The 42,467-nt window shown below is 62.8% G+C and carries 28 protein-coding genes and 1 pseudogene; 19 read left to right on the top strand and 10 right to left on the bottom strand.

Annotated features, from left to right (window positions below):
* The first annotated feature begins 170 nt into the window (after positions 1 to 170).
* Positions 171 to 2,396 (top strand): bifunctional (p)ppGpp synthetase/guanosine-3',5'-bis(diphosphate) 3'-pyrophosphohydrolase, encoded by a 2,226-nt coding sequence (locus tag RUW20_RS11955; RefSeq protein WP_313952451.1) that lies wholly within the window; start codon positions 171 to 173, stop codon positions 2,394 to 2,396.
* A 117-nt stretch (positions 2,397 to 2,513) separates the two neighbouring features.
* On the opposite strand, the gene RUW20_RS11950 is transcribed toward RUW20_RS11955, so the two are convergent.
* The 3 genes from RUW20_RS11950 to ppk1 form a co-directional block, all read right to left on the bottom strand.
* Positions 2,514 to 3,392: a universal stress protein gene (locus tag RUW20_RS11950; RefSeq protein ID WP_313952450.1), complete on the bottom strand. Its 879-nt coding sequence runs from the start codon at positions 3,390 to 3,392 to the stop codon at positions 2,514 to 2,516.
* 66 nt (positions 3,393 to 3,458) lie between these two features.
* The gene (locus RUW20_RS11945; RefSeq protein ID WP_313952449.1) at positions 3,459 to 6,179 is read right to left on the bottom strand and encodes a cation-transporting P-type ATPase; all 2,721 of its coding nucleotides are present in this window, start codon (positions 6,177 to 6,179) and stop codon (positions 3,459 to 3,461) included.
* 231 nt (positions 6,180 to 6,410) lie between these two features.
* Positions 6,411 to 8,531 (bottom strand): polyphosphate kinase 1, encoded by a 2,121-nt coding sequence (gene ppk1 / locus RUW20_RS11940; protein ID WP_313952448.1) that lies wholly within the window; start codon positions 8,529 to 8,531, stop codon positions 6,411 to 6,413.
* 238 nt (positions 8,532 to 8,769) lie between these two features.
* Between ppk1 and RUW20_RS11935 the strand changes: the two genes are divergently transcribed.
* From RUW20_RS11935 to RUW20_RS11910, 6 genes are read left to right on the top strand one after another with little or no spacing between them, the layout of a single operon-like run.
* Complete coding sequence (locus tag RUW20_RS11935; RefSeq protein WP_313952447.1) at positions 8,770 to 10,281, top strand: Ppx/GppA phosphatase family protein; 1,512 nt, start codon at positions 8,770 to 8,772, stop codon at positions 10,279 to 10,281.
* A gap of 7 nt (positions 10,282 to 10,288) precedes the next feature.
* Positions 10,289 to 11,404: an ABC transporter permease gene (locus tag RUW20_RS11930; protein WP_313952446.1), complete on the top strand. Its 1,116-nt coding sequence runs from the start codon at positions 10,289 to 10,291 to the stop codon at positions 11,402 to 11,404.
* A complete protein-coding gene (locus tag RUW20_RS11925; protein WP_313952445.1) occupies positions 11,401 to 12,198 on the top strand; it encodes an ATP-binding cassette domain-containing protein in 798 nt (265 codons plus the stop codon). The genes RUW20_RS11930 and RUW20_RS11925 overlap by 4 nt, the downstream gene beginning before the upstream one ends.
* A 2-nt stretch (positions 12,199 to 12,200) precedes the next feature.
* Positions 12,201 to 13,139, top strand: coding sequence for an MlaD family protein (locus tag RUW20_RS11920; protein WP_313952444.1), 939 nt, complete (start codon positions 12,201 to 12,203; stop codon positions 13,137 to 13,139).
* Positions 13,136 to 13,756 (top strand): ABC-type transport auxiliary lipoprotein family protein, encoded by a 621-nt coding sequence (locus tag RUW20_RS11915; protein ID WP_313952443.1) that lies wholly within the window; start codon positions 13,136 to 13,138, stop codon positions 13,754 to 13,756. The genes RUW20_RS11920 and RUW20_RS11915 overlap by 4 nt, the downstream gene beginning before the upstream one ends.
* Before the next feature lie 48 nt (positions 13,757 to 13,804).
* The gene (locus RUW20_RS11910; protein WP_313952442.1) at positions 13,805 to 14,605 is read left to right on the top strand and encodes an enoyl-CoA hydratase; all 801 of its coding nucleotides are present in this window, start codon (positions 13,805 to 13,807) and stop codon (positions 14,603 to 14,605) included.
* 40 nt (positions 14,606 to 14,645) lie between these two features.
* Here RUW20_RS11910 and RUW20_RS11905 read toward each other — a convergent pair whose 3' ends face one another.
* The 3 genes from RUW20_RS11905 to RUW20_RS11895 form a co-directional block, all read right to left on the bottom strand.
* Positions 14,646 to 16,121, bottom strand: a complete 1,476-nt coding sequence (locus RUW20_RS11905; protein ID WP_313952441.1) for a diguanylate cyclase — start codon at positions 16,119 to 16,121, stop codon at positions 14,646 to 14,648.
* A 134-nt stretch (positions 16,122 to 16,255) separates the two neighbouring features.
* A complete protein-coding gene (locus RUW20_RS11900; protein WP_313952440.1) occupies positions 16,256 to 16,945 on the bottom strand; it encodes an EcsC family protein in 690 nt (229 codons plus the stop codon).
* A 66-nt stretch (positions 16,946 to 17,011) separates the two neighbouring features.
* Positions 17,012 to 17,644: a class I SAM-dependent methyltransferase gene (locus RUW20_RS11895; RefSeq protein WP_313952439.1), complete on the bottom strand. Its 633-nt coding sequence runs from the start codon at positions 17,642 to 17,644 to the stop codon at positions 17,012 to 17,014.
* A 390-nt stretch (positions 17,645 to 18,034) separates the two neighbouring features.
* On the opposite strand from RUW20_RS11895, the gene RUW20_RS11890 reads away from it, so the two are divergent.
* Together RUW20_RS11890 and RUW20_RS11885 are read left to right on the top strand one after the other, a co-directional pair.
* Positions 18,035 to 19,519: a CHAD domain-containing protein gene (locus RUW20_RS11890; RefSeq protein ID WP_313952437.1), complete on the top strand. Its 1,485-nt coding sequence runs from the start codon at positions 18,035 to 18,037 to the stop codon at positions 19,517 to 19,519.
* Positions 19,520 to 19,821: 302 nt separating this feature from the next.
* Positions 19,822 to 21,552 (top strand): sulfate permease, encoded by a 1,731-nt coding sequence (locus tag RUW20_RS11885; protein ID WP_313952436.1) that lies wholly within the window; start codon positions 19,822 to 19,824, stop codon positions 21,550 to 21,552.
* A gap of 19 nt (positions 21,553 to 21,571) precedes the next feature.
* Here the strand turns inward: RUW20_RS11885 and RUW20_RS11880 are convergent, their stop codons facing one another.
* The 3 genes from RUW20_RS11880 to RUW20_RS11870 all read right to left on the bottom strand — a co-directional run bounded on the left by RUW20_RS11880 (position 21,572) and on the right by RUW20_RS11870 (position 27,101).
* Complete coding sequence (locus tag RUW20_RS11880; protein ID WP_313952435.1) at positions 21,572 to 22,645, bottom strand: 3-deoxy-7-phosphoheptulonate synthase; 1,074 nt, start codon at positions 22,643 to 22,645, stop codon at positions 21,572 to 21,574.
* On the bottom strand, positions 22,642 to 26,079 hold the full coding sequence (gene mfd, locus RUW20_RS11875; RefSeq protein WP_313952434.1) for a transcription-repair coupling factor: 3,438 nt from the start codon (positions 26,077 to 26,079) through the stop codon (positions 22,642 to 22,644). The genes RUW20_RS11880 and mfd overlap by 4 nt, the downstream gene beginning before the upstream one ends.
* A 266-nt stretch (positions 26,080 to 26,345) precedes the next feature.
* The gene (locus tag RUW20_RS11870; protein WP_313952433.1) at positions 26,346 to 27,101 is read right to left on the bottom strand and encodes an NAD-dependent deacylase; all 756 of its coding nucleotides are present in this window, start codon (positions 27,099 to 27,101) and stop codon (positions 26,346 to 26,348) included.
* Positions 27,102 to 27,481: 380 nt separating this feature from the next.
* Here RUW20_RS11870 and RUW20_RS11865 point away from each other — a divergent pair, with 380 nt between their 5' ends.
* From RUW20_RS11865 to ltrA, 4 genes and pseudogenes are all read left to right on the top strand, one after another.
* Positions 27,482 to 28,141, top strand: coding sequence for an OmpA family protein (locus RUW20_RS11865; RefSeq protein WP_313952432.1), 660 nt, complete (start codon positions 27,482 to 27,484; stop codon positions 28,139 to 28,141).
* Between the two features lie 72 nt (positions 28,142 to 28,213).
* Complete coding sequence (locus tag RUW20_RS11860; protein ID WP_313952431.1) at positions 28,214 to 29,539, top strand: TRZ/ATZ family hydrolase; 1,326 nt, start codon at positions 28,214 to 28,216, stop codon at positions 29,537 to 29,539.
* Positions 29,540 to 29,616: 77 nt separating this feature from the next.
* A complete protein-coding gene (locus RUW20_RS11855; protein WP_313952430.1) occupies positions 29,617 to 30,291 on the top strand; it encodes an OmpA family protein in 675 nt (224 codons plus the stop codon).
* 482 nt (positions 30,292 to 30,773) lie between these two features.
* Positions 30,774 to 32,169 (top strand): annotated as a pseudogene (gene ltrA, locus RUW20_RS11850) (group II intron reverse transcriptase/maturase).
* A gap of 141 nt (positions 32,170 to 32,310) precedes the next feature.
* On the opposite strand, the gene RUW20_RS11845 reads toward ltrA, so the two are convergent.
* Positions 32,311 to 34,170: an ABC transporter ATP-binding protein/permease gene (locus tag RUW20_RS11845; RefSeq protein ID WP_313952429.1), complete on the bottom strand. Its 1,860-nt coding sequence runs from the start codon at positions 34,168 to 34,170 to the stop codon at positions 32,311 to 32,313.
* A 202-nt stretch (positions 34,171 to 34,372) separates the two neighbouring features.
* On the opposite strand from RUW20_RS11845, the gene RUW20_RS11840 reads away from it, so the two are divergent.
* The 6 genes from RUW20_RS11840 to RUW20_RS11815 form a co-directional block, all read left to right on the top strand.
* Entirely contained in the window at positions 34,373 to 35,128 is a 756-nt protein-coding gene (locus RUW20_RS11840; RefSeq protein WP_313952428.1) for a TetR/AcrR family transcriptional regulator, read from the top strand.
* Positions 35,129 to 35,151: 23 nt separating this feature from the next.
* On the top strand, positions 35,152 to 37,503 hold the full coding sequence (locus tag RUW20_RS11835) for an acyl-CoA dehydrogenase (protein ID WP_313952427.1): 2,352 nt from the start codon (positions 35,152 to 35,154) through the stop codon (positions 37,501 to 37,503).
* A gap of 91 nt (positions 37,504 to 37,594) precedes the next feature.
* Positions 37,595 to 38,884: an acetyl-CoA C-acetyltransferase gene (locus RUW20_RS11830; RefSeq protein ID WP_313952454.1), complete on the top strand. Its 1,290-nt coding sequence runs from the start codon at positions 37,595 to 37,597 to the stop codon at positions 38,882 to 38,884.
* Between the two features lie 28 nt (positions 38,885 to 38,912).
* On the top strand, positions 38,913 to 40,841 hold the full coding sequence (locus tag RUW20_RS11825; RefSeq protein ID WP_313952426.1) for a 3-hydroxyacyl-CoA dehydrogenase NAD-binding domain-containing protein: 1,929 nt from the start codon (positions 38,913 to 38,915) through the stop codon (positions 40,839 to 40,841).
* The gene (locus RUW20_RS11820) at positions 40,834 to 41,232 is read left to right on the top strand and encodes an acyl-CoA thioesterase (protein WP_313952425.1); all 399 of its coding nucleotides are present in this window, start codon (positions 40,834 to 40,836) and stop codon (positions 41,230 to 41,232) included. The genes RUW20_RS11825 and RUW20_RS11820 overlap by 8 nt, the downstream gene beginning before the upstream one ends.
* A gap of 101 nt (positions 41,233 to 41,333) precedes the next feature.
* Positions 41,334 to 42,467: outer membrane protein transport protein (locus RUW20_RS11815; protein ID WP_313952424.1), on the top strand; the 1,134-nt coding region annotated here is incomplete at its 3' end.

Below are 42,467 nucleotides of genomic sequence, written 5' to 3'. Positions count from 1 at the left end.
GTCGCGGATGGCGCGGCCGAGAACCATGTTGCCGGACCAGAACAGAACGGTCAGCACGAGCAGCAGATAGGGGTGTTGCAGGCGGGCGAGCATCGACGGCGGGCAGGCGGCAAAGGCACATTATGCATGATCCGGGAATGATCCTCAGCCGAGTCCCTTATAATAATCCGATGGTTTCAGTCACCCACTCGGTCGCCGCCCAAGGCGACTTTGAGCACTCGCTGCAGAGCCTTGGCGAAGCTTTGTCACCGGCTGATAGCGACCGCCTGCGACGGGCAGTGGATTTCACGCAATCCTTCTACGGCGATTGGCTGCTCGGCAGCGGCGAAGCAGTCTGGGGTCATGCGCTGGGGATGGCGCTGATCGTTGCCGGGCTAAAGCTTGACGCCGACTCCCGGCTGGCCGCTCTGCTCTTCGCCGTGCCGGCGCAGCAGGAACACGGCCTGGCGCTGATCGAGAAGGATTTCGGGCGCAGCGTGGCGCAGCTGGTCGACGGGATTTCGCGGCTGAACCGCGCGCGACCGATCACCCGCGGCTTTGTCGCCCATTCCGCCGAAAGCGACGAGCACAAGCCGCAGGAGATCAAGGCGCAGGTCGAGGTGCTGCGCAAGATGCTGCTGGCGATGGTCGAGGACATCCGTGTGGTGCTGCTGCGTCTTGCCTCACGCACGCAGACGCTGCGTTACTATGCGCGCGAACCGGACGAACTGCGCGTACCGGTGGCGCGCGAAACGCTGGAACTCTACTCGCCGCTGGCCAACCGGCTCGGTGTCTGGGAGCTGAAGTGGGAGCTGGAGGATCTTTCTTTCCGCTTCCTGCATCCGGCGATCTACAAGGATATCGCTCAGCATTTGGACGAGAAGCGAACCGAGCGCGAGCAGTTCATCGCCGATGCGATCGAGCGCCTGAAGCGCGAACTGGCGGCTGCCGGTGTGGGCGATGCCGAAATCGGCGGGCGACCAAAACACATCTACAGCATCTGGAACAAGATGCGGAAGAAGGACGTGGCATTCGCCGAGGTGTACGACGTGCGCGCGCTGCGCGTGATCGTCGCCGGCGTGCAGGACTGCTACACCGCGCTGGGTATCGTTCACCACATCTGGTCGCCGATCAGCAGCGAGTTCGATGACTACATCGCCCATCCAAAAGGCAATGACTACCGTTCGCTGCATACGGCGGTGCATTGCCCCGACGGACGCGCGCTCGAGGTGCAGATCCGTACCCGCGACATGCACCGTCACGCCGAATTGGGCGTTGCTGCGCACTGGCGCTACAAGGAAGGCAGCAAAGCTACGCCGGCAGACCGCTACGACGAGAAGATCGCCTGGCTGCGTCAGCTGCTGACCTGGCGGGACGAGGCGGTCGATTCCTCGGACTGGGTCAAACACTACAAGCAGGCGGCTTTCGACGAGACGATCTACATCCTGACGCCGCAGGGTCGGGTCGTCGACCTGCCACGCGGGGCGACACCGGTTGATTTTGCTTACCGGGTACACACCGACATCGGCCATCGTTGCCGCGGCGCCAAGGTGGACGGCGCCTTGGTGCCGCTGAATACGCAGCTGGCCACCGGGCAGCGTGTCGAGATCGTCCTGGCCAAGCACGGCGGCCCGTCACGCGACTGGCTGAACGCCTCGCTCGGCTATGTGTTCACCCACCGTTCGCGGGCCAAGGTCAGGCAGTGGTTTGCCAGCCTGGCGCTCGAGGACCTGCTGGCCGAGGGGCGCGCGGTGGTGAGCCGCGAGTTGCAGCGGATGGGGCAGGTGAGCATCAGTCTCGACGAGCTTTCCGACCGGCTGGGCTTTGCTCGCAGTGACGATCTGTTCATCGCCGTCGCACGGGCCAAACTGAGCCTGCGCCAGCTGCAGGTTGCGGTGCGCGGTGAGGAGCTGTCGGCAGCCGAGGAGGAGGTCACCGAGCTGTCGGTATCCAGGCAGCGGCCCAGCGACGAGGCCGAGAAGGGCATTTTGATCGTCGGTATGGATCGCTTGCTGACCCAGCTCGCAGGCTGCTGCAAGCCCGTTCCGCCCGACCCGATCGTCGGTTTTGTCACCCGCGGCAAGGGCGTCTCGGTGCACCGGGCGGACTGCAGCAATTTCGCCAACATGCGGGCGATGAATCCCGAGCGGGTGATCGAAACGACCTGGGGTGGGGCGACCGACGGCATCTTTGCTGTCGACATCGTGGTCGACGCTCACGACCGCCAGGGTCTGCTGCGCGATGTCTCTGATGTTCTGGCGCGGGAAAAGATCAACGTCATCGCCGTCAATACGCAGTCGAGGCAGGGTAACGCGAACATGCGCTTCACCGCCGAAGTGGCGAGCATTCCGCAGCTCAATCGTACCCTGTCCTTGCTGCATGAGGTCGAGGGCGTGGTTGGCGCGCGTCGCGCCTGAGCGCCGCCGCTGGCGCTGCCGCTAGTGTGAGCACGGCGCCGCCGCCGGCTTTGTCGAGAGCAGCCGGTGGGGACGATCATCGGCGGCGCCCCTGCACCCCCGCTTGAATCAGCACGGTCAGCGCGCAGCGACCAGCACGTCGCAGCGCGCCCGCGGGAGCACGCGCTTGGTGACGCTGCCGAGCAGCAGTTCCTCGGCCATGCCGACGCCGTGTTTGCCGAGGACGATCAGGTCGGCGCCCTGTTCTTCCTCCTGTTCCAGGATGCCGAGCGCGGCCTCGCCATGGGTCAACAACGGTTGCCACTGCGCGGCAGCGAGCCCGGCTTCGGCAGCAGTCTGTTTAAGGCGAAGCAGGGCGTACTGCTGGGCCTTGCTGCGGTAGCCCTGGATCAGGTCTTCGTTAACGCCGGCAATGCGCATCTTGTCTTCGAAACGTGCTTCGTAGGCGTGTAGGAGAATCAGCTCGGCCTGCGGCGCGACCGCCATCGCCAGACGGACGGCCCCCAGCGACCAAGGCGAGAAATCCATCGGTACGATGACTTTTCGGTAGGCTTCGCGGGGCGCCTGTTTGACCATCAGGATTGGCCGCAGGGTGACGCGCAGCAAGCGCTCGGCGGTCGCTCCAAGCAGCCAGTGGCGCATGAAGCCGGCACCGCGCGCGCCGACCACCAGCAGCGAGGCGTCGAGCAGATCCGCCTGCATGCTGATGCTCCCCATCACCTCGCCTTCAAGCAGATGCTGGCCGGCGCTGACGCCGAGCGGTTCACCGATCTCGGCAGCCAGCAGCGACAGCGCTTCTCGCGCCTGTGCTCGGATCTGGTCCTGCACGCCCTGACCGTCCTCGTCGAACAGGTGCAGCAGTTCGGCCAAGGCACGTTTCTCCAGCACGTGCGCGAGCACCAGCCGCGCCCCGGTCTGCCGGGCGAGCATTGCTGCGCGTTGGGCGGCATGGCGCGACGGCGCCGAAAGGTCGGTGGCGACAAGCAGACTGTTCATGAGGTGTCCTCCGGATGGTTGAATGCTTCGGTGATCATCTGTGCGGCAGGTTGGCGGCTGCCCAATTTACATGCTTCGCACCTGCAGGTGGCGCAGAACGGCTTTTTCCGCTTCGACAGCGAGGAACTTGCCCGCGCCAAGAGTGAGAATAACCAGCCACGAAACGGCATCGAGCGCCGCAGTGTGGAATACCTGCTGCAGCGGCGGCGCGTAGGTGAACAGTAGCTGGAAAACGATCAGGATGGCGCTTACCCACAGTGCCACCGGGTTGCCGGTGAGCACCTCGCGGTTAAATGCTGAAGCGGTGAAGTGACGCACGTTGAACAGGTACACCAGTTCGCCGATGACCAGCATGTTCACGGCTGCCGTGCGCGCCACTTCGATGCTGCTGCCGCGCGCCAGTTCCCATTCGAAGACGGTGAAGGTGACCGCAACCATCAGCACGCTGACGTAGGCGATGCGCGCCGCCAGCACACGGGTGATCAGCGGTTCCGTCGGTGGCCGCGGCGGTCGCTGCATGACGCCCGCCTCGGCAGGTTCGAAAGCCAGAGCCAGGGCCAGGGTTACCGCGGTGATCATGTTCACCCACAGAATCTGGCCTGCGGTGACCGGCATCGCCAGCCCGAGAAAGACCGCCAGCAGGATCACGCCCGCTTCACCGCCATTGGTCGGCAGGATGAACAGCAGCGACTTCTTGACGTTGTCGAAGACCACACGCCCCTCGCGCACCGCCTTGGCAATGGTCGCGAAATTGTCGTCGGTGAGCACCAGATCGGCCGCTTCCCGGGCGGCGTCGGTACCCTTGTAGCCCATCGCCACGCCGATGTCGGCGGCCTTCAGCGCTGGCGCATCGTTGACGCCGTCGCCGGTCATCGCCACCAGCTCGCCGCGGGCCTGCAGCGCGGCGACCAGGCGCAGTTTGTGTTCCGGGCTGGCGCGGGCGATGACGTCGGTTTCGAGGGCGCGGCGGCGGAGCTCGTCGTCGTTGAGCGCGCCGACCATCTCGCCGGTCAAGGCCCGATCCGCGTTCAGCCCCAGTTGTCGGCCGATGGCTGCGGCGGTGATCGCGTGGTCGCCGGTGATCATCTTCACCCGCAGCCCGGCGCGCTGGCATTCGGCGACGGCGGCAATCGCTTCATCCCGTGGTGGGTCGATCAGGCCGACCATGCCCAGCAAGGTGAAGCGCGGCGTGATGTCAGCCATCGCCAGTGCCGTCGTGCCGGCAGGCATTTCGCAGCGCGCCAGTGCGAGCACGCGCTGGCCGGCGCCGGCCGCGTCGTGCATACGTGCTTCCCAGGCGGCGCGGTCGAGCGGATGGCCATCGGAATCCTGCAGGCAGAGGTCGAGTACGCGCTCCGGCGCGCCTTTGAGCAGCACCATGGCGTGCCCCGCGTGGTCGTGATGCAGGGTGGCCATGAAGCGGTGTTCGGACTCGAACGGTATCTCGTCGACGCGCGGCTGTGCCGCGGCGGCCTGGGCGGGGTCCAGCCCGGCCTTGCGGGCGAGGGTCAGCAGCGCACCTTCGGTCGGATCGCCGACCAGTTGCCAGCCGCTCGCCGCATGCTGCTTGAGACGGGCGTCGTTGCACAGCAGAGCGCAGCGGGCGAGCCCCTGCAGTGCGTGGTCGCATGCGGCGTCGGCGGCAACGCCTTGGCGGTGAAAGCCGCCCTCCGGCGCATAACCGGCGCCGCTCACTTCCAGGGTGTGGGGAGGCAGCATGACCTGCACCGCGGTCATCTCGTTTCGGGTCAGCGTGCCGGTCTTGTCCGAGCAGATGATGGTGACCGAACCGAGGGTCTCGACCGCTGGCAGCCGCCGGACGATGGCGTTCTTGCCCGCCATGACGCGGGTGCCGATGGCCAGCACGATGGTGACGATGGCCGGTAGGCCTTCGGGGATCGCCGCCACAGCCAGGCCGACGACGGCGAGAAAAATCTCCAGCGTCGCCATCTGGTGCACGAAACGGCCGTACAGGAAAGTGATCAGCCCGAGCGCCAGGATGAACAGCGTGATCTGGCGGGCAAACTGATCGAGCCGGCGGGTGAGCGGTGTGGCGAGCGTCTGAACGCCGCCGACGAGCATCCCGATGCGTCCGATTTCGGTGCTCTGACCGGTGCCGACGACGACGCCCTGCGCCTGGCCGAAGCTGACCACCGTGCCGGAATAGGCCAGGCAGGAGCGATCGCCGATGGGCGCGGTGCTGGCCACCGCTTCGCTGCCCTTCTCCGACGGTACCGACTCGCCGGTGAGGGCCGCCTCGTTGATGCGCAGGTTCTTCACCCGAATCAGGCGCAGGTCGGCCGGCACGCGTGCGCCGGATTCCAGCAGCACGAGATCGCCAGGAACCAGCAGGGCGGCATCGATCTCGTGCCGCTCGCCCTCGCGCACGACCGTGGCGCGGCTGGCGAGCATCGCGCTCACCGCTTCCAGTGCTTTCTCCGCCTTGCCTTCCTGGATGAAACCAATGATTGCGTTGATCAGTACGACGCCGGCGATCACTCCGGCATCGATGAAGTCTTTCAGGGCGAAGGCGACGATGCCGGCCACCAGCAGGACGTAGATCAGGGGATTATGGAACTGCAGGGCAAAGCGCAGCCAGGGTCCACGCCGCTTCGGCGGCGGCAGGCTGTTGCGCCCGTATCGCTCCAGGCGCGCCGCGGCCTCTTGCTGGCTCAGCCCGACACCGGCCACAACAGACAGCGAATGCAGTGCCCTGGCTACCGGTAAAGCGTGCCAAAGGGGCGCAGGGGCCGGCGCGGAAGCGGCGGGGACAGCAGGGTCAGCCACCGATGCCCCCGACCTGCGCCGGACGACCGATCTCCATGGCCAGAAGCGAGTGCCATCCACTTCCCGTGGAGCGTTTGCTTCCCGTCCGCAGCTCACTGCCTGACACAACTCTCTCCCGCGATCAGTCCGGCTTCAAGCGTGGCTCACCGGCAAGCGAACCACGGCCCACCCTTTGCTGCTCCGGTACGGTGGCTTACCCGGCCGGCGCTTACGACTTGCGCGGCAGCTTTCTCAGTCCTTCAGCAGTTCGATCAGCTCGCCTTGCGACGAATGCGGGCTGGTCCGTGACCCGCGCCGCTGGTGGTAGTGGCCATCGGGCCCGAGTTCCCAGGACAGGGTATTGTCAGTGAGGTATATCTGCAGTCCTTCGGCGATTACCCGGCGCTTCAGCTTGCGGTCGAGGATCGGAAAAGCCAGCTCGATGCGGCGGAAGAAATTGCGGTCCATCCAGTCTGCGCTCGACAGGTAGACCTTCTCTTCACCGTCGGCAAAGAAATAGAACACCCGATGGTGCTCGAGTTGCCGACCGATGATCGACCAGACATTGATGTTTTCGGAAAGGTCCTTGACGCCGGCGCGCAAGCCGCAGACACCGCGGATGATCAGGTCGATCTTGACGCCGGCCTGCGAGGCTTCGTAGAGCGCGGCGATGGTTTCCGGTTCGAGCAGCGAGTTCATCTTGGCGATGATGCGAGATTTCTTGCCGGCGCGCGCCGCTTCGGCTTCCGCGCGAATCCCGGCAACGACATTCGGCTGCAGCGTGAAGGGTGCCTGCCAAAGGTGCTTGAGGGTCTGTGCGCGACCGAGGCCGGTCAGTTGCTTGAAGACCTCGTTGGTGTCGGCCCCGATATCTTCGTTGCAGGTGAGCAAGCCGAAATCGGAGTACAGGCGGGCAGTCTTGGGGTGATAGTTGCCGGTTCCCAGGTGAACATAGCGACGCAGGATGCTGCCGCCGGCCTTGCCTTCCTCGCGGCGGACGATCATCAGCATCTTGGCGTGCGTCTTGTAGCCGACGACGCCGTAGATGACGTGCGCGCCGACCTCTTCCAGCTTGGTTGCCCAGCCGATGTTCGCTTCTTCGTCAAAACGGGCCATCAGCTCGACGACGACCGTGACTTCCTTGCCGTTCTGCGCCGCGCGCAACAGCGATTCCATCAATACCGAGTCGGTGCCGGTACGGTAGACGGTCATCTTGATCGCCACTACCCTCGGGTCGGTTGCCGACTGTTCAAGCAACTCGATCACCGGGTTGAAGCTCTGGTAGGGATGGTGCAGGAGGACGTCGCCGCCGCGGATGGCCTCGAAAACGTTGCTGCTCTTCTGCAGTACTTTCGGTGTGCCGGGTTTGAAGGGCTGGAACTTGAGGTTGTCGCGCGTGACCCAGTCCGGTACCTGCATCAGGCGAACCAGGTTGACCGGGCCGGCGACGCGAAAGAGGTCGCACTCGTTGAGGTTGAACTGTCCGAGCAGAAATTCGGCCATCGCCTCCGAGCAGTTGTTGGCGACTTCGAGGCGGACGGCATCACCAAAATGTCGCTGTGGCAGCTCGCCCTGGATCTTCGCGCGCAGGTTCTTGACCGCTTCCTCGTCGACGAACAGGTTGCTGTTGCGCGTGACACGGAACTGGTAGCAGCCGAGCACCTTCATGCCAGCAAACAGCTCATGGACGAATTCATGCAGGATCGACGACAGGAAGACGAAGCTGTATTCGCTGTCGCACAGTTCGCGCGGCAGGCGGATGACCCGTGGCAGGACACGCGGTGCCTGCACGATCGCCGCATCCGAGCTGCGGCCGAAGGCGTCGCGGCCTTCGAGTTCGACGGCGAAGTTGAGGCTCTTGTTGAGCACGCGCGGGAAGGGGTGCGAGGGATCGAGGCCGATCGGGGTAAGCACCGGCATCACTTCGCGGAAAAAGAAAGCGCTGATCCATTCGCGCTGTGCGGCACTCCAGTCGCCGCGCTTGAGGAAGCGAATCCCTTCCTTGGCGAGCAGGGGCAGGATCTCGTCATTCAGTAGCGCGTACTGTTCCCTGACCAGAGCATGCGTTTCGTCGCAGACCAGGCGGTAGACTTCACGAGCGGTCTTGCCGTCGGTGGTGATCGCCACCGACCCGAGCTTGAGCTGTTCCTTGACGCCGGCAACGCGGATTTCGAAGAACTCGTCGAGGTTGCTGCTGACGATGCACAGAAAGCGCAAGCGCTCGAGCAGGGGTGCCTTGGGGTTTTTGGCCTGCCAGAGCACGCGCCGATTGAACGCCAGCAGACCCATCTCACGATTTTGAAAGTAGTCCGACGGGAAGCCGGCGGCAGCCTTGGGGGCAGGGGTCTCGGTGGTCGTGGCTGCTGTGTTCATGGGTTCCTTCCGTGAGATTTGAGGTGTCAGGCAAGCATGCAGGAGACGGCAAACATATTACAACCATCGGTCCGCCCTCGGTCGATTGGCGGGTCATTTTCTGAAGAAAGCGACCGTGATCGAACTGATCTGGCTAGGTAACCGGCATGTGTGACCGGCATGCCAGCAGTGCATGCCGGCGGTGGTAAGATGGTCATCCTGCCAATAACATTCGCCGGGCGGCCAGAAAAGAACGGGCATGAGTTACGAACTGATAGCCGGTGTCGACCTGGGTTCCCACAGCTTTCGCCTGCAGATCGGGCGGATCGTCGGTGACCAGATCCATCCGCTCGATACGCTGAAAGAGCCGGTCCGGCTGGGTTCGGGCCTGACCCGGGAGAAGATGCTGGATGCTGCCTCGCAGCAACGTGCGATCGAGGCCCTGCAGCGTCTTGGCCAACGGCTGCGCGGTTTCGAACCGGAAACGGTGCGGGCGGTGACCACCGACGCGATGCGGGTGGCGAGGAACGCAGATGTCGTTTTGCCGCAGGCCGAGGCTGCGCTGGGCTTTCCGATCGAGATCATTGGTGGTCGCGAGGAGGCCCGCCTGATCTTCATCGGCGCGGCGAACGCTCTGCCCGTCGCCGATCATCGGCGCCTGGTGGTGGATGTCGGCGGTGGTTCGACGGAGCTGATCGTCGGCGACGGCACCGAACCGCTGCTCATGGAGTCGCTGTTCATGGGTGGAATCAGCTATCGGCAGCGTTTCTTCCCGGAGGGCCGGGTGGATGAGGAGTGTTTCCATGCAGCCGAGGTGTCGGCGGCTCGAGAGATCGAGGGGCTTGTCGCGGAGTATCAGCGCTGCGGCTGGCAAGAGGCGGTCGGTTCTTCCGGGTCGGCGCAGGAAATCGCCGGCTTGCTCGAAATGAACCACCTTAATCCCGACCGGCGTAGCGGTATCAGTCGCGCTGGGCTGGCCAGGTTGCGCCAGATGTTGATCGGCGCCGGATCGGCGGAAGCGCTCAAGTTAAAGGGCGTGAACAGCGAGCGCTTGCCGATCCTTCCCGGTGCCATCGCGATCATGTCGGCGGTCTTCTCGGAACTCCACCTCCAGCACATGACTTACTCTGACGGTGCCTTGCCGCTCGGTGTCCTCCACGATCTGCTCGGGCGTTTCGAGCGTCACGACACGCGCGACGAGACGGTAACCCAGTTCATGCGTCGTTATCAGGTTGCCGAGGCGCAGGTCCGGCGTGTCGCTCGCACCGCAATCACGCTTCTCGGACAGCTGATCACGCTCGATTCGGCGGAGCACGAGAACGACGTTCACTTCCTGCGCTGGGCGGTGTCCTTGCACGAAATTGGCGTTTCGGTCGCCCGTGGCAGTTTTCACAAGCATGGCGCGTATCTCGTGGGCAACGCTGACATGCCGGGTTTTTCGAAGCGCGACCAGTCCCGTCTGGCGTTGCTGATCCTCGGCCAGCGCGGCAGGCTGGACAAACTGGCCACGATACCGGCCGGCGATCCGAACTGGCGGCTGATTTTATGCCTGCGCCTGGCTGTCCTTCATCATCATTCGCACGACGACGATCCCTTGCCGGGGTGGTTGCTCAAGGAGTCGCCAGCCGGCTTCAGGCTCGAAGTGCCTGCGGCCTGGCTGGCTGCCAATCTGATGGCTGCGGCCGCCTTGCGGGAGGAGGCACTGCAGTGGCGTCAAGTGGGCATCGCGGTACAGATTGGCTCGGCGCCGGTCGAGGCGACGCTGCAGTGAGGTCGCGATGAGCCTGGCCAAGCTGGAAACGGTAAACCGGGCGGGCGTTGTGCAGCTGGTGCTTTCTGGTGACTGGACGCTGGCAACCATGCCGCAGCCGGTGGCCACGTTCGGGCGTGATCTGCGCGATCTGGCGGGGGGAAATCCGGCTTGGGATCTGCGCGCCATTGCGCGCCTGGATAGCGCCGGCGGGATCCTGCTCTGGCACGCCTGGGGACGGCGCTGGCCGGCATCGTTGGCGATTTCTCCGCGGCACCGGTTGCTGATCGAGCGTCTCGAGGCGGCACCCGTTGACCACGAGTCGGTCAGGTCGAAGGAAGGTCTGGCCGGTCTGCTGGCCATCGGTCGTCTGGTCCTGGCAGCGGCGAGCAATCTGGTGGGCATTGTCGCTCTGATTGGTCAGATGATTCTCGATGTGGCGCATCTTTGCAGGCATCCAGGCGATATTCCCTGGCGTGAGTTTTCAGCCAACCTCTACAAGAGTGGTGCCCAGGCGTTGCCGGTGACGGCTCTGATCGGCTTTCTGATCGGCGTCGTCCTCTCCTATCTGTCGGCTCTACAGTTGGCGACCTTTGGTGCCGACGTCTTCATCGTCAACCTGCTGGGCATCAGTATCGTGCGTGAACTGGGGCCGGTCCTGGTCGCAGTTCTGGTCGCCGGCCGCTCCGGTTCGGCGATGACCGCCCAGATCGGCGTCATGCGCGTTACCGAGGAGATCGACGCGCTGGCAACAATGGGCGTTTCGCGAAGCCAGCGGCTGGTCTTGCCCAAGGTCATTGCCCTTGCCGTGGCCATGCCCCTGCTCGTTGTCTGGTGCTCGGCGGCAGGGATCATCGGGGGTATGGTTTCGGCCAACCTGCAGATGGATTTGTCCTACGGTTTCTTTATCGATACCTTGCCCAAGGTGGTGCCGGTGAGCAATCTATGGATCGGCATGAGCAAGGGGCTGGTCTTCGGTTTCCTGATTGCGCTGATCGCCTGCCACTTCGGTCTCCGGGTCAAGCCGAATACGGAAAGCCTGTCGTCGCAGACGACGACTTCGGTGGTAACCTCGATTACGGTGGCCATTCTGGTCGATGCCGTTGCCGCGATTCTGACCCGAAATATCGGGATCCCGCTGTGAGCGTGCCGCCAGGGGTTGTGCGGTCAGCGGTGCCGGCGATCGAGATTCGCGGCTTGTGCACGCGGTTCGACGATGTGGTGATTCATCGCGACATCGATCTCGACATCAACGCGGGGCAGGTGCTCGGTCTGGTCGGTGGCTCGGGTAGTGGCAAGACCACTCTGTTGCGCGAGATCGTCGGCCTGTTGGCGCCGAGCGCGGGGACGATCAAACTTTTCGGGCAGGTGCTGCTCGACGCCGATGCAGGGCGAGGTCGGGCGGTTCGCCGCCGCTTCGGGATGCTCTTTCAGCAGGGGGCGCTGTTCTCCGCGCTTTCGGTTTTCGACAATATCGCGTTCCCGCTGCGGGAACTGCACTCTCTCGACGAGGCGATGATCCGTGATCTGGTATTTCTCAAACTCGGCATGGTCGAACTCGAACCGCGTCACGGCAGCTTGATGCCCGCCGCATTGTCCGGTGGCATGGTCAAACGGGTGGCGCTGGCACGTGCACTGTCGCTGGAGCCTGAACTCCTGGTCCTGGACGAGCCGACGGCCGGTCTCGATCCCGACCTTGGCGAGAACTTTGTCAAGCTGATCAAGGGGCTGCAGAAGGAACTCGCTTTTACCGTCGTCATGGTGACGCACGATCTCGATACGCTGGCGGGTCTGGCGACACGGCTGGCGGTGCTCGCCGATCAGAAACTGGTGGCGTGCGGGACGGCCGCGGAAGTGCTGGCTGTCGATCATCCGTTCATTCGCAGTTTTTTTGGCTCGGAGCGCGCTGCGGCACTGCTCCGACAGGAGGCGAACTAGCCATGGAGAACCGTTCGCATGCCCTGATGGCCGGCCTGTTTACCCTGCTGCTCGGCGTGGCGGCCATTCTCTCGGCATGGTGGTTCGGGGGGCAACACGAACTGACCCGGGAGTACACGGTGGTGACGCGGCAGAACGTCACCGGCCTCAGCCTGCAGGGGCAGGTGCGTTATCGTGGCATCCGGGTGGGTAAGGTAGAGGCGATTGAACTGGACCCGGAGGACCTGCGCAACATCCTGATTCGCATTTCCGTCAATGACTCGGTACCGGTAACCCACGGCACGACCGCCAAGATGGGCTATCAGGGCGTTACCGGTATCGCCCATGTCCTGCTCGAGGAAAACGGCGTCGATCCGGCGCCTCTGCGTGGCGACAACGGTGCCGCTTCCCGCATCAGGATGCAGCCCTCGCTGATCGAGGAGTTGTCGGACGCGGGCGGCGCCACCTTGCGTGAGGCGAAGGAGTTCCTGGTCAACGCCAACAAGCTGCTCAACGGCGACAACCTGCAGCATTTTGCGAAAATTCTGGTCAACCTCGAAGCGACCACCGGCAACGCCAACCAAGCCATCGGGCAGTTTCGGCAGGTGTTGGCGCCGGAAAACCTCCGTTTGCTGGAATCCACACTGGCCCGTGCCGAGCAGGCAGCGGGCGAAGCGAAGCCACTTCTGGTCGAAGCTCGCCGTCTGATGGTGCGCCTGCAGGCGGTCAGCGAAAAAGTGGATCGGTTGCTCGGCGATTCGTCGCCCGGGGGAATCGGTGCTCTGGCGCCACGCCTCAACGCGCTTGGCAGCGAGTTGTCGGCCAACTCGCGTCAGCTGAACCGGGTGCTGCAGATGCTTGAAGAGTCGCCGCAGAGCTTCGTTTTCGGCTCGCCGAAGCCTGCCCCTGGCCCCGGCGAGGCGGGCTTCACCGCGCCGCCACGCCGGGAGGAATCGCGATGAAAAGACTGTTGATGTTGTTTGTGGCTTGCTCGCTTGCCGCCTGCGCGGGTGGCGTACGAAACGTATCGAAGGCAGAGGTTTACGACTTCGGACTGCCGCTTCAGCACCTGGTCGACGGCGGCAACTGGGCGAATCTCGCCCTCGAGGTTCGGGCGCCGGTGTGGATCGACTCGCCCAGCATGGAGTATCGCCTGCTTTACGAAGATCCGCTCAAACTGCGTGGCTACGCGGGAAGTCGCTGGGCGGCAGCGCCGGGGCTGTTGCTGGCGCAGCGCTTGCGGCAGCAACTGGGTTTCGTCGGTCCTCGTGAGCAGGTCGCGGTCAATTGCCTGCTCCGTCTGGACCTGGAGGAGTTCTCGCAGGTCTTCGATACGCCGCAGGCGAGCCGCGGCATTCTGCAGGGAGCGGCCAGCGTGCTCGACGCCAGGCACCGGGTTGTTGCCGAGCGCCGAATTTTCATCGAGCAGCCGGCGGAAGGCGCCGACGCGCGCGGTGGCGTTCGCGCGCTGGTTTTGGCCAGCGAAGAACTCGGGCGGCAGCTGGCTGGCTGGTTGAGTGAGCTCGAAAAACGTGGCACGCTGAAAAGCTGCCGGGCGGGGAGCGGCGAAAACCGCTGACACCCGAGGACCGGCGAGAGCAGGAAACGAACTACCAAGGAGAGAACAATGAGCATCCAGACGCCCAACCCAGACGACCCCTACGTCATACGCACTGATGGCGATGGCATCGCCACGCTGACCCTGAATCGTGCCCACCAGTTCAACTCGCTGTCGCAGGCGATGATCGCCGCCCTGCACCGGGAGCTCGACGCCATCGCCTCTGACGCAGCGGTCCGGGTGGTGGTCATCGCTGGTGCCGGCAAAGCCTTCTGTGCCGGTCATGACCTCAAGGAAATGCGTGCCAACCACAACAAGGGTTTCATGCAGGACCTGTTCAAGCGCTGTGGCAAGATGATGATGGCGCTGACGCAGATGCCGCAGCCGGTGATCGCGCGTGTGCACGGCATCGCCACGGCAGCCGGTTGCCAGTTGGTGTCAATGTGCGACCTCGCCGTTGCCGCCGACACGGCGCGTTTCGCCACCTCGGGGATCAACGTCGGCCTGTTCTGCGCGACACCGGGTGTCGGGCTGTCGCGCAACCTCGGTCGCAAGCAGGCGCTGGAGATGTTGCTCACCGGCGATTTCATCGACGCGCCGACGGCGCTGCAGCAAGGTCTGGTCAATCGCGTCGTGGCCGGCGACGCGCTCGACGCCGAGATCGACCAACTTGCCCGCTCGATCATTGCCAAGTCGTCGGTGGCCATCGGCATGGGCAAGCAGATGTTCTACAAGCAGCTGGAAATGGGGCTCGAAGGCGCTTACCAGTACGCGTCGGAAGTGATGGCCTGCAACATGATGACCGACGATGCAGCCGAGGGTATCGACGCCTTCATCGGCAAGCGCAAGGCGGAATGGAAGGGCCGGTAGCTCTCGGGCGCTGTTTCCGCTGCTTCGGTTTCCGGGGGAGTCAGATCACCACCAGGTGATCGTGTCCTCCCGCTTTGGCACCATAAAGTCCCTCGGCGGCACGTTTCAGAACGTCGTCAAAGGACTGGTCGGTGGCACTGACCTGGCTTGCGCCGACACTGGTGGTGAAATGAACGGTGCCGTTCTCGGTCGGGATCGAGATATCGGCGATCGCCTGGCGGATTCGTTCGGCCACCAGGACCGAGCTGGCGGCATCGGTATCGGGCAGCAAAATGGCAAACTCCCCACCGCTGAGCCTGCCCAGCAGATCCACCCCGCGCAAACACTCCTTGGCCACTGCGGCGAACTGGATCAGCACTTGGTCGCCAACGGCGTGGCCATAGCCGTCGTTGATTCGTTTGAAGAAATCGATGGCGAAGACGAGGATGGTCAGCGTAGACCGTTCGCGATTTGAGTGTCGCAGGAGTTTCTCGAGTGTTTCGACGAAGTGTTGCCGGCTGCTGGCGCCCGTCAGCCGGTCGGTGGTGGCCAGATGATGCAGTTGCTCATCCCGAGTCGCCAGCGCCTGCAGCAGAAGCAAGGAGCGATAGGCAACAATGGCCATCGGTACGGTCACGCCGAGGGCCAGCAGGATCACCCACAGTGTCTGCTCTTGCCACGGCCCAAGTGCCTCGTCGTAGTCGGCGGAAACTATTACCAGCAAAGGGAAATCCGGCATCGAGGAATAGCTGGTGATTTGTTTCGGGTGGCTGCCTGCCTTTTTCTCGACCACCACCACATTGCTTGCTTGCGGCGCTTGTGCCGTGCCGGGAAGGGGGCCGCCGGTAAAGGGCTGACCGAGCAGCTGGTCGGCAGTGGGTGCTCTGGCCAGGACGGTGCCGTCGTGTCGGAGGAGAGTGATGGTTCCCCCCGGCTTGCGGAGTTGCTTCTCGTACACTGCGCCCAACTTGGTCAGGTCGATCACGGCGACCAGCATCGACCAGTCGCCGACCGGCTTTTGCAGCCGGAGGGCGACCGGCAATTCGGCATGGCCGTCCGGCTGGCTGGGAGAGGGGGTTCCGATGAACGGATTCTCGCCCGGCAGCGCCCCCTTGAAAAAGTCGCTGTCAGCGACGTTCGCCAGTGGCTTGGCTCTCTTGCCGCCGATGTCGAACATGCCGCCATCTGGGGCGATCAGGCGGATGGCAATGGTTTCGCCTGTTCTGGCCCGAAAACTCTCGATCAGCTTCCGGAACGCGGGGTCGGTGCGCGGGTCCCGGCGTGGGTTCCCCTCCAGCCAGTGCTCGCTGGCGGTAAGGAAGACGTCGGCCAAGCGGAATTGTCGTCGTGTCTGATCGTCGACGGCATGGTTCATGCGCTGCAAGGCCTGGCCCGTCGTGGCGATGCGCTCATGCCGAGCCGAAACGGCCCAGACGCCGATCGCCGTCCACAGTGCTCCGATCAACAGCAGCGTGACGACAACAACCGTCCGTGGGCTTGCGCTTTTCTCAAGATGGTTGCTGGTCGCCTTCACCATGCCGTTCGCCCCTCTCCAAAACTGGGTGCATTCTAGCAGCCCGTTGGCCTACTTCCCTCTTCTGCCGTGCAGCACCCCGGCATCGGCGAGCGCTGTCTGCAGGCCGCGTCAACAAGGATCGCTGGCACGTGGGGCTACTGGCTATGCCGTGAGCGTGATTGGTCCAGGGTTTCGCTTGCCTCCTGGTCGGGATCAATCGTCGCTGCGGCGCCGTCTTCTTGCACGTCGATGACGCCGGCGAAGAACTCGATGGCCGTCTCGGCCACTTGCGAGGTGTCGTAGTAAGCGTAGGCGCCGGCGCCTACGGCGCCGAACACCGGGATCCAGCGCGCGATTCCCTTGCCGATCACTCGTTGCGCGATATGCATGCCGATTTTCAGTACGATGGCCTGGACTTGTGGACGTGATGCGCGCTGAACGACGAAACGTCTGCCGACCTGGGCCACCAGATCCTTGACGGCTTGTGGGTCGGTATGTCGGAAGAGACAGTAGATCATCTTCTCGCGGCCCAGTTCCTGCGTTTTCCCGTAGCAGCCGGCGATGTCGGCGACCATCTGCGTCTGCAGTTTCCACAAGGAGCGCAGTTCGGGCAGAAGCGTCAGCCAACCGAGTGGCCCGGGGGGCAGGCTGAGGCCGCCGGTCGTCACGGCAGCGTGTCTGGCTGCCGCCGCGGCAATTTCCCTGGCGCGCGCTTGCGGTCGCTCCCTGGCGAGCTCGGTGGTGAACGGCGTCTGGCCGACGTAGTCGAGAATCGCGTCGGCGATTCGAGGTCCGGCCTTGGCGCCGAAGCTGCGTTTCGAGAAGCGTCTATCGGGCATGGTCATCGGGCGATGTGCGGTGAAAATAGGGCAGCTTATCCGGCTTTGTGCGGTGCTGGGTGCCAGCGTGCTTCATTGTGCTGCCCGGCGCCAGACACTGGCCAGCCATGGCTGCTGCGCACACGGCAAGCCGGCCGGACGATAGTAGTGCTCGATCTCCCGATAGCCGGCGTCCGACATCCGGCTACGCCAGGTGGCGAGGTCGTGGTAGCTGGCGTAGCGTCCGCCAACCCAGCCTTCCTGGTTGTTGCCGTGCGGGTTCGAGCAGAACAACACGCCGTCAGGCTTGAGGGTCGCGTGCAGTTGCCGCAGGACGCGCGGTAATTCCTCGCCTGGAATATGGAACAGCGAGGCGTTGGCGAAGATGCCGTCGAAATGTCCGCTGGGCAGGTCGAGCTTGAGAAAGTCCTGCTGCCAGACGGTACAACCGCTGTCGATACGAGCCATGTCGACGAAGCCTGGGGCACCGTCCAGTCCGATGGCACGATGGCCGAGCCCGGAAAAAGTCCGCAGATCTCGGCCCGGGCCGCAGCCAAAATCGAGAATCGTGAATGGCGGCTGGCCCTGGATGTGGCGCAACAGCACGGCAATATTCTGACTCACATCGTGGTGGCGGGTACCCTCACGGAAGTCTTCGGCACGCTGGTCGTAATGCATCAGCGTCTGGGCCGTGATGTGTTCGAGATCGGGGGGGCTTGTTGGCATCGGCTGTCGCCTGTGGTGCAACGGGTTATCCGGAAGGCGCGAAAGCGGCGTTGACGTCGATGGTAAACCATCGCCGGCAGATATGCTTCTGTGGCTCATCGGTCACCGCGGCGACCGGGCGTGTCTGGCGCACTGGCTGCGCCGAGTGTCGATTGATAACTCGGCCGTCGCTTGTTCGACACCGGGCGATGACCAGCGGCGCTGGTGAGCGCTCTCCTGGCTGTGCCCTTCCAGTCACCCGCGGCGAGAAACGGCATTTTCCTGTGCTAATCTACGCCACGGTCCTATCCGCTGGAGTGCTCGCCTGAGACGCACGATGACCGGTTGACACCGAGGGAAGGTACAACATGACCCCGGGGAATGCACGCTCGCCCCGCACGAAGGTTAGCCATGTCCACTGAAACCGAAATCAAGTTGTCCCTGTCGGCGAGTACCGCAAGTCGCTTGCTCAAGCATGGGTTGTTGTGCGGCATCGAGCCACAGCGGCAACTCCTGATCAATACCTACTACGACACGCCGGATGGACGCCTGCGCGACGAAAAGGTGGTCGTGCGCTACCGCCGGAAGGGTCGCGAATGGCTGTTCGGCGTCAAGACTTCTGTCCCGCTCAGCGGCGGACTGGCGCAACGTAAGGAGTGGGAGGCTCCTGGCTTGCCCGGAGAGTTCGACTTCTCGCAGGTTGACGACAGCATTCTCCGCGATTTGCTCGAAGCACTTCGTGATCAGCTGCAACCCCTGTTCATCACCCGCTTCCGGCGCATCGCCTGGTTGCTGGAACCGCGGCCCGGTGTGCGTATCGAAGTGGCGCTCGACCGTGGCTGGATTGACGCAGGAGGGCGGCGCGCCACGATTTGCGAAGTCGAACTGGAACTTCTGGCCGGCGCGGTCAGCGACTTGTTCGAACTGGCAAGCGCGTTGCAGACATCGCTGCCGCTGCATCCCGAGGCCATCAGCAAGTCCGGTCGCGCCTATCGGCTGTTGGCCGCTGCACCGATAACGGCGGTCAAGGCGCTGCCCGTACCGATCTGGGCCGGCTTGTCGACCATCAACGCCTTTCGCCTGGTCGCCCTGTCCTGCCTCAATCATCTGCAGTGCAACGAGCAAGGGGTTTGCGAGAGCGACGCGCCGGAATTCGTGCATCAGGCACGGGTCGCCATCCGCCGCCTGCGGTCGGCGATTCGTGTCTGGGAACGACAGCTTCCCGCGCCCTTTGTTGCGCGCTTTGATCCGCTCTGGCAAGGGTTGGCGAAACAGCTGGGTGAGGCACGCAACTGGGATGTCTTTCTGGAGAGTACCGCACCGATACTTGGCGCGGCTTTTCCGGACAGTGTCGAGCTTGCTCAGCTCGTCCGCTACGCTGGCAGGCGGCGCGCAAGTAGCCGCAAGGCTGCCAGAAGCGTTTTCAAGTCGGCAGACTATTCGCGCCTGTTGCTCGATTTCACCGGCGCCCTTCTGGCCCTGCCGGAAGCCGGGGACGGCCGGCTCGGCACTGCTGTTCCCGGCTGGCTGAACAAGACGGCGAAGCGGGTCAGCCAGCGCGCCGAACATGCGCTGGGCCCCGACTACGAGGCGCGTCACCGTTTGCGCCTGGCGTTCAAGCAGTTGCGCTACGCGCTGGAATTTTTCTCGCCGATCTTTAGCCCTGCGGTGCTGCAGGACTACCAGCAGTCGGTAACTGCACTGCAGGAATTGCTCGGTAGCCAGAACGATCTGGCGGTCGCCATGCAACTGACGCGCGAGGCGTTGCCGGGTACGAAAGCGGACGTCGTCCACGGCTGGTTGGCGGCACAGAGCGACCTGCTGTTGCCCGAACTCGGCACGCTGCTGGAAGCCTTCCGGCAGCAGGGAACGCCGTGGGCGCAGTGGTCGCCGTGACGGCATCACCTTTCGCGGTCGTCATCGCGCGCGTCGATCAAGCGTGAGCTTACCGCCTGAGGGTTCGGGGCCGCGCGCGCCGCCACAAATTGTCGGTCGAGCGCGCTCGCCAGGTGGTCGTTCGCAGCGCCTGGGCAAGATGACTTTCGCGCCGCCCTGGTGACCGCGGCCGGCTTCAGCCTTCCCGCGTTGCGGTCAGCAGCGGTTTGCCATGACCTCTGTTGGGTCGCAGGGCATTTGCCGGAACGCGAACCAATCAGGGTATATTCCCGCTCTGCACCCTTTTATCCGGAGGCTCAACCATGAACCCTGCCGTCTTGCTCAGGTACCTGCACTCCGGCTTGCCGCTGCTCACGACGCTACGAGAGTACCGACTGGCCTGGCTGGGCAAGGATTCGATTGCCGGGCTTTCGGCGTGCATCGTTTCGATTCCGTCGGTGATTGCCTATGCCGAGTTGGTACACCTGCCGGCAATTACCGGCTTGTACGCGGCGCTGGCAGCGGCGATTGGCTACGCACTGTTCTCCAGTTCACGTCACGTCATCGCCGGACCCGATGCGGCGATCGGCCTGCTGGCCGGTTCGGCGATCCTGCCACTTTCGGGTGGCGATCCGGCGCGCATCGTCGTCCTGGCGGCGGTGCTCAGTCTCCTGTCGGGGGTCGTGCTGCTGCTCGCCGCGCGACTGAAGCTGGGCGTCATTGCCGATCTGCTGTCCCGGCCGGTGCTGATCGGCTACCTAAACGGCGCTTCGCTGGTCCTCATCGCCACGCAGCTCGGCAAGATGTTCGGGATCAAGACCGAGGGGGAGGAATTCTTCCAGATCGTCTATACGGTGTTCGAGAAGTTGTCCGAGACCCATCTGGCAACTTTCTCCTTCGGTGTGCTGCTGGTGGCCCTGCTGGTTGCCCTGGCGCGCTGGTTGCCACGCGTGCCGGGCGCGCTGGCGGTCTGTGCCGTGGCGATCGCTGCCACTTTCGTTCTCGACCTGGGCAGCTACGGCATCGCCCTGGTCGGTGAGGTGCCCTCGGGAATTCCGCATCTGGCGATTCCGTCGTTCAAATGGGCAGATCTCGCGGCACTTGCCCCGGCCGCCGTGGCCATCGCCTTCCTGGCGTTTTCCGACGGCATTCTTCTGGCGCAGACCTTTGCCGAGAAGAATGGCTACGAAGTGCGCCCGAATCGCGAGCTGGTCGCCCTGGGTTCGGCGAACATACTGGCCGGGCTTTGGCAGGGCTTTCCCGTTTCGGCCAGCCAGTCGCGCACCTCGATCGTCGATTCGTCCGGGGGCATGACGCAGGTTGCCCAACTGATTCTCGCCCTGGGTCTGCTGCTGTTCCTGTTCTTCCTCACCGGCCTGGTCGCGCTGCTGCCGAAAGTGGCCCTCGGTGCGATCCTGATCGTCACCGCCATCGGCATGCTGGAGGTGGCATCCCTGAAGGGCTTGTACAAGATCGACCGGGTCGAGGCCGGCATTGCCCTGGGCGTGACCGCTGCAATCCTGCTGGCCGGGGTCGTGCCTGGCATCATTCTCGGCCTGCTGTTGTCTCTGACCGCGGTGCTGGTCGAGGTTTCGCGTCCCGATGACGCGGTGCTTCGCCGCTTGCGCAGCGACGGCAAGTTTCACGATTGCCTGGAGGATGAAGAAGCCGAGAGCGTTCCCGGCCTGCTGGTCTATCGGCTCTACGCGCCGCTGATCTTTGCCAACGCCAGGCACGTCGTGAACCGCGTGCGGACGCTGGTCGACGAGGCGCAGCCGCCAGTCAAGTGGCTGGTGATTGATGCCCAGGCGATCCACGACATGGACGTTACGGCGGCGCAGCGCTTTGTCGAGTTGCATCGGGAACTGATCGCCAGGGGCGTTGACGTCAAGATCGCCGATGCGCCGCGGCCTTTCCGCGAGGAGCTTGCCAAGGTCGGGCTGTCCGAGGAAATCGGCGGGACGGACTTCTACGTTTCCGTGAAGCAAGCGACCCAGGACTTCGAACGCCAGTTTGCCTCCGCGAACGAGGAATCTGGCGTCGCGTCAGCCTAGGCCGGCACGCCCGGCGATATCAGCGGCTTCGCGTTGGCAGAACCTCGCGCAGCAGTCGCGCGGCGTCGAGAATCATCTTTTCGGTGCTCTCCCAGTCGACACAGGCGTCGGTGACCGAGCAGCCGTACTTCAGCTGTGAGAGGTCTTCGGGGATCGGTTGGTTGCCGGCGACGAGGTTCGACTCGACCATCATGCCGACCAACGACTGGTTGCCAAGGCGCACCTGATTGACCGCATCAGCCATCACCAGCGGCTGCAACTCGGGCTTCTTGTAGCTGTTGGCGTGCGAGCAGTCGACCACAATGTTGGTCGACAAGCCCGCCTTGCTCAAGGCTTGCTCGGCCATCTGCACGCTGACCGTGTCGTAGTTCGGTCGGCCGTCGCCGCCACGCAGGACGAGGTGCCCGTAGCGGTTACCGCGCGTACGAACGATCGACGTCCGTCCCTGGCCGTTGATACCGAGGAAACTGTGCGGTCGGGATGCTGACAGGATGGCGTTGATGGCAATGCTGACGTCGCCGTTGGTGCCGTTCTTGAAGCCGACCGGGGTGGACAGGCCGGACGATATTTCCCGGTGCGTTTGCGACTCGGTGGTGCGGGCGCCGATGGCCGTCCACGAGATCAGATCGCCCAGATATTGCGGTGAGATCGGGTCGAGCGCTTCGGTGCCGGCGGGCAGGCCGATTTCGGCGATCTGCAGCAGGAATTCGCGCGCCTTGCGCATTCCCTGGTCGACGCGAAAGGAATCATCCATGTCGGGGTCATTGATGTAGCCCTTCCAGCCGGTGGTCGTGCGGGGCTTCTCGAAGTAAACGCGCATCACCAGGTACAGCGTCTCGCTGACCTCGTCGGCGAGTGCTTTCAGACGACGCGCATAGTCGAGCGCGGCTACCGGATCGTGGATCGAGCAGGGGCCAACGACGATGAACAGGCGAGGATCGCTGCGGTCGAGGATATTGCGCAGGACCTCGCGGCCGTGCATCACCAGCCGGGTGGCGGTCGACGAAAGCGGCAGGCTGGCGAGGATCTCCTCGGGCGAGGGCATGGCGTCGAAGGCGCTGACGTTGACGTTGTCGATGTCTAAAGTAGTCATGGTTTTGGCAGGCTGCTTAGTTGATGAATCAGATCTCGCACCGCTGCAACGCGGTCAGCAAGCGTTGCGCAGTGGCGTTTGAGGACCAGTTTATCCTGTCCGGCCAGCCGGTAGTTGCGGTCCTTCTGAATCAGGTTGATGACCCGCAGCGGCTCGATCGGTGGATTGGCGTCGAACTGCACCAGGATCTGTTCCGAGGTGGCATCGAGCTTGTTGATCCCGAGCGGTTTGCAGAGCAGGCGCAGCCGGTGGCTGTCGAGCAGGGCACGCGCTTGCGGCGGTAGGTCGCCAAAGCGGTCGATCAGTTCTTCCTGCAGGTCGGCGAGCTGGTCGCCGGCTGTGCAGTTGGCCAGGCGCTTGTAGAGAGCCAGCCTCTCGTGCACGTCGGGTGCGTAGTCATTGGGGAGCAGGGCAGGCGTGTGCAGGTTGATCTCGGTGGCGATAGCCAGAGGCTGGCTCAGGTCCGGCTCCTGACCTTGCTTGAGAGCGGCAACGGCGCGATTGAGCATCTCGCTGAACATGTTGAAACCGACTTCCTGCATTTCTCCCGACTGACTGTCGCCGAGGACTTCGCCGGCACCGCGGATTTCCATGTCGTGCATGGCGAGGTAGAAACCGGCGCCCAGTTCGTCCATCATCTGAATCGCTTCCAGACGCTGCCTGGCCTGTTTGTTGAGGGCCGTCTCATCGTGTGTCAACAGGTAGGCATAGGCCTGGTGGTGCGACCGCCCGACACGGCCGCGCAGCTGGTGCAGTTGCGCCAGACCGAATTTCTCGGCCCGGTTGATGACGATGGTGTTGGCGTGCGGGTTATCGATACCGGTTTCGATGATCGTCGTGCACAGCAGGACGTTGGCTCGTTGTTGGGTAAAGTCGCGCATCACGCGTTCCAGATCGCGTTCCTTCATCTGGCCGTGGCCGACGACGATGCGCGCTTCCGGCAACAGCTTGGCGAGCTTGTCGCGCATGTTGTCGATGGTGTTGACTTCGTTGTGCAGGAAGTAGACCTGACCGCCACGTTTGAATTCGCGCAGCAAGGCTTCGCGAATGATGCCGTCGGAGAAGCGAGTGACGAAGGTCTTGATCGCCAGTCGTTTTTGCGGCGCGGTGGCGATAATCGAGAAGTCGCGCAGGCCTTCGAGCGACATCGCAAGAGTGCGCGGGATTGGCGTCGCGGTCAGGGTGAGCACGTCGACCTCGGCGCGCAGTGCCTTCAGCGCTTCCTTCTGACGGACGCCGAAGCGGTGTTCCTCGTCGATCACCACCAGACCGAGACGGCTGAAAGTGACGTCTTTCTGCAACAGTCGGTGGGTTCCGATGACGATGTCCAGTCGGCCTTCGGCCAGTTCCTTGAGCGCCGCGCTGACCTCGCCGGCGGTCTTGAAGCGGGACAACTCGGCAATCTTTACCGGCCAGTCGGCAAAGCGGTCGTTGAAGGTCTGGAAATGCTGTTCGCAGAGCAGGGTGGTGGGGCAGAGAACCGCCGCTTGTCGGCCACCGGCAACGGCGCAAAAGACGGCGCGCAAGGCGACTTCGGTCTTGCCGAAGCCGACGTCACCACATACCAAGCGGTCCATCGGGCGCCCGGATTTCATGTCCTCGACCACCGCGCTGATGGCCGCCGCCTGGTCCGCGGTTTCTTCGAAACCGAAGCCGTCGGCGAATGCGTCGTGATCGTGGGCCTTGAACTCGCAGGCGTGACCCTGGCGTGCCGCGCGCAGGGCGTACAGGGCAAGCAGTTCGGCGGCGGTGTCGCGAGCCTGCAGGGCAGCACGACGCTTGGCCTTTTCCCATTGTGGCGAGCCGAGCGTATGCAAGGGCGCCGCGTCCGGGTCGGCACCCGAGTAACGCGAGATGACATGCAGCTGCGACACGGGGACGTACAGCTTGGCGTTGCCGGCGTAGTGCAGTTCGAGGAATTCCATCTCGCCTTCACCGAGATCAAGGTGGACCAGCCCCTGATAACGGGCGATGCCGTGCTGCTCATGGACCACCGGCGAACCGACTTTCAGTTCGGTGAGATCGCGCAGCCAGTTGTCGACCGACGCCTTGCGCTGGGCGGCGTGGCGAGCGCGACGCGAGGGGCTGTCAGCGTACAGTTCCGCTTCGGTGATGATCGCCAAGCGATCGAGCAGGAAGCCGTCGTGCAGCGGCGCCACGGCCAGCGCGAGCTTGCTGCCGGCGCTCAGGAAGTCGGCAAAACTGGTGCCGGCCGCGGGTTTTACCCCGTATTCGGCTAACAGTTCCGTCAGCGTTTCGCGCCGCCCGGCGGTTTCAGCGAGGAGCAGCACCTCGCCCTGGAAATCATCGAGAAATGTTTTCAGACGGTGCAGCGGGTCTTGAGCGCGGCGGTCTACGGCCAGCGGCGGCAGGCGTTGCGCGGGACCGTCATCGCCGGCAGCGAGGGTTATCCTGGCATACGACCTGGCGGCAACGAAGAAGGGCTCCTCGGCGAGGAAGAGAATGGCCGGCGGCAGGAGCGGGTGGCTACGGTCGCCGGCGAGCATGTCGTAGCGTGACTGCGCCTCGCGCCAGAAGGCGCGAATCGCGGCTGGCACGTCGCCGTGCAGACAAAGAATCGTCGTTTCGGGCAGGTAGTCGAAAAGACTTGCCGTTTCTTCGAAGAAGAGCGGTAGCCAGTATTCGATGCCCGCTGTCGGAATGCCGTTCGATACGTCCTTGTAGATCCGCGATCGGGCCGGATCACCTTCGAACATTTCGCGGAAACGCTGGCGGAAACGCGCTCGTCCCTTGTCGTCGAGCGGAAACTCGCGCGCCGGCAGCAAACGCACCTCGGGCACCGGGTAGAGGGTGCGCTGGCTATCGACGTCAAAGGTTTTAATACTTTCGATTTCGTCGTCGAAGAGATCCAGCCGGTACGGCAACTGCGAGCCCATCGGGAAGAGGTCGACGATTCCCCCTCGAATCGAGTATTCCCCTGGTGCAACGACCTGCGTGACGTGAGCGTAGCCGGCCAGTGTCAGTTGGGCGCGGAACTGCAACGCGTCGAGTTGTTCGCCGCGCGTGAGAAAGAAGGTGTAGGCGGCCAGGTAGGCTGGCGGTGCCAGACGATAAACGGCAGTGCTCGCGGGTACCAGCAGCACGTCACAATCGCCGCGCATGACCGCATAGAGTGTGGCCAGCCGCTCGGACACCAAGTCGTGATGGGGCGAGAAAGAGTCATAGGGCAGTGTTTCCCAGTCCGGCAACAGGCGTATGCGCAGGTCGGCAGCAAACCAGGGGATTTCGTGAAGCAGGCGTTGCGCGTCAGTTGTACTGGCCGCAAGCACCACCAGCATGCGAGGCTTGGCGCCACTGCAGGCCTGCGCTGCCGCATCGGCGATCACCAGTGCGTCGGCCGAGCCTGCAAACGAGGGGAACTGAAGCCTTTCGCCGACTTTGGGTAACGCTGATCGGGGAAGCTGTAATGACAAGGCGTGCGACTCGCGGCTCGACTTTTGAAGGGAGTTGGCCTGCCGGTGCCGGTCACAGCAAGGCAGCGAAAGGCGGGCATTATAGCCGATCAGGCGGCGTCGATGGCATCACCCCTGGGCTGCTCTGGTCGCTCTGACACGCGAGACCTCGAGGCTCGTGCGCGTTCAGCAGCGGGGCGCCAGTTCCGGAGCAATCGGCGCTGCGATGGCTGGTGGCCTGGTCTCGGCGCTTTGTCGGCTGGCGCCGTTTCGGCGCGACGGTGGTGTCAGCGTTTGCTTTCCTCGAGTTCCGCGCAGAGGGCATCGAAGAACTGTGAAGCGCCACTGCGAACCGAGTAATCTGCAACATCCGAAAACGGCGTCGGGTGCGGGTTGACTTCCACTACCGTAGCGCCGGCGCGTTGGGCCCACACGGGCAACAGGGCCGCGGGTTGGACGGTGAATGAGGTGCCAACGCAGAAGAATACATCGGCAGTAAGGCTGCGTACCTGGGCAGCGGCAAAAACCTCCTCATTCAGCATCTCGCCGAAGAGGACCAGATCAGGCCGAACCGGCGCGCCGCAGTGCGGGCAGGGAAATGGCTCGGAGGCGTTCTGCTCCCAGGTGGCAACGAAGCCGCAGTGCCGGTGGCAACGTACGCGATGAATGGTGCCGTGGATTTCGAATACGTGTTCATTCCCGGCACGGGTGTGATAGCCATCGATATTCTGGGTGATGACGGTCAGCTGGTTCCCGGGACGGATCTGCTCAAGCCGGGCGATGGCCTGATGACCAGCGTTCGGACACCGCTCATCGACCAGGTTCTTCAATTGCAGCAACCAGTGCCAGACAGTGCGCGGATTGCGCTGGAATCCATCAATGCTGGCCACTTCGTCAGGGTCGACCTTGTTCCACAGTCCGGTGGCGCCGTCGCGGAAGGTGGGAATGCCGCTGTCGGCCGAAAGTCCCGCGCCCGAGAAGACAACGATCTCCTTTGCCTGGCGCAGGATGGACGCAATTGGCTTGAGCTTCCCTGTTGGCACGATCTTCTCCCTTTATCGTGAACTGTCTGAACTGCCGAAGGGCCGATTTCCTCCGTGAGGCGTGGTGGCTGACGGTACGGTCGCTCACCAGCCCCGTCACATGGGATGCGGCAAACGCGATCGCTTGGCGCCGGCCGGTCCCGGACTTGTGCTTTCGACCGGCCGCGGCCACTTTTGCTCGGGGCTGATCGCTCCCACGGCCGACGCATCGTCGGCCAAGCGATCGCGTGGCAGAGGGCGTTCGTTGTATAAATGCAACACAATGTCAAAGCAATGCTTGAAGCCATTAAAGTTTATATGCTTAAATCCGCCGACTGCGCAAAAATCGCATCGCGTGACACGCATTCGGACCTAATAGAGAACAATCGAGGAGGAATATCTTGAAATCGAAAATCATTACTACCCTGCTGGCCTCCATCGGCCTGTTTGCAGCCGCTGGCACTGTCCAAGCACAAACCGCTGCTGATCGCGTTTACGTGATCGACTCACGCGGTGAAGTCGCGATGAGCGGCGCTGGTCTTTGCTGGAGGACGGGTTTCTGGACGCCGGCCGCTGCTGCCAAGGACCCGGCTGGCTGCAAGTGCGACAAGGATCTGCTGCCGAAGGAAGTCTGCGAGCCGAAGATGGCTGCCCCTGCTGCTGCAGCGGGTCCGAAGCCTTCGGGTGACAAGATCACCGTCGCTGCCGACGCGCTGTTTGATTTTGACAAGGCAACGTTGCGCCCGGCTGGCATGGCCAAGCTTGACGAAGTTGTCGCGATGTCGAAGCAGATCAAGCTGGAAGTCATCATTGCCGTCGGTCATACCGACCGCCTGGGTTCCGATGCTTACAACCAGAAGCTTTCCGAGCGGCGTGCCGCATCGGTCAAGTCCTACCTGGTCAGCAAGGGTGTCGAAGCCAACCGCGTCTACACCGAAGGCAAGGGCGAGAAGCAGCCGGTTACCAAGCCTGGTCAGTGCCCGGGTGGCAAGAGCAAGAAAGTCATCGAATGCCTGCAGCCTGACCGTCGTGTCGATATCGAACTCATCGGCACCAAGTAAGTCACAGGCAATGCCCGAAAAAGCCCCGCTTCGGCGGGGCTTTTTTTCAGGCTTGACAATGTTGCTGGCAGAATGACTACGCCCGTGTTACGTGTCGATCTGGTCATCGAGGCGCGGTGGATCGTTCCCGTCGAGCCAGCCGAGATGGTTCTCGAGAACCATGCCGTGGTGGTGAACGACGGCAGGATAATCGACCTCCTCCCGCAGAATGACGCGGCTACCCTTTATTCGGCGCGCTGCCACAAGCGCCTGGACCAGCACGTGCTGCTCCCGGGGCTGGTTAATCTGCACACGCACGCGGCGATGAGTTTGCTTCGCGGCCTCGCCGATGACTTGCCGTTGATGGATTGGCTGCAGCAGCACGTCTGGCCGGCTGAGGCGCGGCACGTTTCGGAGCAGTTCGTCCATGACGGCACGCTGCTCGCCTGCGCCGAGATGCTGCGTGGTGGCATCACCTGTTTCAACGACATGTACTTCTTCCCCCGAGCGGCGGCAGACGCTGCGCTCGCCTCCGGGATTCGTGCGGCGATAGGTTTGATCACCGTCGACTTCCCAAGCAACTACGCGACGGACGCGGACGATTATCTTGCCAAAGGGCTGGCTGTCCGCGATCAACTGCTCGACGAGCCGCTGCTCTCTTTCTGTCTCGCCCCGCATGCACCATACACCGTCAGTGAACGGAATTTTGCCCGGGTGTTGACGCTCGCTGAACAGATCGAGTTGCCGATTCATCTGCATCTGCATGAAACCGTTCAGGAACTCAATGACAGCGTTAAGCGTTTCGGTGTGCGCCCGATTGAGCGCCTTCACCGTATGGGCCTGCTTAGTCCGGCGTTGATCGCCGTGCACACGGTTCACCTGGATGCTCACGAGATCGAGCTTCTGGCGCAGCATGGTTGTTCCGTAGCCCATTGCCCCAGTTCCAATCTCAAGCTCGCCAGTGGCATTGCGCCGATCACCGAGCTGTCCGCGAAGGGCGTCAACATCGGTCTGGGCAGCGATAGCGCGGCCAGCAACAATCGCCTCGACCTGTTTCAGGAAATGCGTCTGGCCGCTCTGCTCGCCAAAGAACAAAGCGGCCGCGCCGACGCTATCAATGCCCATCGCGTATTGCACATGGCGACGCTCGGTGGTGCCAGGGCGCTTGGTCTCGACGCAAACATTGGCTCGATCAGCGTCGGCAAATCCGCCGATCTATGTGCCGTCAGCATGAATGATATCGCCCTCGCTCCCTGCTACGATCCGGTTTCTCACCTGACCTATGCGGTAGGCCGCGAGCATGTTTCCGAGGTGTGGGTAGCTGGCCGGATTCGGGTCGAAGACGGGCAACTGGTTGAAATCGACGAAACTGGATTGATAAAACTGGCGCTCTTGTGGCAGAATAAAATTCGTCCGTGACGAGTTCAGTGAACAACGAGGCATAACAGGCTATGTGGATAGACTCCGCAGCCTTCATTAACGAAGGGGAAACCTAGATGAACAAAACTGCAAAAACAAGCGCCATCGTGGCCGTGCTCGCCGCCACTCTCGGCTTCGGCGCGTCGCTGGCTCAGGCACAGACTTCGATTCCTCTGGATCGCGTTTACGTGATCGACTCACGCGGTGAAGTCGCGACGAGCGGCACAGGTCTTTGCTGGAGGACGGGTTTCTGGACGCCGGCCGCTGCTGCCAAGGACCCGGCTGGCTGCAAGTGCGACAAGGATCTGCTGCCGAAGGAAGTCTGCGAGCCGAAGATGGCTGCCCCTGCTGCTGCAGCGGGTCCGAAGCCTTCGGGTGACAAGATCACCGTCGCTGCCGACGCGCTGTTTGATTTTGACAAGGCAACGTTGCGCCCGGCTGGCATGGCCAAGCTTGACGAAGTTGTCGCGATGTCGAAGCAGATCAAGCTGGAAGTCATCATTGCCGTCGGTCATACCGACCGCCTGGGTTCCGATGCTTACAACCAGAAGCTTTCCGAGCGGCGTGCCGCATCGGTCAAGTCCTACCTGGTCAGCAAGGGTGTCGAAGCCAACCGCGTCTACACCGAAGGCAAGGGCGAGAAGCAGCCGGTTACCAAGCCTGGTCAGTGCCCGGGTGGCAAGAGCAAGAAAGTCATCGAATGCCTGCAGCCTGACCGTCGTGTCGATATCGAACTCATCGGCACCAAGTAAGTCACAGGCAATGCCCGAAAAAGCCCCGCTTCGGCGGGGCTTTTTTTCGTGTGCGCCCGGCAGGGCGCACTTACTTGGAGGTGCAAGTCCTCTACTCGCCCGACAAGGGGAAGAGTTAGCTGAACGGCAAGGGTGTCGCGGGCGACTGCGAATCTGGAGGAAGCCGAAGGCAAAGCGCTGGCCTGACGAACAGGAAGCGGATACGAGGCGGCGTAGCGGGGTGAGGTGGCACGTATCATCGAAGCCCGAAACTTGTACGGAACGCTACGACGTATATCCGACAGGCATAAGCGTGAAGGTGGGTGCGCAATACCCGGGGAGATCTGCATGTGTGCCTTGTGCTACCGACATCGAGAGGTGTCGGGATGCGCGTGCAGAAGTCAGCCGAAGGCATAGTAGGTTGGGGACGAAGCGGAGTGCCCGAGAAGAACTCTGACCGAAGGCCTGAACATCGAACTACGCGATTAGGACATTCGACCTCGATGCAAATCGATGAAGCAACAAAGCAGGCAACTGCACCTGACACGGAGGGAGGCGGACGGATTTCGCCATTGACCGAGTTGGGCGCTGAGGTTGGCACGGCGGCGGATGGGCAAACGAAAGCGGAAGGGCTGCGGCAGGGGATGGACGCCGTGGTCGAACGAAGCAACCTCTGGCAAGCGTATGAGCGGGTCCTGCGGAACAAGGGCGCGGCAGGAGTCGATGGACTCACCGTGTTCGAACTCAAGGCATGGCTGCAACAGCACTGGCCAAGCGTCAAGGCAGCTCTTCTGGCCGGCGATTATTTGCCGGCGGCAATCCGGAAAGTGGAGATGCCGAAACCCAACGGCGGGGTGCGGATACTGGGTATCCCGACGGTGCTGGATCGACTGATCCAGCAAGCGCTGCTGCAAGTTCTACAACCGGAATTCGAGCCTGAATTCTCCGAACACAGCTACGGGTTCCGACCGGGCCGCAATGCATGGCAAGCGGTGCAACGAGCGCAAGGCACTATCAGGGAAGATCGCCGTTGGGTGGTCGACCTCGACTTGGAGAAATTCTTCGACCGGGTAAATCACGACATTCTGATGTCGAGAGTGGCGCGCCGGGTAGAAGATGAACGGGTTCTGAAACTGATCCGGCGTTATCTGGAAGCGGGCGTGATGTCAGAAGGAATGGTCAGCGCGAGGACGGAAGGCACGCCGCAAGGCGGGCCGCTGTCACCGTTGCTGTCGAACATTCTCCTGACCGACTTGGATCGCGAACTGGAGCGCCGGGGGCATCGGTTCTGCCGCTATGCCGATGACTGCAACATCTACGTCAAAAGCGAAATGGCAGGGCAGCACGCGATGGATGCGATGACCGTTTATCTGGAGAAGCAATTGAAGCTTCGGGTCAATCGGGACAAGAGCGCCGTCGCGCGGCCTTGGCAGCGGAAGTTTCTGGGGTATAGCGTCACGTGGCACAAGCAGGCACGTCTGAAGATCGCGGATGGCAGTGTGAAGCGGCTGAAAGACAAAGTGCGTGAAATCGTCGTCGGGAATGCCTTTCGCAACCTCGGCCAAACGATCACCGCCCTTAACCCCGTGCTGCGTGGCTGGACATCCTATTTCCGGCTGACCGAGGTAAAAGGTGTGTTGCAGGACTTGGACGGATGGATACGGCGCAAATTGCGTTGCCAGCTCTGGCGGCAATGGAAGCGTCCGGCCACCCGTAACAAGCGATTACAAGCGCGAGGGTTGGACAGGACGCGAGCATGGAAAGCGGCAAGCAACGGACGTGGCCACTGGTGGAACGCCGGTGCGAGCCATATGAACGCGGCCTATCCCAAACGCTTTTTTTGACGCACTGGGGTTGGTTTCGTTGCTGGATACTCAGCGACGCTTCCAGCAGGTTTGATGAACCGCCGTATGCGGAACCGCACGTACGGTGGTGTGAGAGGGCGACGGGGGTAACTCCGTCCCCTACTCGATGCTGCGCCCTGATTGCTGCTTGTTGTGGCAGGGGATCAGTCAGATTTCCTGGCTGTTTTTATCCCGATCACGATTCTCCCGCAGCAGGTTCGGAGACGGCGAGCAACGGTTCGGCGGCGGCGAGTTCGCCGAGCGTCTCTTCCTGCAGCTGCAGGACCCACATCTGGGCGTAAAGGCCTGACGCCTGGAGTAGTTGGAGGTGTGACCCACGTTCGACGATGCGGCCGCCGTCCATCACCAGGATCTCGTCCGCGTTCATGATCGTCGATAGCCGGTGGGCAATTACCAGCGTCGTCCGGCCACGCGCGGCGTTGTCGAGACTGGCCTGGATGGCTTTCTCGGTTTTCGAGTCGAGCGCCGAGGTGGCTTCATCGAAGATTAGCACGGGAGGGTTCTTCAGCAGTGCGCGGGCAATCGCTACCCGTTGTTTTTCCCCACCGGACAGTTTCAGGCCACGTTCGCCGACCCTGGTTTCGTAGCCATCGGGAAGCCGTTCGACGAATCGGGCGAGCTGGGCTGCGGCTGCGGCTGCCAATACCTGCTCGCGGGTCGCCTCCGGGCGGCCGTACTGGATGTTGTAGTAGATGCTGTCGTTGAACAGCACGGTATCCTGGGGAACGATGCCGATAGCGGCGCGCAGGCTCGATTGCGTGAGCTGGCGGAGATCGGTGCCGTTGACCAGAATATGGCCGCTGTCGATGTCGTAGAAGCGGTAGAGCAGGCGCGCCAGAGTCGATTTTCCGGACCCTGATTCACCGACGACGGCGATGGTCCCGCCGGCAGGGACGCTGAAGTCCACGTCGTGAAGGATTTGGCGGTTCGTTTCGTAGGAAAAGTCGACGCCCGAAAACCGGATCCAGACTGGTCCAGCAGCCAGTTCGACGGCGCCAGGCGCGTCGGCGATCTCGCGGTCGACCGCCAGCAGGTCGAACATCCGCTCGATGTCGGTCAGCGCCTGCCGGATTTCGCGGTAGACCACGCCAAGAAAATTGAGCGGCATGTAGAGCTGAATCAGGAAGGCGTTGACCAGGACCAGATCGCCAATGGTCATCGTTCCGTCGACGACGCCGCTCGCCGCTCGCCACATCATTGCCGTCACGCCTAGCGCGATGCTGAGTTGCTGGCCGAGGTTGAGCCACGATAGCGAAACCCGACTTTTGGTTGCCGCGTCTTCCCAGTCATGCAGGCGCTGGTCGTAGCGCTTGGCCTCGTACTCCTCGTTGTTGAAGTACTTGACCGTCTCATAGTTGATCAGACTGTCAATGGCGCGCGTGTTGGCCGCCGAATCAGTATCGTTGACTTTCCGGCGGATGCTTATCCGCCAGTTGCTGACCTTGACGGTGAAAACGACATAGATAGTCAGCGACGCCAGCGCGATCAGGACAAAGACGCGGTCGTAGCGGGCGAAGAGAATGGCGAGAACGAGACTGATTTCGATCAGTGTCGGGAGGATCGAATAAAGGGTGTAGCTGATCAGATTGGAGATCGAGCGACTGCCGCGCTCGATGTCCCGGGAAACGCCGCCGGTTTCCCGATGCAGGTGAAAGCGCAGCGACAGTTCATGCAGGTGGCGGAATACCTCCAGTGCGATGCGACGCACCGCCCGTTGCGTGACACGGGCAAAGAGGATCTCGCGCAACTCGGTGAATAGCGCGCTGGAGAAACGCAGCGCTCCGTAAAGGACGAGCAGGAGCCCTGGCAAAGCCAGTGCCTGCTGCGCGCCGCTCAGGCCGTCGATCATTTCCTTGAACACCAATGGCACAGCGACGGTGGCAAGCTTGGCACTGACCAGACAGGAGAGCGCCAAAAGCACCCGCCACCTGTATTGCCACAGGTACGGAACGAGCTTGTTCACGGTTAGCCAGAGGTGAGTGTCGGCCGTTGGCGGCCGATCGAGCGTGTGGGATGACGTGGCGGTGCGGCGCATGGGTGAGGGCTTGAGGTGAGTTCTGAGCGGTCGAGTATGCCCTTTGTTCGCCAGTCGGGTCTCGATGTCGACGCGGAAAGATGTAAAAAGCCTTGCGTTTGCAGTGCCATCATCCTACTATTCAAACGAACGTTTGAACGAAGCGGTATATTCCGGACCTATCCGAGTACTCGGGTTCCACCATTCCTGGGCCAGCGATCTGATGTCAGACCAGAAGAGCAATCACGATACCCGCGAACGCATCCTTGACGTCGCAGAACGAATGTTCATGACGTATGGCTTCGATGGCGCTTCAATGCGGGCGATCACCACTGCAGCCGAAGTCAACCTGGCCGCGGTTAACTACCATTTTGGCTCGAAGGAGGCGCTCCTGTGTGCGGTCTTCCGGCGTCGCCTGGGCTGGCTGAATCGGGAGCGTTTGCATGCGCTCGACGCGCTGGAGGCGCAGGCCGGTGGTGCGCCGCTCAAGCCTTCGCAGATACTCGAAGCGTTTTTTGGCACGTTGTTACGCATCGGTGAGGATGAGTCATTGGGCGGGATGACCTTTCTCCGCTTGCTCGGCCGTACCTTGACCGAGCCCGCCGACTTCATTCGCACTTTCTTCGCCAACGAGTATGCGGAAGTGATCGAACGTTACAAGCTGGCGCTGTTCCGCGCCTTGCCGGACGTCCCGAAAGCGGAGATCGTCTGGCGCCTGCACTTCATGCTCGGGGCAATGTCGTACGCCATCGCCGGAACGGACGTGCTGCAGGTCGTCACTGGTTGCGAGTTGGGCGATCTGGCTGGCGAAAGGGCGGCCGCCAGTGGCGATGACGATGCGGCGCTGGCGAGGCGCCTTGCTCAGCGCCTGATGCCCTTCCTGCTCGGCGGCCTGCGGGCACCTTTGCCGCTGGCCGCAGCTTTACCGACAAGCGCCCAAGAGTCGCCCGCTGAAGGCGACTCGAGCACTGAAATCTGACCCCAATGACAGGAGAAGCAGCCATGCTCACAACGATCATCTCGGTATTCGTCGGGGTAACTCTGGTGTGCCTTGCCGTATTGCTCAACGTTCGCTCCTTGCGGCGAGCGCTGATCAGCCGCCGTATTTTCGCAACCTACAAAAGAATTCTGCCGCAGATGTCAGATACCGAGCGTGAAGCGCTGGAGGCCGGTACGGTCTGGTGGGACGGCGAGCTGTTTCGTGGCAACCCCGACTGGAACAAGTTGCTGGCCTACCCGGTGCCGAAGCTGAACGCCGAAGAGCAGTCGTTCATGGACAACGAGGTCGAGCATGCCTGCGCACTGGTCGATGACTGGCAGGTCACCAACGAACTGTACGACCTGTCACCCGAGGCTTGGCGCTATATCAAGGACAAGGGTTTCCTCGGGATGATTATCCCGAAGCGCTATGGCGGTCTCGAGTTTTCGGCCTACGCCCATTCGCAGGTAGTCACCAAGCTGTCGACCCGTTGCTCCGCCTTGTCGGTATCGGTGATGGTGCCCAACTCGCTCGGCCCGGCCGAACTGCTGCTGCACTACGGTACCGAAGCGCAGAAGAACTACTATCTGCCGCGCCTGGCCAAGGGTATCGAGGTTCCGGCCTTCGCCCTGACCAGTCCGTGGGCTGGTTCCGACGCCGGCTCAATTCCAGACGTCGGTATTGTCTGTAGAGGCCTTTGGCAAGGGAAGGAAGTGGTCGGAATGCGGGTGACCTGGGACAAGCGTTACATCACGCTCGGCCCGGTGTGCACCATCCTCGGCCTCGCTTTTCACCTGTATGACCCGGATGGCCTGCTCGGCAGCAAGAAACATATGGGTATTACCTGCGCGCTGGTGCCGCGCGACACGCCGGGCGCCGACATCGGTCGCCGCCATCAGCCGCTGAACGCAATGTTCATGAACGGGCCGACGCGTGGCAAGGAGGTCTTCATGCCTCTCGACTACGTGATCGGTGGTCCGGCGATGGTCGGTCAGGGCTGGCGCATGTTGATGGAAAGCCTGGCGGCCGGTCGCTCGATCTCGCTGCCGGCATCGAATGCCGGCATGGCGCAACTTACCGCCCGTACCGTCGGTGCCTACGCCCGTGTGCGCAGCCAGTTCAGGATGGCCATCGGGCGTTTCGAAGGTGTCGAGGAGCCTCTCACCCGGATCGGCGCCTACACCTACATGATGGATGCGGTACGCAAGATGACTGCCGGCGCTGTCGATCTTGGCGAAAAGCCGTCGGTGGTTTCGGCGATTGCCAAATACCACGTTACCGAGCGCGCCAGGCAGGTGGTCAATGACGGCATGGACATCGTTGGTGGCAAGGGCATCTGTCTTGGTCCATCGAACTTCATCGGCCGAGCCTATCAGCAACTGCCGATTGGCATTACCGTCGAAGGCGCAAACATCCTGACGCGCAGCATGATCCTCTTTGGTCAGGGTGCCATTCGTTGCCATCCCTACGTACTGAAGGAAATGAAGTCCGCGTACAACGAGGACGCCGAGCAGGGCCTGCGTGACTTCGACGAGGCTTTTTTCGGTCACGCTGGCTACACCATCAAGCACGGTTTCGGCGCGCTCGCCAAGGGGCTCACCGGTTCGCACTTCGTGTCGGTGCCGGACAACGTGGCACCGGAGACGAAACGCTACTATCAGCAGTTGACCCGCTTTTCGTCAGCCTTCGCTTTTCTCGCCGATATCTCGATGCTGGTCCTGGGTGGCGAACTGAAGCGGCGCGAAAAGCTCTCGGCACGGCTGGGCGACATCCTGTCGATGCTCTATCTGTGCTCGGCGACGCTCAAGCGCTACGAGTCGGAAGGGCGTCAGCAGGCGGACGCTCCGCTGATGCACTGGGCGATGTGGGACACCATGTACCAGGCGCAGATGGCTTTCGACGGCGTGATCGCCAATTTCCCGGTGCGCTGGATCGCTCGCTTCCTCAACCGCATCGTTTTTCCACTCGGCCACCCGTACGACGTCCCCTCGGACCGGATCGGCCATCAGGTCGCCAAACTGCTGATCGAGCCATCTGCTTCGCGGGACCGTCTGACAGCGGAAACCTACCTGCCGAAAGGCGAGAACGAGGCCGTGGGCGCCGTCGAACTTGCGCTGTTGGCGACCATCGAAGCCGAGCCGATCGAGGCTCGGATCCGTGCAGCCGAAAAGAGTGGCGCGTTGGCCGACAACCCGGAGGCCAATGTCCGCGATCTGGCGCATGCGGCATTCGCTGCCGGTATCGTCACTGCCGCCGAGTATGCGCTACTCAAGCGGCGCAACGAGCTGCGCGACATCGTCATCCGGGTCGACGATTTTCCGCACGATCTCGGTCGTTCGCGGCAACAACCGCTGGTTCACAAGGCGGCCGCGTAGAAGCAATCGCTTTCCCGAGTGGCGGAAGCACGGGCTTTTTCTCCGTGCCGCTTGGTTCGACGGGAATCAAAGGGTGAAGAAAGGAGTCGGGATGGGATTTCAGCCGGTATATGTCGTCGATGGCGCGAGAACGCCATTCCTCAAGGGGCGCAATGCGCCCGGGCCGTTCGCGGCGAGCGATTTGGCGGTACAGGCCGGGCGCGCGCTGCTGATCCGTCAGCCGTTCGCGCCGACCGACCTGGACGAAGTGATTCTCGGTTGTGCCAGTCCCTCGCCCGACGAAGTGAACATTGGTCGGGTGGTGGCCCTGCGCCTGGGTTGCGGCAACAAGGTGCCGGGCTGGACCGTGATGCGCAACTGTGCCAGCGGCATGCAGGCGCTCGACTCGGCGATGGCCAACATTCAGAATGGACGCGCGCAGCTGGTGCTGGCGGGGGGCGTCGACGCGCTGTCCCATGCACCGCTGCTTTACTCGGCGGCGATGGTGCGCTGGTTCGCCCAGATGATGCAGGCCAAGACCATTGGCCAGAAGGCGGGCGTCTTCGCCCGCTTGCGCCCGGCGCAGCTGTTTTCGCCGGTGATCGGGCTGCTGAAGGGTCTCACCGATCCGGTCATTGGCCTGCTGATGGGGCAGACCGCCGAGAACCTCGCCTGGCGCTTCGGCATCTCGCGTCAGCAAATGGATCAATTTAGTGTGGGCAGCCACCAGCGTGCCGTCGCTGCGCTTGCTGCCGGGCATCTCGGCGAGATCGTTCCGCTGGTCGATGACCAGGGCAGGGTGTATGGCGAGGATGACGGGGTGCGCGCCGATTCGAGCGTCGCTGGCCTGAGCAAGCTCAAGCCGTTCTTCGATCGCCGCTACGGCCGGGTGACCCCGGGCAACAGCTCGCAGATTACCGATGGCGCCACGTGGCTGATCCTGGCTTCGCAAGCTGCAGTGGAAAGATGGCAGCTGGAACCGCTCGGCAGGATCACCGACAGTCAATGGGCGGGCCTGGATCCGGCACAAATGGGTCTTGGTCCGGTGCATGCGGCGACGCCGATCCTGCAGCGGCATGGACTCGGGCTCGATGCCGTCGACCTCTGGGAAATCAACGAAGCTTTTGCGGCGCAGGTTCTCGCGTGCCTCGCCGCCTGGGAGTCCGAGGCGTACTGCCGTGAGGAGCTCGGCCTGCCGGCAGCTCTCGGTGCCTTGCCGCGGGCGCGTCTCAACGTCGATGGCGGAGCAGTGGCCGTCGGTCACCCGGTCGGCGCTTCTGGTGCCCGCATCGTCCTGCACTTACTGCACGCCCTGCGCGCGGCCAATGCAAAACGCGGCGTCGCCGCCATCTGCATCGGTGGCGGCCAGGGTGGGGCGATGCTGCTTGAAACGATGGCCTGAGGATGCACATGGAACACAAGGAGGAGCGATGAGCAGTGACGGAAGCAGCTACCAGAACTGGCAACTCGACGTCGACGCCGCAGGCGTCGCCTGGGTGACGCTGGACAAACCCGGCGAGTCCGCCAATTCGCTTTCCGGCGCGGTGATGAGCGAACTCGCGCTGATTCTCGATCACTGCGACCGCAGTCCTCCGAAAGGGCTGATTTTCCGTTCCGGGAAGTCGGCCGGATTCATCGCTGGTGCCGATATCCAGGAGTTTACGACGCTCGACACGCCTGGAAAAGCCGTTGCTCTGGTTGCGCGTGGCTGGGACCTGTTCAATCGGCTCGCGGGCGTCCGGTACCCGACCTTGGCGCTGGTGCGCGGTCACTGCCTCGGGGGCGGGCTGGAACTGGCGCTGGCGTGTCGCTACCTGCTGGCGGTGGATGAGCCCACGACGCGGATGGGATTGCCCGAGGTCATGCTGGGCATCGTACCGGGGTGGGGAGGCATGTTGCGCCTGCCCGAGCGGATCGGTCCGCAGGCAGCTCTGGATATGATGCTCACCGGCAAGACGATCGACGGCCAACGTGCCAAGCGGCTCGGTCTGGCTGATGACTGCGTGCCGGCCCGGGTCATGGACAACGCCGCGGCTGTGCTGGTGCTTGCGGATCAGCCCCGTCGCCGTCCGCCCTTGTTGCAACGGCTGCTCAATGGCCCGTTGCGACGCCTGGTCGCGCATGGCGCGAGAAAGCAGGTGGCCAAGCGCGCGCGCGTCGAGCACTACCCTGCACCCTACGCGATCATCGATATCTGGGCGCAGCACCAGGGCAATGCGCTGGCAGCACCGGAACTGATCGACAGCATCGTGCGTTCGTCGACAGCGCGCAACTTGGTACGGGTGTTCTTCCTGCAGGAGCGTCTCAAGGGTTTCGGGAAGGAGAGTGACTACCAGGCGAAACGCGTGCATGTCGTTGGCGCCGGCGTGATGGGTGGCGACATCGCTGCCTGGTGCGCGCTGCGCGGGCTGACAGTGACCCTGCAGGATCAGGGGATGGACCGCATCGCCCCGGCGCTGCAGCGTGCCTATGCAATGTATCGCCAGCGGATCAAGGGCCCGCACGAACGACGCAACGCCATGGACCGGCTGATTCCCGATCCCGAAGGGCATGGCGCCAGGAGTGCCGATGTGGTGATCGAAGCGATTTTCGAGAATCTCGAGGCCAAGCGCGCGTTGCTGCAGCAACTCGATGCCGTGATCAAGCCCGACGCTGTCCTGGCGACCAATACCTCGAGCCTGAAGATCGAGGACTTGAATAGCGTGCTGCGCAACCCAGAGCGCCTGATCGGCATCCACTTCTTCAACCCGGTGGCGAAAATGCCCTTGGTCGAAGTGGTCGCCGCAGGGGGGGCCGATCCGGAGATGCTGCGGCGTGGCACCGCTTTCGTCAAACAGATCGACCGTTTACCACTACCGGTGAAGAGTGCGCCGGGTTTCCTGGTCAATGCCGTCCTCGGACCCTACATGCTCGAGGCGATGCGTGCAGTCGATGAGGGACTCGCGCCGGAAACCATCGACGAAGCGATGCTCGCCTTCGGCATGCCGATGGGGCCAATCGAACTGATCGATATGGTCGGACTTGACGTGGCGATGGCCGCCGGCAAGAGCCTTGCCGGAAGCGATGCCGAGCCGCCGAAGTGTCTGCGTGAACGGTTCGGCGCGGGTCATCTGGGCAAGAAGACGGGCAAGGGTTTCTACGACTATCGCGACGGCAAGGCGGCCAAAGGCCTGGCAGGAGAGGTGCCGAGCGGCCTGGCTGCGCGTCTACTGAAGCCGCTGCTCGACCGCACGCAGCAATTGGTCAGCGACGGGATCGTCGCCGACGCCGATCTGGCCGACGCCGGGGTCATATTCGGTACCGGCTTTGCGCCGTTTACCGGTGGCCCCCTCAACTACCTGAGGAATCAAGATGCCTGACACCATCACCGAATTGCCGGACAAGCAACCCATCCTGCGGGTGATGCCGATGCCCGCCGACGTGAACCCGCAGGGCGACGTTTTCGGAGGCTGGATCATGGCGCAGGTCGACGTCGCTGGCGCGATTCCCGCGATGCACCGGGCGCGCGGCCGAGTGACGACGGTGGCGGTGAATTCCTTCCTCTTCAAGCAACCGGTGTCGGTTGGCGATGTGGTGAGTTTCTATGCCGAAGTGGTGGACACAGGTCGGACGTCGATAAAGGTCAATGTCGAGGTCTACGCCGAACGCCACCCGGCCCATCCGATCACGGTGAGGGTTACCGAAGCGGTACTCACTTATGTTGCAGTTAACCAACACGGAGAGAAGCAGTCATTGCCAAACATCGAATAGATAAAGCTTTTTCTCGCGGCTGGTCTTAGCATGAGTCTGTATACATCTTTTCAGGCGTGGCACGTAGATCACGCACCGACGGTATCCAGGGAGGGTGCAAAATGTCACAACAGGTTTCGATGAGGCTGATCCCGGCGCTTTTGCTGGTGGCGTTTTCGGGCACGGCGGGGGCGTCTGGTTTTCAATTGCTGGAGCAGGGCAGCGGTCTGGGCAACGCCTACGCTGGTTCTGCGGCCAAGGCCAACGACGCCAGCACGATTTTCTGGAACCCGGCGGGGATGACCCAACTGCAGGCACGCGAGGTTTCCGGTGGCCTGACCGCGGTGAGACCGAGCTTCAAGTTCAACGACAAGGGTTCCTCGGTCGGCGCTTTCAATACGGCCGGTGACGGCGGTGATGCCGGTGGCTGGGCGTTTATCCCCAATGGCTACGTCTCCTGGGCGCTGAACAAGGACCTTTACATCGGCCTGGGAATCGGCGGCCCCTTTGGTCTGGCGACCAAGTACGACAAGCCGTGGAAGGGTGGTGCGCAGTCGGACGAGTTCGATATCAAGACGGCCAACATCAACCCGTCGATCGCCTATCGGGTCAACGACAAGGTGTCGCTGGGCGGGGGCTTCAGCTGGCAGAAGATCGAGGCCGACTACTACCGTCAGGTGGCCATCAGCACCCCGGGCCTGGCCGGGGTACAAAGCCACATGAGCATTAGCGACGACGCCTGGGGTTGGAATCTTGGCGCGTTGTTTACGCTTTCGCCCTCGACGAAAGTCGGTCTGTCGTATCGCTCGGCGATTCAATACCATACGGACGGCGATGTCAAGCTGAGCAGCAATGGCACGGCGGCAGCCAACGCCACGGCGAACGCCCTTATTGCTGCCGGCGGTGCGAGCGACGTGAAAGCCGACCTCAAAGTGCCGGATACCTTCGTTTTGAGCGTGGCGCAGCAGTTGAGCGATCGCTGGGAGATGCTGGGTGATGTGTCCTGGACCGGCTGGAGTTCGATCCAGAACGTGAACATCGTCCGCACTTCGGGGGCTCTGTCCGGCGCTAACGCACAGGTTCTCGAGGCAGATTTCCAGGACACCTGGCGTGTTGCGCTGGGTGCCAACTACAAATACACGGACACGATCAAGTTCATGTTCGGGATTGCCTACGACCAGACTCCGGTCAAGAATTCCAGCACGCGTTTGGCGTCGCTGCCGGACAACGACCGCACCTGGTTTACCTTGGGAACA

The sequence above is a fragment of the Accumulibacter sp. genome (genome assembly GCF_032229525.1).
In the GTDB taxonomy this organism is placed as follows: domain Bacteria; phylum Pseudomonadota; class Gammaproteobacteria; order Burkholderiales; family Rhodocyclaceae; genus Accumulibacter.
The sequence above is the reverse complement of the archived record's forward strand: the minus strand, read 5'-3'. Positions and strand labels throughout refer to the sequence as shown.

Excerpts from the sequence above, each read along its gene's own strand:
- RUW20_RS11955 (WP_313952451.1), top strand. The coding sequence starts at position 171 with ATGGTTTCAGTCACCCACTCGGTCGCCGCCCAAGGCGACTTTGAGCAC.
- RUW20_RS11950 (WP_313952450.1), bottom strand. The coding sequence starts at position 3,392 with ATGAACAGTCTGCTTGTCGCCACCGACCTTTCGGCGCCGTCGCGCCAT.
- ppk1 (WP_313952448.1), bottom strand. The coding sequence starts at position 8,531 with ATGAACACAGCAGCCACGACCACCGAGACCCCTGCCCCCAAGGCTGCC.
- RUW20_RS11935 (WP_313952447.1), top strand. The coding sequence starts at position 8,770 with ATGAGTTACGAACTGATAGCCGGTGTCGACCTGGGTTCCCACAGCTTT.
- RUW20_RS11930 (WP_313952446.1), top strand. The coding sequence starts at position 10,289 with ATGAGCCTGGCCAAGCTGGAAACGGTAAACCGGGCGGGCGTTGTGCAG.
- RUW20_RS11920 (WP_313952444.1), top strand. The coding sequence starts at position 12,201 with ATGGAGAACCGTTCGCATGCCCTGATGGCCGGCCTGTTTACCCTGCTG.
- RUW20_RS11915 (WP_313952443.1), top strand. The coding sequence starts at position 13,136 with ATGAAAAGACTGTTGATGTTGTTTGTGGCTTGCTCGCTTGCCGCCTGC.
- RUW20_RS11910 (WP_313952442.1), top strand. The coding sequence starts at position 13,805 with ATGAGCATCCAGACGCCCAACCCAGACGACCCCTACGTCATACGCACT.
- RUW20_RS11905 (WP_313952441.1), bottom strand. The coding sequence starts at position 16,121 with ATGGTGAAGGCGACCAGCAACCATCTTGAGAAAAGCGCAAGCCCACGG.
- RUW20_RS11900 (WP_313952440.1), bottom strand. The coding sequence starts at position 16,945 with ATGACCATGCCCGATAGACGCTTCTCGAAACGCAGCTTCGGCGCCAAG.
- RUW20_RS11895 (WP_313952439.1), bottom strand. The coding sequence starts at position 17,644 with ATGCCAACAAGCCCCCCCGATCTCGAACACATCACGGCCCAGACGCTG.
- RUW20_RS11890 (WP_313952437.1), top strand. The coding sequence starts at position 18,035 with ATGTCCACTGAAACCGAAATCAAGTTGTCCCTGTCGGCGAGTACCGCA.
- RUW20_RS11885 (WP_313952436.1), top strand. The coding sequence starts at position 19,822 with ATGAACCCTGCCGTCTTGCTCAGGTACCTGCACTCCGGCTTGCCGCTG.
- RUW20_RS11880 (WP_313952435.1), bottom strand. The coding sequence starts at position 22,645 with ATGACTACTTTAGACATCGACAACGTCAACGTCAGCGCCTTCGACGCC.
- RUW20_RS11860 (WP_313952431.1), top strand. The coding sequence starts at position 28,214 with ATGACTACGCCCGTGTTACGTGTCGATCTGGTCATCGAGGCGCGGTGG.
- RUW20_RS11855 (WP_313952430.1), top strand. The coding sequence starts at position 29,617 with ATGAACAAAACTGCAAAAACAAGCGCCATCGTGGCCGTGCTCGCCGCC.
- RUW20_RS11845 (WP_313952429.1), bottom strand. The coding sequence starts at position 34,170 with ATGCGCCGCACCGCCACGTCATCCCACACGCTCGATCGGCCGCCAACG.
- RUW20_RS11840 (WP_313952428.1), top strand. The coding sequence starts at position 34,373 with ATGTCAGACCAGAAGAGCAATCACGATACCCGCGAACGCATCCTTGAC.
- RUW20_RS11835 (WP_313952427.1), top strand. The coding sequence starts at position 35,152 with ATGCTCACAACGATCATCTCGGTATTCGTCGGGGTAACTCTGGTGTGC.
- RUW20_RS11830 (WP_313952454.1), top strand. The coding sequence starts at position 37,595 with ATGGGATTTCAGCCGGTATATGTCGTCGATGGCGCGAGAACGCCATTC.
- RUW20_RS11825 (WP_313952426.1), top strand. The coding sequence starts at position 38,913 with ATGAGCAGTGACGGAAGCAGCTACCAGAACTGGCAACTCGACGTCGAC.
- RUW20_RS11820 (WP_313952425.1), top strand. The coding sequence starts at position 40,834 with ATGCCTGACACCATCACCGAATTGCCGGACAAGCAACCCATCCTGCGG.